The organism is Bacteroides sp. K03, from assembly GCF_019734355.1.
Lineage (GTDB): Bacteria > Bacteroidota > Bacteroidia > Bacteroidales > Bacteroidaceae > Bacteroides > Bacteroides nordii.
In genome coordinates this window covers 1-57,671 of the sequence record NZ_JAASHC010000014.1, presented here as the reverse complement: position 1 = coordinate 57,671, position 57,671 = coordinate 1, and the positions used below count along the sequence as shown (strand labels likewise).

Annotated in this window: 39 protein-coding genes (1 of these 39 running past the window's edge); 12 read left to right on the top strand and 27 right to left on the bottom strand. The window is 38.7% G+C overall.

The genetic code is table 11. The features are described from left to right. Positions 1-850 carry the 3' portion of an RluA family pseudouridine synthase gene (locus HCG69_RS11580; RefSeq protein WP_221650181.1) on the top strand. 77 nt of this gene lie to the left of the window's left edge, so only the last 850 of its 927 coding nucleotides appear in the window; its start codon lies off the left edge, out of view; its stop codon occupies positions 848-850. A gap of 307 nt (positions 851-1,157) precedes the next feature. Here HCG69_RS11580 and HCG69_RS11575 read toward each other — a convergent pair whose 3' ends face one another. Beyond that, the gene (locus HCG69_RS11575; RefSeq protein ID WP_221650180.1) at positions 1,158-1,559 is read right to left on the bottom strand and encodes a hypothetical protein; all 402 of its coding nucleotides are present in this window, start codon (positions 1,557-1,559) and stop codon (positions 1,158-1,160) included. A gap of 10 nt (positions 1,560-1,569) precedes the next feature. Next, the gene (locus tag HCG69_RS11570) at positions 1,570-1,989 is read right to left on the bottom strand and encodes a hypothetical protein (RefSeq protein WP_002559847.1); all 420 of its coding nucleotides are present in this window, start codon (positions 1,987-1,989) and stop codon (positions 1,570-1,572) included. Positions 1,990-2,103: 114 nt separating this feature from the next. Here HCG69_RS11570 and HCG69_RS11565 point away from each other — a divergent pair, with 114 nt between their 5' ends. Continuing rightward, complete coding sequence (locus HCG69_RS11565) at positions 2,104-3,744, top strand: B12-binding domain-containing radical SAM protein (protein ID WP_221650179.1); 1,641 nt, start codon at positions 2,104-2,106, stop codon at positions 3,742-3,744. 24 nt (positions 3,745-3,768) lie between these two features. Here HCG69_RS11565 and HCG69_RS11560 read toward each other — a convergent pair whose 3' ends face one another. Then, positions 3,769-5,556 carry a glycoside hydrolase family 88 protein gene (locus HCG69_RS11560; RefSeq protein ID WP_221650178.1) on the bottom strand — a complete coding sequence of 596 codons (1,788 nt, stop codon included), beginning with the start codon at positions 5,554-5,556 and terminating at the stop codon, positions 3,769-3,771. 436 nt (positions 5,557-5,992) lie between these two features. Between HCG69_RS11560 and map the strand changes: the two genes are divergently transcribed. Both map and rmuC read left to right on the top strand, forming a co-directional pair. After that, positions 5,993-6,847: a type I methionyl aminopeptidase gene (gene map / locus HCG69_RS11555; protein WP_221650177.1), complete on the top strand. Its 855-nt coding sequence runs from the start codon at positions 5,993-5,995 to the stop codon at positions 6,845-6,847. A gap of 3 nt (positions 6,848-6,850) precedes the next feature. Next, on the top strand, positions 6,851-8,083 hold the full coding sequence (gene rmuC / locus HCG69_RS11550) for a DNA recombination protein RmuC (protein ID WP_221650176.1): 1,233 nt from the start codon (positions 6,851-6,853) through the stop codon (positions 8,081-8,083). Between the two features lie 321 nt (positions 8,084-8,404). Here the strand turns inward: rmuC and nhaA are convergent, their stop codons facing one another. The 6 genes from nhaA to HCG69_RS11520 all read right to left on the bottom strand — a co-directional run bounded on the left by nhaA (position 8,405) and on the right by HCG69_RS11520 (position 14,281). After that, entirely contained in the window at positions 8,405-9,718 is a 1,314-nt protein-coding gene (nhaA, locus tag HCG69_RS11545; RefSeq protein WP_221650175.1) for a Na+/H+ antiporter NhaA, read from the bottom strand. A gap of 43 nt (positions 9,719-9,761) precedes the next feature. Continuing rightward, positions 9,762-10,940 carry a sodium:proton antiporter gene (locus HCG69_RS11540; protein WP_221650174.1) on the bottom strand — a complete coding sequence of 393 codons (1,179 nt, stop codon included), beginning with the start codon at positions 10,938-10,940 and terminating at the stop codon, positions 9,762-9,764. 132 nt (positions 10,941-11,072) lie between these two features. Next, the gene (gene lepA, locus HCG69_RS11535; protein WP_007485882.1) at positions 11,073-12,854 is read right to left on the bottom strand and encodes a translation elongation factor 4; all 1,782 of its coding nucleotides are present in this window, start codon (positions 12,852-12,854) and stop codon (positions 11,073-11,075) included. A gap of 217 nt (positions 12,855-13,071) precedes the next feature. Further along, on the bottom strand, positions 13,072-13,188 hold the full coding sequence (locus tag HCG69_RS20860) for an SEC-C metal-binding domain-containing protein (RefSeq protein WP_221650173.1): 117 nt from the start codon (positions 13,186-13,188) through the stop codon (positions 13,072-13,074). Positions 13,189-13,466: 278 nt separating this feature from the next. Next, positions 13,467-13,667: a winged helix-turn-helix domain-containing protein gene (locus HCG69_RS11525; protein WP_195350289.1), complete on the bottom strand. Its 201-nt coding sequence runs from the start codon at positions 13,665-13,667 to the stop codon at positions 13,467-13,469. Positions 13,668-13,822: 155 nt separating this feature from the next. Further along, positions 13,823-14,281 (bottom strand): C-GCAxxG-C-C family protein, encoded by a 459-nt coding sequence (locus tag HCG69_RS11520; RefSeq protein ID WP_221650172.1) that lies wholly within the window; start codon positions 14,279-14,281, stop codon positions 13,823-13,825. 75 nt (positions 14,282-14,356) lie between these two features. Between HCG69_RS11520 and HCG69_RS11515 the strand changes: the two genes are divergently transcribed. Beyond that, positions 14,357-14,764 (top strand): secondary thiamine-phosphate synthase enzyme YjbQ, encoded by a 408-nt coding sequence (locus HCG69_RS11515; protein WP_221650171.1) that lies wholly within the window; start codon positions 14,357-14,359, stop codon positions 14,762-14,764. Between the two features lie 5 nt (positions 14,765-14,769). Here HCG69_RS11515 and HCG69_RS11510 read toward each other — a convergent pair whose 3' ends face one another. The 3 genes from HCG69_RS11510 to HCG69_RS11500 form a co-directional block, all read right to left on the bottom strand. Then, positions 14,770-15,534, bottom strand: a complete 765-nt coding sequence (locus tag HCG69_RS11510) for an exodeoxyribonuclease III (RefSeq protein WP_221650170.1) — start codon at positions 15,532-15,534, stop codon at positions 14,770-14,772. Between the two features lie 54 nt (positions 15,535-15,588). Beyond that, a complete protein-coding gene (locus HCG69_RS11505) occupies positions 15,589-16,461 on the bottom strand; it encodes a methylated-DNA--[protein]-cysteine S-methyltransferase (RefSeq protein WP_221650169.1) in 873 nt (290 codons plus the stop codon). A 75-nt stretch (positions 16,462-16,536) separates the two neighbouring features. Then, positions 16,537-17,790, bottom strand: a complete 1,254-nt coding sequence (locus HCG69_RS11500; protein ID WP_221650168.1) for an Nramp family divalent metal transporter — start codon at positions 17,788-17,790, stop codon at positions 16,537-16,539. 195 nt (positions 17,791-17,985) lie between these two features. Between HCG69_RS11500 and HCG69_RS11495 the strand changes: the two genes are divergently transcribed. Continuing rightward, complete coding sequence (locus HCG69_RS11495) at positions 17,986-18,378, top strand: hypothetical protein (protein WP_221650167.1); 393 nt, start codon at positions 17,986-17,988, stop codon at positions 18,376-18,378. A gap of 78 nt (positions 18,379-18,456) precedes the next feature. On the opposite strand, the gene HCG69_RS11490 is transcribed toward HCG69_RS11495, so the two are convergent. The 8 genes from HCG69_RS11490 to HCG69_RS11455 all read right to left on the bottom strand — a co-directional run bounded on the left by HCG69_RS11490 (position 18,457) and on the right by HCG69_RS11455 (position 36,759). Then, positions 18,457-18,702, bottom strand: a complete 246-nt coding sequence (locus HCG69_RS11490) for a TIGR03905 family TSCPD domain-containing protein (protein WP_221650166.1) — start codon at positions 18,700-18,702, stop codon at positions 18,457-18,459. Beyond that, positions 18,702-19,436, bottom strand: a complete 735-nt coding sequence (locus HCG69_RS11485; RefSeq protein ID WP_221650165.1) for a YebC/PmpR family DNA-binding transcriptional regulator — start codon at positions 19,434-19,436, stop codon at positions 18,702-18,704. The genes HCG69_RS11490 and HCG69_RS11485 overlap by 1 nt, the downstream gene beginning before the upstream one ends. Before the next feature lie 50 nt (positions 19,437-19,486). Next, on the bottom strand, positions 19,487-21,949 hold the full coding sequence (gene pheT / locus HCG69_RS11480) for a phenylalanine--tRNA ligase subunit beta (RefSeq protein ID WP_221650164.1): 2,463 nt from the start codon (positions 21,947-21,949) through the stop codon (positions 19,487-19,489). 89 nt (positions 21,950-22,038) lie between these two features. Then, complete coding sequence (locus HCG69_RS11475; protein WP_221650213.1) at positions 22,039-26,091, bottom strand: two-component regulator propeller domain-containing protein; 4,053 nt, start codon at positions 26,089-26,091, stop codon at positions 22,039-22,041. A gap of 226 nt (positions 26,092-26,317) precedes the next feature. Further along, on the bottom strand, positions 26,318-28,747 hold the full coding sequence (locus HCG69_RS11470; protein WP_221650163.1) for a glycoside hydrolase N-terminal domain-containing protein: 2,430 nt from the start codon (positions 28,745-28,747) through the stop codon (positions 26,318-26,320). Then, entirely contained in the window at positions 28,744-31,659 is a 2,916-nt protein-coding gene (locus HCG69_RS11465; RefSeq protein WP_221650162.1) for a chondroitinase family polysaccharide lyase, read from the bottom strand. Before HCG69_RS11465 ends, HCG69_RS11470 begins: the two co-directional genes overlap by 4 nt. Positions 31,660-31,794: 135 nt before the next feature. Then, entirely contained in the window at positions 31,795-33,525 is a 1,731-nt protein-coding gene (locus HCG69_RS11460; RefSeq protein ID WP_221650161.1) for a RagB/SusD family nutrient uptake outer membrane protein, read from the bottom strand. 24 nt (positions 33,526-33,549) lie between these two features. Beyond that, on the bottom strand, positions 33,550-36,759 hold the full coding sequence (locus HCG69_RS11455; protein WP_221650160.1) for a TonB-dependent receptor: 3,210 nt from the start codon (positions 36,757-36,759) through the stop codon (positions 33,550-33,552). A 527-nt stretch (positions 36,760-37,286) separates the two neighbouring features. On the opposite strand from HCG69_RS11455, the gene HCG69_RS11450 reads away from it, so the two are divergent. The 5 genes from HCG69_RS11450 (at position 37,287) to HCG69_RS11430 (ending at position 43,457) form a co-directional block, all read left to right on the top strand. Next, complete coding sequence (locus HCG69_RS11450; RefSeq protein WP_221650159.1) at positions 37,287-39,179, top strand: fimbrillin family protein; 1,893 nt, start codon at positions 37,287-37,289, stop codon at positions 39,177-39,179. Positions 39,180-39,184: 5 nt separating this feature from the next. Continuing rightward, the gene (locus tag HCG69_RS11445) at positions 39,185-41,071 is read left to right on the top strand and encodes a fimbrillin family protein (protein WP_221650158.1); all 1,887 of its coding nucleotides are present in this window, start codon (positions 39,185-39,187) and stop codon (positions 41,069-41,071) included. Positions 41,072-41,240: 169 nt separating this feature from the next. After that, positions 41,241-41,705 (top strand): DUF4494 domain-containing protein, encoded by a 465-nt coding sequence (locus HCG69_RS11440; protein ID WP_002559826.1) that lies wholly within the window; start codon positions 41,241-41,243, stop codon positions 41,703-41,705. Positions 41,706-41,799: 94 nt separating this feature from the next. Continuing rightward, a complete protein-coding gene (locus HCG69_RS11435; protein WP_221650157.1) occupies positions 41,800-42,474 on the top strand; it encodes a YggS family pyridoxal phosphate-dependent enzyme in 675 nt (224 codons plus the stop codon). A gap of 11 nt (positions 42,475-42,485) precedes the next feature. Further along, complete coding sequence (locus HCG69_RS11430; protein ID WP_221650156.1) at positions 42,486-43,457, top strand: dihydroorotate dehydrogenase-like protein; 972 nt, start codon at positions 42,486-42,488, stop codon at positions 43,455-43,457. 65 nt (positions 43,458-43,522) lie between these two features. On the opposite strand, the gene HCG69_RS11425 is transcribed toward HCG69_RS11430, so the two are convergent. From HCG69_RS11425 to HCG69_RS11395, 7 genes are all read right to left on the bottom strand, one after another. Further along, on the bottom strand, positions 43,523-45,427 hold the full coding sequence (locus tag HCG69_RS11425; RefSeq protein ID WP_025867153.1) for a nucleoside-diphosphate sugar epimerase/dehydratase: 1,905 nt from the start codon (positions 45,425-45,427) through the stop codon (positions 43,523-43,525). A gap of 197 nt (positions 45,428-45,624) precedes the next feature. After that, positions 45,625-47,184 (bottom strand): replicative DNA helicase, encoded by a 1,560-nt coding sequence (dnaB, locus tag HCG69_RS11420; RefSeq protein WP_025867152.1) that lies wholly within the window; start codon positions 47,182-47,184, stop codon positions 45,625-45,627. A gap of 291 nt (positions 47,185-47,475) precedes the next feature. After that, the gene (locus tag HCG69_RS11415) at positions 47,476-48,345 is read right to left on the bottom strand and encodes a CPBP family intramembrane glutamic endopeptidase (protein WP_221650155.1); all 870 of its coding nucleotides are present in this window, start codon (positions 48,343-48,345) and stop codon (positions 47,476-47,478) included. Positions 48,346-48,513: 168 nt separating this feature from the next. Beyond that, positions 48,514-48,741: a hypothetical protein gene (locus HCG69_RS11410; protein WP_221650154.1), complete on the bottom strand. Its 228-nt coding sequence runs from the start codon at positions 48,739-48,741 to the stop codon at positions 48,514-48,516. A gap of 168 nt (positions 48,742-48,909) precedes the next feature. Further along, positions 48,910-52,143 (bottom strand): DUF6443 domain-containing protein, encoded by a 3,234-nt coding sequence (locus tag HCG69_RS11405; protein ID WP_221650153.1) that lies wholly within the window; start codon positions 52,141-52,143, stop codon positions 48,910-48,912. Between the two features lie 67 nt (positions 52,144-52,210). Next, positions 52,211-53,425 carry a T9SS type A sorting domain-containing protein gene (locus tag HCG69_RS11400; protein ID WP_221650152.1) on the bottom strand — a complete coding sequence of 405 codons (1,215 nt, stop codon included), beginning with the start codon at positions 53,423-53,425 and terminating at the stop codon, positions 52,211-52,213. Continuing rightward, a complete protein-coding gene (locus HCG69_RS11395; protein ID WP_221650151.1) occupies positions 53,394-56,174 on the bottom strand; it encodes a hypothetical protein in 2,781 nt (926 codons plus the stop codon). The genes HCG69_RS11400 and HCG69_RS11395 overlap by 32 nt, the downstream gene beginning before the upstream one ends. A 343-nt stretch (positions 56,175-56,517) precedes the next feature. On the opposite strand from HCG69_RS11395, the gene HCG69_RS11390 reads away from it, so the two are divergent. Beyond that, positions 56,518-57,564, top strand: coding sequence for a leucine-rich repeat protein (locus HCG69_RS11390; protein ID WP_221650150.1), 1,047 nt, complete (start codon positions 56,518-56,520; stop codon positions 57,562-57,564). Positions 57,565-57,671 lie beyond the last annotated feature (107 nt).

Sequence of the window (57,671 nt, the reverse complement as noted above, 5' to 3'; positions counted from 1 at the left end):
ACCAATGGAACTCATGGAATTCCTCGCCGCTAAAATGCCGGATGCCAGCCGCACAAAGCTGAAATCATTATTAAGCAAACGTGTGGTTTATGTAGACAATGTAATAACCACTCAGTTTGACTTTGCTTTAAAGCCAGGCATGAAAATACAGATCAGCAAAGATAAAGGCCGGAAAGAATTCAATAACCGCCTGCTGAAGATTGTGTACGAAGATGCCTTTATCATTGTAATAGAGAAAAAGGAAGGGTTACTTTCTGTGAATACCGAACGCCAGAAAGAACGCACAGCCTATACCATCCTGAATGAATATGTACAACGCTCGGGCAAACACCACCGCGTATATGTAGTACATCGTCTGGACCGCGATACATCAGGCATAATGATGTTTGCTAAAGACGAAAAGACCCAGCATACTTTGCGCGAATACTGGCATGATATTGTTACAGACCGTCGCTATGTAGCAGTTGTGGAAGGCGAAATGGAGAAGGATCACGGCACAGTAACCTCCTGGTTAACAGACCGTACACTATACGTAAGCTCCAGTCAGTACGATGATGGTGGCTCTAAATCAATCACACATTATCACACCATCAAACGTGCCAATGGATACTCATTGATGGAACTCGATCTGGAAACAGGACGTAAGAATCAGATTCGTGTACATATGCAAGACTTGGGACATCCTATTATCGGTGACGGAAGATATGGTGGCGAAGGTGTTCCCAACCCTATTGGCCGATTGGCTCTGCATGCTTTCAAACTTTGTTTCTATCATCCGGTGACAAACGAACTAATGGAGTTTGAGACACCGTATCCGCCTAATTTCAAAAAGTTGTTTCTAAAGCAATAATCGTATATTGTAAATTAGTATTTGATATTTATAAAAGGGGGGCTCAGAAAGAGTTACCCCTTTTATAAATACAGCCATTTTCAGACAAAGTATAGTAAAGCTAAAAAAAGAAAGACCTCTTCTTCTGATCCCCACCTGGAAAACATATCAAAAACACCCAGAAGCAACTGAAAATCAGACAATAAAAAAGTACGTACTTTTAGGACACAAAAGTACGTACTTAACACACTGTTAATATGCATTTTAAATCACCGTTAAAATACTAAGTTTGCAAACAAAAAATCAAAGGGTTACAATAAGGCTTAACTTAGTTTGCTTCCAACGTGACGCCGAATTCATAATCTCCATCTGCATAAAGCTCACCATAAAGGAAACGTCCGGTAACATACACTCCTCTGATTTCCAACAGAGGATAATCCGAACCATAATCCAGATATAACGTTCCCATATCTATCCACCAACGCAGATTCAGGGTAGCCGCCCTTCCGCCATCTCCATAATAGTATTGCTCATCTATGGCATAATCATTCCCTTTGAAAGTGACACCACTTTCCACATCATAAGGTCCTACGGCAAAGCCTAAATTACCGACCCACGTACGCCCAATGAGATAATCATAGATGGTTTCATCATCTTCTTCACAAGAAGAAAAGCCAACAGCCAGCATGGTCAATACCAACAGCAACTTTATAGGATTCAATATTTTCATATTCGTTATTTTATTCTTTTACAAATGTCACTTCTATACCATCCAATTTACCAGAAAGATAGTTCTGACGTACCCAGACATTATCAAAATAGTGAATCTCTCCGGCACCACGATCCAGTTTCAACCCTTCCATTTCCTGATCTATCCATTCCCAATCAAAATTATAACTTTCAGTACGTGCAGGACGTGATTCGCCGACACGATAATAGTTGAATATCTCTTGTCCGCTCCTATCTTTCGTAAATTTCAGCTGATGGACACACTTCATATTATCTTCTGTATAATTTTCCGACCACGTTTTTCCACACAACTTTTCATCACTATTACGCAAATAATCATCTGTGTAGTAAACATCGTCACCACCACAAGCATTTAAACCAAGTGTCAATACTAATAACAATATAAATCGTGCATAGTTTAATTTTCTCATATTCTTATGACTTATAGTTAATATATGACGACAAATATAGCGTTTTTAATCAACGATGTGTGAATAAAGCCTGCTTTTTTATACCTTTGCGGCCATAAACGTTAAAATTCTTGCATGAAAATTCTTTGGCTCGACTTAAATAGCTCTTATGCCCACTCCTCTTTGGCGTTACCGGCACTGCATGCTCAGATTGCAACAGATAACTCCATCGAATGGGAAATCGTATCAGCTACTATCAATGAAAATGCAGGTATGGTGGCAAACAGTATCTATTATCACCAACCGGATATCATTGCCGCTACCAATTGGCTGTTCAATCACGAGCAGTTGCTACATATTGTTTCAAGAGCTAAAGCGTTGCTTCCGCAATGTTGTGTAGTTATGGGAGGACCTGAGTTTTTGGGAGACAATGAAGCGTTTCTGCGCAAGAATCCATTTGTCAGTTGTGTGTTTCGTGGAGAAGGTGAAGAGGTATTCCCACAGTGGCTTGAGTGTTGGAACCAACCGGAAAACTGGAATGCCATTGCCGGATTGTGCTACCTTGATAAAGAAGGAGGGTATCGCGACAATGGCATTGCCCGCGTTATGGAATTCGCCAATCTCATTTCGCCTGAACAAAGTCGCTTCTTCAACTGGAGTAAACCATTTGTACAACTTGAAACAACACGAGGCTGCTTCAACACGTGCGCCTTCTGTGTAAGTGGTGGAGAAAAACCGGTACGGACACTCTCTATAGAGGTCATCCGTGAACGCTTAAAAGAGATCCACCGACATGGTATCAAAAACATTCGTGTACTTGACCGTACCTTCAATTACAATAACAAACGGGCCAAAGAACTACTCAATCTGTTTCTCGAATTTTCTCCTGATATCTGCTTTCATCTTGAGATACACCCGGCCTTGCTCTCCGAAGAGCTGAAACAGGAACTTGCCAAGCTTCCCAAAGGTTTGCTCCATCTGGAAGCCGGTATTCAGAGTTTGCGTGAGCCTGTACTGGAACAAAGCCGACGGATGGGACGCTTATCCGATGCACTGAACGGACTGAAATACCTATGTACACTGCCCAATATGGAGACTCATGCCGATCTTATTGCCGGACTACCGCTGTATCATCTCTCCGAAATATTCGAAGACATACGAACCCTTGCCGAGTATGGAGCAGGAGAAATACAATTGGAATCGTTAAAGTTGCTTCCCGGTACAGAAATGCGGAGAAGAGCGGAAGAATTAGGGATTCAATATGCTCCACTCCCACCTTACGAAGTGTTGCAAACCAGGGAAATCAGTGTAGATGAGCTACAAACAGCCCGCTACCTCTCACGATTATTAGATGGTTTCTATAACACTCCTGCCTGGCAGTCTATCACGCGAAAATTGATTATGGAAAACCAAACATTTCTACACGATCTTTTAAATCATCTGATAGAGATAGGGCTGATAGACCAACCGCTGAGCCTGGAGAAAAGAGGATTGATTCTGTATGAATTCTGTAAAAAGTACTATACTGACTATCAGACGCAAGTAAGTATTGCCTGGATAGAGGCGGGTATGTCGTTAAAGAAACTTCCGGCTGAAAAAGTCAAAACCAAGCGGCAGGTTCCTCCTGAAACATGGACAACCATCTATGGCAAATACAAAGAAACACTGCGTTTGTGCTTTTTGCCAATAAATCAGGAGGGACAAGCCGGTTATTGGTTTGGATTTGAATCGGAAATACAGAAAATCGAACCGGTTTTTAAGGCGTTCACAACATGATACGCAACATCGCAAGTATCAAAATCATTGTTTGATAACCTTAAAGACCGCATTCTGAACTTTCACAAAATAAATCCCGGTTGAAAAAGAAGATATATCAATTGTCCGGTTCCATGTTTCTGTAACCTTGACTCCCAAAGCATTGTATATACAAATCGTCTCACCATCATCAGTACCTTCAATATTCAAGACATCTGAAGCCGGATTCGGGTATATCGTCACAGCTGTTTGATTTTCGATCCTATTGATATCCGTTGGCACGTCTATGATATTAATACGAGTCTCTAAAATACTGTTCCATTTATTTTTAGTATTTCCCTTTCCGCTTATTCTGACATAGCGGGCTTTACAAGGACCTATGTAAAACGTCTCCCAACGATCCGTATTTCCTCCGGATTGGCCATTAAAAACTTCTGTCCAGTTTTCATCATCCGTCGAAAGCTCTATTGAAAAGTTAAACTTGCGCTTATGCCCATCCCAAAATGCAATATCAACCGTTGCTATAGTTTCTTCTGATAGTAAATCGTACTTAATCCATTGTTCACCTTCGGCCGACCAACGTGTATTGAAATCCCGATCCAAAGTCTTTTCCGGGGTATTTGTCGTACCGGTTTCATAAGTACTTGCTGTCACGTTTATGTTCACTGCCTCGACAGGCGGTTCCGGTAAATCACCTACTTCCGGCATTTCACCTTCGGCCAGTTTTACAACTTCACTTCCGGCCAACAGGAAAGCTCCGACTCCATAGTCCCAGGTCGATTCAGCATTTAAGGGATAGTTTGACTCCGGCTTGAAACCTGGTCCTTGAACATATCCTAAAAGTCCGTTTTTATGAACCGCAATCGTAGTCATTCCATTCCACGCTTTGAGAACCACAGGCAGATAAAGCTCTCTATCGAGTACTCCGTGATTTATTCCCCAGGATAAGCCATATACAAAAAGGGCTGTACCGCTTGTTTCCGGACCAGCAAGATGTTCCGGATCGGACAGATTTCTATTCCAGAAGCCATCTTCACGCTGACAGACTTTTAAAGTTGCTGCCATTTCCGTCAGCAACTGAACATATTCCACTCTATAAGAATGATCGGCAGGCAGGTCATTCAAGACACGAACACAAGCAGCAACCGCCCAACCATTTCCACGAGACCAGCAGACTTTCTTCTTATTAGGACTCAGGCTCTTGGCAGGTACCTGCGTACTATCACGAAACCAAATGTGGTCTGTTTCATCATAAAGTTTCCAACGCGCTTTTGAATAGGTATGCATAGCATGCATCCGTTCAAAACAAACGTTATCTTTATACAAATCTCCCAGTTTCGAGAAAAGAGGCATCGCCATAAAATAAGAATCTACCCACCACCAATCGTCAATAGATTCCTGCGGATTAGCAATCAAATTATCCACACACTCTTTAATGGCCTGTATCTTATACTCCTGTTTATTTTTATCCAACCGGTACAAATCAATGTAAGTTTGCCCACACACTTGCCCGTCAGCACCATGCTTGTCAGCATTTACTCCCAACGCCCACTTATTTTTTTCGGCCCATAAGGTCATATAATCAAGTAACTTCTGATCCTGATAAACCTTATAAAACTCCATACATCCTGTGAAATAAGCGGATTTTACCCAATCGTTAGTTCCTGCGGAAATTGCATTGTTGGTCATGTAATAGTTGTTCACTAAAGCCATTTGCTGAAGGACTTCCATCTTTGTAGGTAACTGCAATATAGTTGCACTAACAGATAAAATGGGCACACAACAAAAGGAAACCAGTAACTGTTTCCTCAAAATACATTTATTCAAATTCATACTACTTCTTTAATTATTCTGGTTTGTGTTTATGAAGTTTTTATAAAACGGCTACAATATACAAATCATTAAATAATTGAAAAAAATTAATCCTAAAATTTTGTAGCAGAAGGATGCTTTTTGCTGATACATTAATTATAATGGTTAACAAGGGAATAGCAGAGTCAATGTATATGAGAGATTTATTCGATTTCTATTCCAAAGTCTGGGGAATCGACAAACCCATTAATAACTTATAAACAAACCGAAGAACAATATAACTCTGATTATTAATTTAAAATTCAAAAGTTTCAATCTCCAAATTCTATAAGCAATACCTAACCGCAAATACATTCAATCGATAAAGATCGTTATTTATCCAACCGAAAGCAATTAATTACTAATATTAATTCTCTACCTTTGTACCATTGACTGAAAGATAAAATATACAGAAACAATGAAAAAGTTCATCAAGGGCTTCCGGTTCACCCCTTCTAATTACCCGGACGAGATAGAAGATAAAATTCAAAAATACAGAAAACAAGGCATAAAACTCCCTCCACGAAAGGTACTCCGTACACCGGAACAATTGGAAGGTATACGCGAAAGTGCTAAAATCAATACTGCACTGCTGGATTATATTTCCGAGAACATTCGTGAAGGCATGTCTACAGAAGAAATCGACCGTATGGTATATGATTTCACTACCAGCCACGGTGCTACCCCTGCCCCACTCAATTATGAAGGATTCCCCAAAAGTGTATGTACGAGCATCAACGAAGTAGTATGTCACGGTATACCAAGTAAAAATGAAATTCTGAGTAGTGGAGATATTGTTAATGTAGATGTTTCAACTATCTATAAAGGATATTTCTCGGATGCCTCACGTATGTTTATGATTGGAGATGTAAATCCGGAGATGCGCCGGCTGGTACAAGTCACCAAAGAATGTATGGAAATAGGCATTGCTGCTGCGCAACCCTGGGCACGACTGGGCGATGTAGGTGCCGCTATCCAGGAACATGCCGAGAAAAACGGATATAGTGTAGTACGTGATCTTTGCGGACATGGAGTAGGTATGCAGTTTCATGAGGAACCGGATGTGGAACACTTTGGCCGCCGGGGTACAGGTATGATGATTGTTCCGGGAATGACATTTACCATAGAACCGATGATAAATATGGGTACATACGAAGTATTCATAGATGACGCGGACGGATGGACTGTCTGTACGGACGACGGAATGCCGTCGGCACAATGGGAAAACATGATTCTGATAACTGAAACCGGTAATGAAATACTGACGTATTAACTCATGGAACTGATTTTACTCATTGTCACTATCATACTACTGATTGGGCTCATCATTTTAATACTGACTAAAAATAACGGGCAGGCACAAAGTGAGCAACTGCAAACTGCTTTGCGACAGCAAATGCAGGAGAACCGTGAAGAGCTGAATCGTAGCATACGCGAACTCCGCATGGAAATGACACAAGCCCTCAATCAAAGCATGCAACAAGTACAGGATGTACTGCACAAAAATATGATGACCACCGGAGAACTGCAAAGACAGAAGTTTGATACAATGGCACGTCAGCAGGAAATGTTACTAAAATCTACAGAAAAGCGTCTGGATGACATGCGGCTCATGGTAGAAGAAAAGTTACAGAAAACGCTGAACGAACGTATCGGGCAGTCTTTTGAGATAGTCCGGTCACAGCTTGAAAATGTGCAGAAAGGATTGGGAGAAATGAAATCTCTGGCACAAGACGTAGGAGGGCTGAAAAAAGTGCTGAGCAATGTAAAAATGCGGGGCACTTTCGGTGAAGTACAATTGGGAGCATTACTGGAACAAATGATGAGTCCCGAACAATATGATGCCAATGTCAAAACGAAGAAAAGCGGAACTGAATTCGTGGAGTTCGCCATCAAGCTACCGGGTAAAGATGATGCTAACAGTACGGTATATCTTCCTATTGATGCGAAATTTCCAAAAGATGTCTACGAGCAATACTATGATGCCTTTGAAGCAGGAGATACCGCACTGATAGAATCATCCGGGAAACAACTGGAGAATACAATCAAAAAAATGGCAAAAGACATTCATGATAAATACGTTGACCCACCTTACACAACAGACTTTGCCATCCTGTTTCTGCCCTTCGAGAGCATTTACGCAGAAGTTATACGCCGCACAGCCTTAGTAGAAATGCTGCAAAAGGAATACAAAATCGTAATTACAGGACCAACCACTCTGGGTGCCATTCTAAACAGCCTGCAAATGGGCTTCCGCACACTTGCCATTCAAAAAAGAACGGGAGAAGTATGGACTGTGCTGGGAGCGGTAAAAACAGAATTCAGCAAATTTGGCGGATTACTTGAAAAAGTACAAAAGAATCTGCAAAATGCCGGTGATCAGCTGGAAGAGGTAATGGGAAAACGTACCCGTGCCATCGAAAGAAAGCTCCGGCAAGTGGAACAATTGCCACATGAAGAAAGTCAGAAAATTCTGCCTATCGATGAAAGTGAAGGAGATGACGAATAACATAAAGAAATAAGTTTTACTTACAACAAAGAAAGCCTCCCCCCTTCTTCCGCCTTATTTTTGTAAATTCTTATAAAAAATCAAATTATTGGTCGTAGAGAAACAGTTCGTTTCTCTACGACCAACGAAGTGTTCCTCGGTGTGTTTCGGGTCGATCTTCTACGAGTAAAAATAGCATCCTATAGCAATCTCATAATCAACTATTTAACAAAACATAAGTTTGTGTATTTTTCTTACTCAACTAACATATTCAGTTTTTTCATTTCTGTTTTTTTTCTATCCACAAATATTTACAACAGCAAATAAAGTCGCAAAAAATAGTCATTTCTTCTTGGGTAATACCAGATAGAGTACAATATATCCTAAAGCACCTGCCAAAACCGTACCTGAAAGGACTCCGAATTTAGCCTGATTCAACAATATAGGATATGTGGAGCCGAATGAAAGATTAGCAATGAACAATGACACGGTAAAACCAATACCACCCAACAAAGAAACACCTGCTATATTCTTCCAATTCATACCTTCCGGCATAGGTGTCAGCCTGCTCTTAATAGCCAGCCAGGTAAAGAAATAAATCCCCAAAAACTTACCACACAGTAAACCTAAAGCTACTGCTATACTGACCTTTCCCATTACTTCTCCCCCTCCACTAAACACAACTCCTGCATTTACAAAAGCAAACAATGGTAGAATAATGTAATTGACTGCTCCATGAAGATTATCTTCCAAGGATTGTAAAGGGCTAATTACACGGTCGGAAGCAGACTCTACCTGTTTCAGCTTGGCAATTTGCTCATTAGTAAGAACAATGCTGTTTCCTTCCATAGTCGGGAATGTATTGATTATACGGCGGATACGCTCAATATACTTACCAACATGCAACTGAGGTTTGGCCGGAATTATAAAGGCAAACAGTACCCCGGCAATCGTACTATGAATACCTGATTGCAAGAGAAGATACCAGATAATAACCCCAATAATCAAAAAGAACAATTTATTGGTTGCTCCATGTTTACCGATAAAATAAAGTAGTACAAAAAGCAAAGCAGCTACCAGCAGATATCCATAAGCCACATGCGAACTATAAAAGACTGCAATAACAAGAATACCGCCAATATCATCGACCACGGCAAAAGCTGTCAGAAAAATTTTCAGACTTAACGGGACACGTTTCCCCAATAAGCTAAGCACACCCAATGAAAAAGCAATATCTGTAGCCATCGGAATGGCAAGCCCCTGTCCTTCCGGAGTGTACGAGGTACAAATAAACGAATAAATAAGAACAGGAATCAGCATACCACCACAGGCTGCAATAAACGGTAATACTGCTTTACGGAAAGAAGACAACTCTCCCACCAATAATTCACGTTTTATCTCCAACCCAACTAACAGAAAAAATACAGTCATCAACCCATCGTTAATAAACTCAATCATAGTCAGATTTTGACCTCCATGTGAAAGCAGGTTGAAACTTCCTATCCGAAAATGAAGTTCATGTGAAAGAAACTCCTGATAGGCAGGAGCCAACGGAGAATTAGCAATAATAGCAGCAGCTATGGCAGTTACAAACAACAAAATACTCGCCACAATATTCATAGCCGAGAAATTCCTCATTGAACGTAAGATAGTCATAATATGTGTGTTTTAGTTAGTATATGATTTAATATTATTTCTATTATTCCATATAGCTTCTCAAAGCTAGTTTTTTTACCCAGAGAACAAAGATTCCGGTTAATATTAAGTTCAGTACGATTGTGAGAACCGAAATAGCCAAAGCAGGCCCACCAAGATTGTAACCAAGAGCTATGAAAATAACCCCTGCTCCTACTTCACCACGGGTAAACATACCAATAGACAAAGCTAATCGCTCACTGAATTTGCGATCCCGATAGAAAAAGACGGGAAATAACTTTCCGATATTCGATAATAAAGAAACAATGAGCACATGAAGAGCAATCACTCCCCACGGCATCATCTCCTGTGAGCCGGTAACGGAATATTCTCCCGTTTGAGTCTCTGCAAAATTGACACCTATAAAATGAGGCATACTCATACCTACCAGAAACATAAACAGGAAAGAAATGCCGGTAGAAACTTTGCGTTCCATTGGGGTATCTATCTCTTTGTGCTTCATTATCATACCTAATATAAACGCAGGCAGCAACACTTCAATGTGAATACTTCCTTCTTCGCCATACAGACTTTTACTGATCAGATACAAAGATTGAGTAGCAATAAAGACAAGGGTAGAATAAAATAAAATTGCTTTCCAGTCCTGCCTCCAATTGTATTTGCTCAACTGTCTCCAGCCAAACAACAGTAACAAAAATACAATCAGAACGACAATGATCAGCTGCCAGCGTAAGCCAATCATCATAATCTGAAGGGGAATCATCAAAAGAATGGTATCAAGATCATCGAAAATGGCAAGTACCTGAATCTTTTTGTACATCCAACTTGCTTTGAGCCCAATGGCAGCCAGCATAGTAAAAAGGATACCGGCAGAAGTAGGAGCAGCAAAACGGCTCAGTAATAAGTTCTCTTTCCACGCTTCCCAACTATTCCAAAACTCCGGCGGAAGCAATACAAATATATAATAGAGGGCAATCAGCAACCAAGGCACAGCAGCCGTAGCCATTGCTATAAAATAATCTTCAGTGTAACTTTTCCAACGGGATTTATCGACTTCAAACTCCCTGCCTACATTAATCATAATGAAACCCAGACAGATATAAAGCAGTATATTGGAAATCGTCTTCACTACACCATATCCTTCTCCCGCAAGCACAGGCAGGAACTGGGAGAGGAGAAGACCTATTATAAGGAAAACCGAAAAAGACAGAACTTTTCTCATTTTGTATTGTACGTATTTAAGTAATTGCCAGGGAAAGCTCTGTGGACAGATGGCGATTACCTGGTGTATCTAAAACTATTAGCAGCGCTATTTGTTCAAGATACACCCTCTTTTAGCTATCATAAAAAAGAATTAATCAAGCTTCAGTACAGCAAGGAAGGCTTTCTGAGGCACCTCTACATTACCGATCTGCTTCATACGTTTCTTTCCTTTTTTCTGTTTTTCAAGCAACTTACGTTTACGGCTGATATCACCACCATAACATTTTGCAGTCACATCCTTACGAACCGCTTTTATCGTTTCGCGGGCTATAATCTTAGCACCGATAGCTGCCTGGATAGCAATTTCAAACTGCTGTCTGGGAATCAGTTCCTTCAACTTCTCGCACATACGGCGCCCCATATCGTAAGCATTATCAAAATGAGTCAGTGTAGAAAGCGCATCAACAGATTCTCCATTCAGCAAAATATCAAGTTTTACGAGCTTAGACGGACGGAAACCATCCGGATGATAATCAAAAGAAGCATATCCTTTGGAAATACTTTTCAGTCGATCGTAGAAATCGATCACAATCTCACCCAAAGGCATGTTATAATATATTTCTACACGATTGCCGGAAATATATTCCTGTTTAATCAGCTCACCGCGTTTGCCCAAACAAAGGGTCATAATAGGACCGATATAGTCGGTAGTGGTGATAATGGATGACTTGATATACGGTTCTTCAATACGATCTATCATTGTAGGATCGGGCATACCACCAGGGTTGTGCACCTCAGTCATGTTTCCCTGCTTGTCGTAGATATTATAAGAAACGTTTGGCACGGTAGTAATCACATTCATGTCGAACTCACGATCAAGACGTTCCTGCACAATCTCCATATGAAGCAGCCCCAGGAATCCGCAACGGAATCCAAAGCCTAAAGCTAATGAAGATTCCGGCTGGAAAGTAAGAGAAGCATCGTTCAGCTGCAATTTCTCCAAAGAAGCACGCAGGTCTTCAAACTCTTCGGCCTCAATAGGATATACACCGGCAAATACCATTGGTTTTACTTCTTCAAACCCATCAATTGCTCTGTCACAAGGACGGGCAATATGTGTGATAGTATCACCTACCTTTACTTCTTTGGAAGTCTTAATACCCGAAATGATATATCCTACATCTCCGGTACGTAATTCCTTACGCGGAACCATATCCATCTTGAGAACTCCGATTTCGTCGGCTGCATATTCTTTTCCGGTATTAAAAAATTTCACCTTATCACCGGAACGAATCACTCCGTTTACTATTTTGAAGTAAGCAATGATTCCGCGGAAAGAATTAAATACAGAGTCAAAAATCAATGCCTGCAACGGTGCTTCATCATCTCCCTGCGGATGAGGTATACGTTCAATAACAGCAGCGAGTATTTCCTCTACTCCCATACCCGTCTTTCCGGATGCACGTATGATTTCATCACGTTTACAGCCCAGCAACTCAACGATTTCGTCTTCTACTTCTTCGGGCATGGCACTTGCCATATCGCATTTATTAATGACAGGAATAATTTCCAGATCATGTTCAATGGCCATATAAAGATTCGAGATTGTCTGCGCCTGTACTCCCTGCGAAGCATCTACAATGAGTAATGCACCTTCACAAGCAGCAATAGAACGGGAAACTTCATACGAGAAGTCCACATGTCCCGGAGTATCAATTAAATTCAGAATATACTTTTCGCCTTTATATGTATACTCCATCTGTATGGCATGGCTCTTAATGGTGATACCTCTCTCCTTTTCCAGATCCATATCATCCAGCATCTGGCCTGCGGTCACCTGTATGGTGTTGGTGAATTCCAACAGACGATCTGCTAACGTTGATTTACCGTGGTCAATATGAGCAATAATGCAAAAATTACGTATATTCTTCATTCTAAAACAACTATCTAATTATAAATAAGAACTTTATGATAAAAGAAGGATACTCTCGTAAAACATTCGTAAAACAAATGACAATATACAATAAATAACAACTCTTTTATTGGGCACAAAGATAATGAAAAATATGAGGTTTTAAAAGCTATTTTTTAATAACTCCAAAGGACTAAGTGTACTACTGTAATAAAACAAAAAGACAACTAAAACAAGGCTATCTTCCATGACAATTCTTATATTTCTTGCCGCTTCCACATAGACATAAATCATTTCGACTTATTATTCTTGATGCAGTTTTTTCTTGGATATCTTCAGAATTCTTATCTTGCAATGTTACTTTATTTTTTCCATAGAACTTATAAAAGTAGAAACAGAAGTTTTTTTTAACTTTTCATTCGAGTCTTCTATTTTTTTTGAACTAACTCTAAATATTTACCATTTGGATATTTTATCAAATACTCCATACTGGAAGTTAGAAAATCCGTACCAGATTCATATCATTTGCCTTTATTTACAATAAAATTTTGCGAATCATCTACATAAAAAAATGCGCTGATAACATTCAGAAATGTATCAACGCATTTTTTTATGGGTAAGTGATTTACTCTCTTAGTTCAATTTAATGAAAAGTTCACCTTCAATTTCCTGAGTAGAAACTTTGTCTTCTCTTAGCAACCAACCAAGACCCAAGAACAAGTCTTTGTCTACCAGCTTAGTTACTTTCTTGATTTGCTTAGCGGTCAGACCTTCTGTACCGTCCAGTGCATTCCAGATTTTACCTGCAATTTCACCTGCTTTTTCTTTCAACATTTGCTTTAGAAATTTTAGTTAAACATGATGTAAAAACTTACAGCCTCTCAGCTTTCAGGTTTTATTTCAGCTGCAAATATAGTTATATTTATGTTATATAACACTTTATTAGGCATTTTTTTACATAATCTGTAATAAAAACGGCTTTTTAAAAGCTATTTCAGATGTTTTTCGAGATATTCTGCCCAAATTCGGGCAGCCTCTTCTACCATCCTGGAACACGGACGTTTAGCATAATATTGCTCAGTTCTTTCTTCAGGAACTGATGACAAAAGAGGTTTCTTCTTCAAACCTAATAGTTCGCCACAGTTCAATGAACCATTCCTTTTCCTGAACTCAGCAGCAAGTTCCTGTACCAAAGCATAATTAGCAGCTTTCCCTTCTTTATCGGCTCCGTCAGTTGCCCCTGTTTCCAGTCCGGCCAGCAGAAACATACCGCAAGCAGCACCACAAGTTTCTCTCATACGGCCAATTCCCCCTCCGAAAGAGGCTGACATACGAAAAGCCTGTTCTTCGGTAAATCCATACATATCAGCAAAAGCAGCCACTACAGACTGAGAACAATTATAACCGCTCTTGAAAAGTTCAACGGCACGTTGTATTCTATCTTCCATTTTTGTTTCTATTATTTATTTGTGCAAAAGTATAAAAAAGTATCTTTGCAGGCATAACTAAAATGCAGTAATATAATGGCTACAACCTTTGATATACAATTACCACACTACTCACGTGGTTTTCATTTGATAACCCGTGACATTGTATCACATTTACCTGAGCTCCCCGAAAATGGATTGCTTGTAGTGTTTATCAAACATACTTCAGCAGGAATTACAATCAATGAAAATGCAGATCCGGATGTCCGTAAAGACTTCCAGACCTTCTTTAATAAGTTGGTTCCGGATGGAGCACCTTACTTCATTCATACCCTGGAAGGACCAGACGATATGAGTGCACATATTAAAGCGTCATTAATTGGCAGTTCAGTCACAATCCCCATCAAGAACCACAAGTTAAACCTGGGTACCTGGCAGGGAATTTATCTGTGTGAGTTTCGTGACGGAGGAGACAGTCGGAAACTAAGCATTAGTGTACTCTAATGTAATCAGTCCTTTACTTCCAACACCATCGGACAATGATCAGAGTGTACCGCTTCATTCAATATACAGGCACTCTTCAGCATCGGGCGTACAGGTTCACTTACCATACAGTAGTCTATACGCCACCCTTTATTCTTTGCACGTGAATTGAAGCGATAACTCCACCAGGTGTACTCTTGCTTTTCGGGATACAATGTGCGGAAAGAATCAACAAAACCAGCAGAAAGAAAGCGAGTCATCCATTCCCGTTCCTCTGGTAAGAAACCGCTATTCGTAGCATTACGGACAGGATCATGGATATCTATCGCTTCATGACAGATATTGTAATCTCCGCAAAGAATCAAATTGGGACGGGACTTTTGCAATTCTGTTACATATTTCTGAAAAGCTTCCAGCCATACCATTTTGAATGCCTGCCGTTCATCACCACTCGTCCCTGAAGGATGATATACACTCACAACTGATAAATCACCAAAATCGGCACGAATAAAACGTCCCTCATTATCATACTCTTCGATTCCCATTCCATATTCCACATGATCGGGTTCACGACGGGTAAGGATAGCTACACCACTGTAGCCTTTCTTTTGTGCTGAATATAAATAGCCCTTATATCCCAATGCCTCAAAAGCTTCTCCGGGATATTGTTCTGGTTGCAATTTGGTTTCCTGCAAACAAAGTACATCCGGCTGTTCTTGTGCCAACCACTCAGGCAAACCTTTTGAAACTGCGGCACGCAAGCCATTCACATTATAAGTTATTATCTTCATAAGATGTTTATATTTACAATCGAGAATCCTGAGTTCACAAGATTTCTACGAATATTAGTTATCAGTCATTAGACGATTTCTTTGTTCTTCTATCTTAGCGGCTTCCCATCCTATCATAGCAGTTTTGCGAGTCAATCCCCAATGGTACCCTCCCAAGGCACCGGTAGAGCGAATGACACGGTGACAAGGAATTAAGAATGCTACCGGATTGTCTCCTACTGCTGTTCCTACAGCACGGGATGAACCGGGACTATCCAGATAGTTAGCAATGTCTCCATAGGTGGTCAATGTTCCCATTGGTATCTTCAGTAACGCCTCCCAAACCTTCAATTGAAATTCCGTACCACGCAAATGTAGCTTTACCTCATTGAGATTTGTCCAGTCCATAGAAAAAACAGCAAGGGCACGTTCCTGAAATTCATCGGGATGCTTCTCGAACGTAGCGAACGGAAAGTGATGTCCCAGTTCTGCCAATGCCTGTTCCCGATCGTCACAAAAAGTCATATAACATACTCCTTTGGAAGTAGATGCGACTAATATTTCACCAAAAAGAGTTTTGGCAAAACGATAGTTTATGGTCAATCCTCTGCCACCAACTTTATATTCTCCGGGAGTCATTCCTTCAATATGAATAAAAAGTTCGTGCAATCGCCCCGTCCCCGAAAGCCCGGTTTCAAAAGCAGCATCAAAAATACTTCCCTGCCCTTCTTTCAAGATTCTCTTAGCACGATTTACACTGATATATTGCAGGAATTTCTTCGGACTCACTCCTACCCATTCTGTAAATAGCCGCTGAAAATGATAAATACTTACATTCGCCTCCTCCGCTATATCAAATAACGAAGGCTGCTCCTGGTAGTTTCGGGTAATATACTCAATGGCGTCTGCCACGCGGGCAAAATTAATCTCGTCTTGTTTATTACTCATAATTATTAAGTTTTACCGGGTAAAATTAGTACTACCATTCAGCAATGGCAACCTGTTTCTTGCTATCTTATCTTTTCAGGAAAACAACAACATGATATTCAATACAGATACTACTACTGCAATAGCATAAAGCACAAATGTACTCCAACGACTATTCACATAATTGCCCATTACTTTCCGCGAAGAAGTTAACCCGACTTGCAAAAATACAGTAAACGGCAATTGAATACTCAACACCATCTGTGATATAATCAATCCTTTGAAAGGATCACCAATAAAAAATATCAGTAGCAAAGCAATACCTAAAGAGAGAATAACGCCCACCTGTGAATGACTATCCTTTATATGATACGATTCACCAAAGATCCCCGCAAAAATAGATCCGGCAGCCATTCCACTGGTTATGGTAGAAGAAATTCCCGCCATCAACAGAGCCAAAGCAAACACAATAGCGGCATTACTGCCTAACAAAGGCTCTAATAATGATTTTGCCTGCTGCAACTCCTCTACCTGTATTCCACTTTTAAAAAAAGTAGCAGCAGCAAGCAGAATCATCGCACTATTAATGGCCCATCCGACGATCATTGAAAAAAGTGTATCGAATAATTCATATTTAAGAACCTTCCGGATAGAAGTATCATCTTGCTTATTATATTCATGGCTTTGTATCACCTCCGAATGAAGAAACAGATTGTGAGGCATTACTACCGCTCCAAGCACACTCATAATGATAAGCATACTCCCTTTCGGAATGGCAGGCGTCACCCAACCTTGCGCAGCTAACGGCCAGTCTATATCTACAAGAAACAACTCATAAATAAACGAAAGTCCAATAACAGACACAAAAGCAATAATAGAACGTTCTATCTTTTTATAGGAATTGGTAAATAACATAACAGAAACGAAAGCCGTGGTCAATACAGCTCCCCAGATTATAGGGATATCAAGCAGCATCTCCAATGCAATGGCCCCCCCAAGAATCTCAGCCAACGAAGTAGATATAGAAGCTAATACAGCCGTCCCAAGGATAGGACGTGATACCCATTTGGGGGCATATTGAGTAGCAGCCTCTGACAAACAAAGTCCGGTTACAATACCCAAATGCGCTACATTATGCTGAAGTACGATTAACATGATGGTAGACAGCGTTACTACCCATAATAAGGAGTAACCAAACTCAGAACCAGCGGCAAAGTTAGAAGCCCAGTTACCCGGGTCGATAAATCCTACAGTAACAAGTAAGCCGGGACCGATATATCTGAACACATCCAGTCCCCCTAAATAGCGTTTATGGTCTTTACGCTTTAAATCCTTAAATATATTCCGCATAATAAAGTTCTGTTCTTTTTTCTTTAATGTTTGCACAAAATTACGATTAAATGCTATCAAAAACAATGTTTAATCTGGTTTTGTTGAAAGGTAGCAATCTACCTTAATGATAATAAATAAAACAATCCAGCCGTTTGTTCTGTTCATCAAAAACCCTTATCTTTGAACGTTATTTAATTTAAAATAAGACATTATATGAAAAAAATCCTCTCAGCAGTTTGCCTTACTGTACTTACATTAACCTCTTGCCAGCAGGCAAAACAAAAAGTATTCGAGATTGCTTCTCAAGAAGTAAATAAACAATGTCCTATGACTATAGACGAAATGACAAGAATGGACAGTACCAGTTACACAGGTGGTGATAACACATTTACCTACTATTATACCCTCACGGGTACTGCTGATGATCCTACTATTGCAGAGGCTACTCAAAAGCAATTGGCAGAAAGTCTTCCGGAAATTATCAAAAACACGGATGATCTTAAAATATACAGAGAAATGGATGTAACTATGCTGTATGTCTATCTATCAGACAAGACTCATCAAGAGCTGTTTCGTGTTAAGATAACACCGGATCTGTACAAATAAAAAAAAAGAATTTCTATCAAATAAAAACGGAGGCACTTAAAAATAGTGTCTCCGTTTTTATTTGATGCTATATTAATTTCAATATCCCATTTCGTGCAATGCTTTGCATAACTGATCGGGACAGGAAGTTGGACGGCCACTACACCGGATACCCTCCAGTCTGGTAATCACCTCCTCTACTTTCATCCCCTTCACTAAACGGGAAACTCCCTGTAAGTTACCATTACATCCACCCCAATAGGCCACTTCTTTCAGAATACCATTCTCTACATCGAGTTCAATATTCGTACTACAAGTACCCTGGGTTCTATAGACATACTTCATTATTCTCCGTCCTCAGGCGCCGGTTTCATATTAGTATATACATTCTGAACATCCTCGTCATCTTCAAGGCGTTCTACCATCTTATCAATAGTAGCACGTTGTTCGTCATTCAGTTCTTTTTCGTCATTCGGAATACGGGTAAATTCTGCAGCCTTTACCTCAAAACCATTGTCTTCAAGATATTTCTGAATCTGAGCAAATGATTTAGGATCACCATAAATTGTGATTTCTTCCTCATCCTCATCATATTCATCCTCTACTCCGTAATCGATCAGTTCAAGAATCAGTTCATCCATTTCCAATCCTTCTTTCTTGGCAATAGTGAACATAGATTTCCAACTGAACATAAAATCGAGGCTACCGGAAGTACCCAATGTTCCACCAAATTTATTGAAAACACTACGTACATTAGCTACAGTACGGGTAGTATTATCAGTTGCAGTTTCTACAAATACAGCAATACCAAATGGACCATATCCTTCATAATTCATTTCTTTATAGTCCTTCTGATCTTTACCCATTGCATTTTTGATAGCGCGTTCCACGTTATCCTTCGGCATATTCTCACGTTTTGCAGTAGCAACAACTGCACGCAGGTGCGGATTATTTTCAGGATCCGGCCCACCGGCTTTTACAGCAATAGCAATCTGTTTACCTATTCTCGTAAATGTACGGGCCATATTACCCCATCTTTTCAGCTTGGTAGCTTTTCTATATTCGAACGCTCTTCCCATTGGTCTATATTTTAATTATTAATTTTAAATTATTAATTTCCACAAGATTTCTATCTCAGTTTCGCATTTAGCTTTTCTTCCAGATTCTTCACTAGCTTAGACATGATTTTGTCAATCATCTTATCGTTAAGTGTCTGTGACTCGTCCTGCAACAAGAAACTCACTGCATACGATTTCTTACCGGCTTCCAGATTCTTACCTTCGTACACATCGAAAAGTTCTACCTCTTTCAAAAGTTTCTTCTCTGTTTCATACGCTATCTTTTCAATCTCAGCAAACTGAACATTCTTATCAAGCAACAATGCAAGGTCACGTTTCACAGCCGGAAATTTGGATATTTCCTTGTAACTGATCTTCACTGAACGAATAGCTTTCATCAGTTCTTTCCAGTCAAAATCAGCATAATACACTTCATTATCGATATCAAATGCTTTCAGCAACTTCTTCGTTACGACACCAAATGTAGCCAGACGTTTTCCACCCTTTGTATTAACAGAAAGAGCAGCTGCAAATATATCATCAGTCAGATTACCCACTACAAGATTGTGTAAATCAAGTCCCAGGCGTTTCAGTATATTCTCTACATAAGCCTTTAACTCATACACCGAACTGTTTTCATCTGCATGCGCCCATGAGTTTGAAACTCTCTTGCCTGTCACCCATAACCCAAGGTGATAATCTTCCGCATATGCAGCCAATGTCTTTTCCGGATTCTTCTTATCGGCATCAAAGTAATAACAATTACCAAATTCAAAGAATTTCAAATCGGCATTCTTACGATTGGCATTATGAGCAATACTCTCAAGACCACCAAATAACAATGTCTGACGCATACTGTTCAAATCAGCACTCAACGGATTCATCAACATTACCAGATGATTAGAGGGATAAGTTTCCAATCCATCATAGTAGGCAGCACGAGTCAAAGAGTTATTCAATATTTCATTAAACCCGCAACCAACCAATTGTTCAGCAACCAAATTTTGTAATTTGTTTGATTTATCCGCATCACCTTTAGTTGTCAGGCTGGACTTCAATGTAGAAGGAATTTCCACATTATTGTATCCATAGATACGAAGAATGTCTTCAATCACATCACAATCACGTTGCACATCTACACGATAAGGAGGAACAGCCAATGTCAAACCTTCAACTGTTTCATTTGTAATCTTCATCTCCAGACTGGATACAATACTTTTAATTGTTTCCACCGGAATTACTTTGCCCACCAACGAATATATTTTCTCATACGCAAGCTCGACTACAAAATCCTGTGCAGGTGCAACGCAAATATCTTTAATCTCACTGGAGATTGTACCTCCCGCCAGTTCTTTCACCAACAAGGCAGCCAGTTTCAGACAGTAGATAGTAATATTAGGATCGATACCTCTTTCAAAGCGGAACGAAGCATCAGTATTTAAACCATGACGACGGGCTGTCTTACGCACCCATGTAGGATGAAAATAAGCACTTTCGATAAATACATCTGTTGTAGTTTCTGTAGAGCCGGAATCCAATCCGCCGAATACACCGGCAATGCACATAGCTTCTTCCTTATTGCAGATCATCAGGTCACGTTCGTTCAACTTACGTTCCACACCATCCAATGTCACAAAAGGAGTACCTTCAGGCATTGTTTTCACAATTACTTCCCCACCCTTGATTTTATCTGCATCAAAGCAGTGCAACGGTTGTCCGAAAGCATGAACAATATAATTGGTGATATCTACTACATTATTAATAGGCCGCACACCAATGAGGTGAAGTTTATTCTGCAACCATTCCGGGCTTTCTTTCACAGTCACACCCTTTACAGTCACACCGGCATAGCGAGGACATGCTTCACTATTCTCTACTGTTACCTTAATATCAAGATCATGATTTTCTACGGCAAAAGCCTCTACTGATGGGCGCTGTAATGTAGCCTGTTTACCATTCTGAATAAGATAAGCATACAGATCACGAGCCACACCGTAATGAGAACAAGCATCTGCACGATTTGGAGTGATATCTACTTCAAGTACGTAATCACTCTTTACATTATAGTAATCTTTGGCCAACGTACCCGGAACAGCATCTTCCGGCAATACAATGATACCGTCGTGGGAGGTTCCGATACCAATTTCATCCTCTGCACAGATCATCCCGATAGATTCCACACCACGGATTTTTGATTTCTTTATAGTAAAGCATTCATCACCGTCATAAAGTTTCGTACCTAATGTGGCAACTACTACTTTTTGTCCGGCAGCTACATTAGGAGCTCCGCACACAATCTGAGTAGGTTCCCCATTTCCCAGATTTACTGTGGTGATGTGTAAGTGGTCTGAATTAGGATGCTCCACACATGTCAGCACTTCGCCAATCACGAGTCCTTCCAAACCTCCTTTAATGGTTTGAACTTCTTCCACGCCCCCTGTTTCCAGTCCGATGGAAGTAAGCGCAGCAGCTACTTCATCAGGTGTCAGATCGAAGTTAACATACTCTTTCAGCCAGTTATAAGAGATATTCATATCATTAAGTTTTTATTGTTTCCAAAAAGATTCGCAAAGTTAATAAGTTTTTTTGGTTGGCAGGGAATTAATATGTAGAAAATTAACTTTCACCACTTTCCTTTGCTATATTCTCCCGGCGAACAACCTACATATTTCTTAAAGCTGGTTGTGAAATAAGAAGGACTGCTGAAACCCACCATTACACTAATTTCTGCAACAGTATAACGCCCTTCTTTCAGCAAAGCACACGCTCTGTTAAAACGTATTTTTCGTACAAAATCAGTGGTAGACTCTCCTGTGATAGCCTTCATTTTCAAGTGTAATGCAGTGCGCCCCATTCCCATCTCAGAAGTAAAATCTTCTGTTAAGAATTCCGGATTACTCATATTGGCTTCAACAACATCCACTGCCTTTTTCAGGAAAGCCTCATCCAATGCATTAAAAGTCATTTTATGCGGATCAACTTCCAATGACTTTGCATAATGATCAAGAATGCGATAACGGGCACGTATAAAGTTCTGTATCTTCAGTATAAATATACCCATCACAAAAGGCTTAGGGATATAATCGTCTGCTCCTGTCTGTAAACCTTCTAATTGATGTTCGATTTCTGTTTTTGCAGTTAACATCAACACAAAAATATGACACGTACGAATATTCCTTTTTATCAGTTTTGTTAACTTCACCCCGTCCATTACAGGCATCATTACATCTGTAATGACTACATCTACCTCTTGTTCATTCAGGAGCTTCCATGCTTCCTCTCCGTTAGTAGCTTCACAAACCTCAAATAAGCCTCTTAGTTCTTCCGCCAAATATCGTCTGATATCTTCATTATCTTCAACAATAAGTACTCTTTCTTTCTGCTTAATGGTATCCTTTGTATCAGTATCTGTTTCTTTCTCATTTATCTCTTTCACCTCATACTGAACACCATCCGGCAATACATTGCCCTTTTCTAGCATTGCTTGTTCTGCTTCGTCCGACATCCACTCGTCTTCTCTGTATACAACTATATTTTGCGGAATATATACCGAGAACACAGAACCTTTCCCCACCTCACTCTCCAAAGTGATTGTTCCATGATGAAGTTCTATCAGTTTTTTAACCAGGGATAATCCGATTCCACTTCCGTTTCCACCCTCGTGAACCTGATAAAAACGCTCAAAAATCTTCTTCTGATTCTCTTGAGTAATCCCTATCCCGGTATCAACAACCTGCAATAGCAAACAATTATTCTGTTCACGTACCTTTACCGTAATACTTCCGCCATCACCTGTATATTTAAAAGCATTAGAAAGCAGGTTGTTAATTATCAATTCCAGATATCTGGCATCAAAGATCCGCTCATTATCATCTATTTCAACATATAGATTATAATCTATTTTCCGGCTGCGTGCCAATCGTTCAAAAGACATAAACGCATCACTTATCAACCTACAAATATTGCCCTTTTGAACTTTAAGACGGAAAACTCCCAATTCAGCCTGACGATAATTCATTAACTGGTTTACCAGACGTAGCATTTTCTTTCCACTTTTCTGAGCATATTTCAGTTGTGTACGAGTCCACTGATCATCAATTCGGGCAAGTACCTCATGCAAAGGTGCGAGAATAAGGGTCAACGGTGTACGTAGTTCATGAGACATATTAATAAAGAAGTGTATCTTCATCTGATTCAACTCTTCTTGTCTTTCCTTATCTTTTCTTTCCTGCTCTATCTGTGCCTGCATTATTTTACGTTGCCAAAAGTAACGAAAGACAAAAGCCGCTACTGCCAAAGCAAAAATAATAAACAGTAGAATGGCCCACCAGGTTTTATACCACACAGGTAATACTACAATTTCCAACCGGGTAGGTTGTTCATTCCATCTCCCATCATTATTGGCAGCTTTTACAAGAAAATGATAAGTCCCGTCGGGAAGGTTTGTATAAGATACCGTTCTTCTGTCCGAAGATATATACCACTGTTTATCATACCCATGCAATTGATAGGCAAACGTATTATGTTCTCCCGAAATATAATTGGAAACCACAAAATCTATAGAGAATGAAGACTGTGAGGATGTAAGCGTTATCTTGTCCGTCTCACTTATATTTTTCTGTAGAATACCCGTCTCATCATCCGGACGAATAGAACTTCCAAATAACTGAAAATCTGTAATCATCACCGATGGTGTATAAGGATTATCCATCAGTTTTTCCGGAATAAATGTCGTTATTCCTTTAATACCTCCAAAATACATTTGTCCATCCGATGCATGACAACAAGATAGCATATTGAATTGATTATTCTGCAAGCCGTCTACTCCCGTATAGTTCCTGAAGATTTCCGTTTCAGTATCCAAACAACTCAATCCTCTGTTAGAGCTTATCCATAACCGACCGAAAGTATCTTCCATAACTCCACAGATCACATCATTAAACAGCCCGTTCCGCTTCGTATAACAATTCACCTGACCGGTATTATCATTATATTTATATAACCCTTCCCTGCTTCCAATCCAGAACATCCCATCATGTGCTTCATATACACAACTAATATAACTGTCATTCAAAGGTGAATCTTTGGGGATAACGTATTGTAACTGTAATTCTTCTCCAATTTGACGATAGACCTGCAATCCATTTTCTCCTCCCATCCATATTCTTTGTTTCGAATCTCTGAACAAAACCCTAATCCGTCTACCCTGGAAAGGAGCACCATCTTTCTGCCTTGAAACAGCTACAGACCTTCTCTCTTTAATCCGGAATCTGGCCAAAGTATTTAATGTACCGATCCATAAAGCATCTTCTCCGTCAGGAATAATGGCATACACATTCTCATCCGAAAGTCCACTGTTGTAATATTCCATTTCACCCGATCTCCGATGAAGAATCGCCAATCCACCTGCATGTGTTCCAATAAACACCAGATCATTCTTTTCATCAATATAGATTGCCTTGATATTATTAGCACTGACCTTCTGATTGTTTTTTTCTACTTTCAGGGAATAAGTAGTAAACTTTTTAGTTGTTGTATTATAGAAATTCAGTCCACCACCGTCGGTACCAATCCATAAATTCGATTGAGCATCTTCCACTATACAATTGACAACATCGCTACTCAATGAATTCTGAAACGGAATATGCTTCATATTACGAAAACGGTTTTTCAAAGGATGGTAATAGTTCACCCCTCCCCAAAAAGTCCCCAGCCACATCCCCCCTTGTATATCCCTAAAAATACAGCGAACTGAGCTTTGAGAAATACTTTCGGGTTGTACAGGATTATTTTTATAAGAAGTAAACGAGTCATTCTCTTCATCATAGATAGATAACGCATCAAACGTTCCTACCCACAAGCGATTCTGCTCATCGAACCTTAAAGCGCGAACATAATTCGATGCTAAACTCCGTTTATCAGACGATATATGCCGGTAGTTTTTCCTCTCTCCTGTAAGAGGGTTTATCTTATACAATCCTTCTCCTTCAGTCCCTACCCACAAACAATCGGCAGCACTTTTCCAAACCGTATTAACCAGTCTTTTATTAAACGGGCCATACACTAAACTTAGTTTAGATTCTGTCGGACAATACGTAAACAAACCTTCCCGGGCACCTACATATATAATCCCATCTTGTTTCATCAACATCGAAAGTAACATGGGACCTTCAATATGGGACAATGACACCTCTTTAAAAGAAGTTTCTTTTATATCAAACAAAAACAAAGCTCTTTTCGTAATCAAAAGTAAATGGTCCGGATCTGCTTCCACAATTTTCATAAACTCTTGCCTCTGTCCCTCCTTTAAATATTCAAAATTTATGAAATAATCTTTCTCTTCGTTGTAATACGACAAACCGTTTCTTGTGGCAACCCAAATTCTTCCTTTACTGTCAGTCAGAATAGAGTGAATAATGTTATTTGCTATAGAAGTACTATCTGTTACATCATGTTGAAACACGGTACAAGTATATCCATTATATCTATTCACTCCATCATTAGTAGCAAACCACATATTCCCTTTTGTATCCTGAGTTATATCAAAAACAGTGTTTTGGGAAAGACCCTTTTCTGTTCCGATATGTGTAAATACGACCTCATTCATATCTACTACCGAATGGAGAGAAGCTGAAAAAAGAAGAAGAAAAGTGAATAGCAGGCTGATTTTTCTCATCATAGTATTATTGTCTGTAAATAGTGTGACGTAAATATATCGATTTGGAATTCTTTTATGAAAAAGAGATCGTAGAAAACGTAAGAAGACATCAAATTCCCAAGAAATACCGCAACCTTTTTGGAACAAAAGATTACGGTATCGATAATTAAGAAGTTAACCTCTCTGAAATAAGATATTCATAAGCTATATTTAAAGATGAATTTTACTATCTACAATTATTTACTTAATCGAAAGTCAGTTGTTTACTTTCGCCATCTTCCCATCTCAATACTTGCTTCTTATCTTTATAAACAACTGTAGCTTCTGCCGGATATTCACTCCGAATCGTTACAGTCTGTAATTTTCCATCTTCCCATTCCATATTTACCGTAAAATTACCTCTTGACTTTAATCCGGTAACTTTTCCCTTCTTCCACTCTACAGGCAAAGCAGGAAGTAAATGAATATTTCCGAGATGGCTTTGCAGTAACATCTCTGCAATACCAGCAGTAATCCCAAAGTTTCCGTCAATCTGAAATGGAAGTGCATTAAGCATATTCCGATACAGTCCGCCTCCCTTTTTACTTTCCACAAGCGGATCAATAAAACTCATCAGATTTTTTAATGCAGCATATGACTGTTCACCCTCATATTGGCGTGCCCATAAAGCAGTTTTCCATGCCATACTCCAACCTGTGGTTTTATTCCCACGATCAATCAATGTTTGCCGGGCAGCTTTGAAAACCTCCGGTGTATCAGGAGTAATATCACAGCCCGGATATAAACCGAAGAGATGTGACAGATGACGATGTTGAGGTTCTGTCTCCTCATATTCTTTATCCCACTCCAGCAATTGCCCATGTGAACCGATTTGGTATCCGGCTAAATGTCCTGATTTCTGTTCAAGCATTTTACGAAACTCCGCATCAATCCCCAGTAACTCAGCAGCATGAATCGTATTTCCAAACAGATTTCTGATAATAGCCATATCCATAGTCGATCCTTCACATACAGCAGCTTCTCTCCCATCCGGCATACGGAATGCATTTTCCGGAGAAGTACTGACCGGAGTCACCCATTCTCTTTTTGTATTCTGCACCAGCCATTCGGAACAAAAACGGGCAGACTCCTTTAATATCGGATAATACTCCTTTAAAAAAGCAACATCTTTCGTATAAAGATAATGTTCCCAAATGTGACTACACAACCAGGGACCGGACATATTCCAGAAAAACCAATGCACAAACCCATCTGCCGGATATGCTTCCCGCCAGATAGACATATTATGATGGGCAATCCAACCATTTCGCCCATACATGTTACGGGCAGCCTCCTTGCCCGACTGTGCTATTTCTTCGATAAATGTAAAAAGCGGCTGATGACATTCGGACAGATTAGTTACTTCAGCCTGCCAGTAATTCATCTGCAAGTTAATATTTGTTGTATAGCCCGAATTCCAGGGTGGAATTATTTTATCATTCCACAAGCCCTGTAAATTCAATGGCTGCTCGCCGGGACGGGAACCTGAAATCATCAGATATCTGCCATATTGAAACAACTGTGCTATTAAGGACGGATCTGTCTTAGTTTGAAACTCTTTCAACCGGATATCTGTCGGTTTATCTTTTTGATTCGGAGAAGATGGTAATACTAGGTCTACCCGTTTGAAAAGAGACTGGTAATCAGCAACGTGTTCATTTCTAATTTGCTGATATTCTTTGCCGGCAAGCTTTTTCTGCTGTGCTTGCAGTTCTTTTTCCACATTCTTCCCTGCCTTCGACGGACTCTTGTCAAAACCATTGTAAGAAGTTGCTGCATAAAGCAAAAATGTTATCTCCGACGCATCTTTCACAACAAGTCTGTTATCTTTGAAGGTGATTACTCCATCCTTCTTCAGCGGTACAACGCAGGCTTCAAATGCCATACCTTTGTTTTCTGCATAAATCACTTGTTCCGTAGAGATCACTTTTCCTTTTTCATCAAAATATTCAGGATGCAAACGTTCCGTATTATATTTCCTCATCCCATCAATTGTTCTTCGTTGTACATGCGCAGGAGCCCGGCCTTCCATCTGTAATCTTTCTCCTTCACAGGACAGATGAACCGGATGCAGGGATGCAAGTTGCATTTCAAAGTGTAATACCGGCTTTTCAGCCTTTAAATGTATTACGATAGCCTGTCCCGGAAATGAAGCAAAAACCTCTCGTAAAATCTCTGTGCCCCCTTGTTTATATCGGGTAGTAACCACTGCCTGCTCCATATCCAGCGAATGAACATACTCCGTCACCTCGCCTTTCATTTTGAAATCAAAACAGACATCTCCAAAAGGCTGATATACTTCATTAAGCCTGCCTATCCATTCATATTGCATGATCTTCTCAGCCTCAATATTCTTGCCCCGTTTCAGTAAATCCCGTACTTTTTCATATTGAGGCAGGATACAAGTAGAGCGGTTTAATGCACCAGGTTCACCACTATACAATGTGTTTTCGTTAAATTGTATCCGTTCTTTTTGGGTATCTCCAAACACCATAGCTCCCAACCGCCCGTTTCCGAGAGGTAAAGCCTCTTCCCATACACGGGCGGGAGTCGTATACCATAATGTCAGATCATTCTGTGCATTTACACAAAAAAACGGAAAACAACAGATCACTGCTAACCAAATCTTTTTCATAAGTCTTTCTTTCGGAGATTAAACATATAGTTATTACCACGTATCGTCAAAACACGTACTAATGTATTTTCATCTTTATATTGTACTTTCAATGGAGTAACAGGACTATAAACATCATACATACCGTTGAGGAGCAATTCTGTTTCAAAAGCTCTTTCTTCCTCTATCACATCTTCTTCTGATAAGCCGTCCATGCTTGTTCTCGAAACTCTCCGCATATCCGGCTCTGAAAAGAAAATTTTCGTTGTGTCCTCATCCTCGCCTTCTACTATATAGGAAAGAGGAATATTCACACTCTTCACTAACAATGAATCAAACGACTGATCCTTACTAAAAATTGCTCCATAGGTAATATTCTTATCTTTTACTTTCACGATATGGGCTTCATCATCCTGACGCAGAATCTGTATGGGTGTATTTTCTGACAACAGGTGTGCAGCCAGTTGTTTATCTCCGTTAGTAACTACGTAATATTGATACCCTGCCCGGTCGGGAGCTACGTCATGATCAATGTATGCAATTGTAAACGAATCATTCTTTTGAACTACCGGATCACAATCTTTCACAACATACAACATACCTGAATGATCATTGAGTAACACTCCTGTTTTACGTTTCTCCATCTTCACTTTTTGTTTCACAGGAGACTGAAACAGAGTCGTTACAGTTTTATGTTGCTTATCGCCATTACGGATATCAGATCCAAGACATAGAATAATATTATCTATTACAAAAACCGATTTGTTAGCATGAAAACTATCATCATATTTCAAATCATGCAGCCTCATCGAAAACATGGACCGTTGTCCGGTAGCACTGACACCACACAAAAAGGTTTCATCCGAGAAATTACGGTGTTTATTTTTCTTCGCTCCCAATTCTGTAACGGGTAATACAATAGAAGTAGTTCCCGACAAATAATTCCAATCGAAAGCCGGATTGGCCGGATAGAAGCTACGGGTATTTTTTCCGAAATGAAAATATTCAATCTGCCCGTAAGACAAATAGCGCCCATATAAATTTTCGGATACAGATGATTCATAATCCCATATATATTTGCTAAACCCTTTTACATTAATATGATAATCCTTATTTTTGACTACCAGCAAACCTGAATAAGGCATAAATAAAGAACCCTCCGGGGCTGGTTCCTCTTCTATATCCATTTGCAACAGCTTGATCATAGCTTCCGCTTCGCCCACACTGTTAGTGTAAGTAAGATCAGAATTCACCTCTGCCATAAACGATTTTACTACATCCGGATTTTTATGAACCAAGCGTTTAAAGGCAGCAGTCAGTTCAGTATCTGTTTCGGGAAACGACTGAGCAACATAGGCAAAAGCCGGTAACAACTCCTGCAATACTTGTTGTCCGCGAGGAAAACGACCTACCGTCCCCGCCGGTATATTCAGATTGGCTGAAAAGAATCTGAAAGTAAGCAATGCTTGTTTCAGATGTTCTAATGAAGATTTAGAAAGAGCATAGGGCGTATCATGCAAAAGATAAGCTACTAAAGATGCAGCATAAAGTGCATGAGGATAATATGCACTGTTATAAGGTCCCCGATGGTGATAACCGGAATAATCAGCCTTGATAGTCCCAAAGAACCCCGGACCAAAATCAAGTGCATTATTCATATAAGAAGAAAAAGCTGTCATAGCTACTTGCTGTTCCGTCAAATCAGGCAACGAAAGTGCATATATCAATTTAGGTAAAGCCAATGCACGAAGATTATCTGCTACTTCTCCCGCATGTTCAGGTTTCTGATAGCATGCTCCGAACATAGTGAACCATTTCAAAGCTTTCAACTCCCGGTTCAACTGAGTTTCAGATAAATTGTCTTTTAACAAAAACAACGAATGAAAATATCCTGCACTGCGTAATTTCTCAAAGCATAATGTTCCCATTCCACTACCATCAGCCCATCCCTGGTCATAAAACCAATCATAAATATAGAGTGCTTTCTTCAGGCTATTTTCTGATTCATTTTTTCGGTAGTCTAATGCCAGAGGTAATAGAATATACTTATTAATGTCCGGGAAGGTAGCTACATTTGTAACACCTGCTTTAGAGAAGTATAATGGAAATAATCCTTCTCCCATTGCCACTCCATCGGTATCATATCTGATTTGAATTTCTTCCGCAGCTTTCAAACCTTTCTTTATAAAATCACTCTCACCTCTTTTTCTGATTTCTACCATCGGATGATTATCAGCAGACTGATCTCCCAGATACCACTTCATCAACCTGTTTTTAATTATCTCAACTCCCTTTCTATTCTCATCTTTGACAATCACGTCGGAAAGATCGGGAAATGTGTTCCTGTATCCTATAAAATCGTGAATCAAACTATAATCCTTTTGATTTACCTTATATTGTGCGTCTGACATCTTCTGCCACGAAACTGTAGGAGTAAACTCTACATAGTCCAGATATATAGTCCCGGTTTCTACGTTCTCAGGCATTATCATAGCACAGGAGGTAATTATAGTTCCCGGCTTCATCAGCATATCTTCCCTGAACTTAGCCCATACACAACGCCATCCTTTAAAATCCATTCTAAAAGGTAGCCGACACATCTCTGCTCCGGATTCATCAGCAAACGAGAAATACATATATTCTGTGACCGGTACCTCATTATATATCCATGCTGTAATCCCACCATTAACCGACCGGCTTGCAGCATCCAGAGACTCCTTTCCTGTAAAACGCACAATGGCATTTTTATCCCATACTACCTTAAGTGATTGTTTGCCTTCTTTATACTTTAACCGGGATACTTCAAGTTTTCCACCATCGATACTCCATTCTTCCGGTACTTTTTTATTCTCAAAAGAATAGACCTGTGCTTTCATCACCTCTGTAATGAAGCATAAGAGACAAGCAATCAAAACCCAATTCTTTATTTTCATCTTTTAATTTACTAATTATTCACCACCGGTTGCACAGTTCACACAACTTTATACATTCAACAATCAATGTAATATCTCTGCAAATCCTGCGATACCGGTGGTAAAACCAAATCCAATTTATCCTAAAAACAAACTTTAATAACCCGGATTATTCAATGAGCCCAATGCCTTGTTCCGTTGTATTTCCATCAATGGTATTGGGAATAGCTCATGCTTACCTGTTACAAACCGGTCTCCTTTACCTGCAGGAAAAGCATTCAATGCATATTTATATTTCTTCGGATCACCATCTGGAAAATTTTCGGTCGACTTCATATACGTATACATGTTCTCCAATGATTCTTTCAAAATACCCCAGCGAATCAAGTCATATTTACGAGTACCTTCATAACACAATTCAAAACCTCTTTCCCAATACAAAGCAGTTCTGAACTTGCCCGCAGGAGTAGAATCATCAATGAAGTCAAGATCAATCACCTTCGGTGCTTTATAAATCACAGCATAATTAGAGAAATCTTTTTTCAGTTCCGTTACCCCGGCACGCTTTCTAACCATATTTAACAATTCAACAGCCTCATCGGTCCTATCCAGCTCATTCATAGCTTCAGCTACCATTAATACTACATCCGGATAACGCAAAACCACATAATCTACATCCGTATTATTAGGATCTTTAGACATACCTACCCCAATCCATTCTCTTCTCCACTTGCCCGGATAATAGAATTTATTGGAAGGGGTATCCGGGCTCGTAGCCGGTTTTTTCGGATCGTAAGGCTTAATATTATATACTTTCTGACTCTTATTATCAATTTTATATTGACATATATTTACATCCCGACGAATATCATTCTCATCATAGAAAGAAGCCCAAGTAGGAAGGACCACAAAAAAAGAGTTAGCACGTCCGTAAATACTAGCCTGATCTGTTGAGGGACCAATGTAAGTGCCCCACATGCCTGCACCGGGAGCTTTCCCGTCAGGAGTATAGAATGCAATTTCCCAAAGCGTCTCTACCGGTTCATCTACATTCTGGCAATAGTTTTTCCAGGCTTGTTCGTATCCTCCGGAATAGAAATTATGGAAACCATTTTTTTTGAAAGCCTCCCATTCTGTCAGGATTGCATTAAAATACTCTTTTCTTTTATCTTCAGACGGGCGTGAAAGTTTAGCATCTGCTTTCAGGCTATATCCGGCTCTTTGCAATAATGCTCTCATAGTTAAAGCCCTGGCAGCCCCCTGAGTTGCCCGTTCCGGACTTGTATTTGCATCAGCCCATGGAAGTTGAGTTCTGGCTATTTCCAGATCCAACATAATCTGATCATAGATTAATTCACGATCTACACGAGGAGAATAAGCATCACTAACTGAAGCTGTATAAGTTGTTTTATACGGAACATCGCCCCAGTTTCTTACCAGTTGCAAAGCAATAAAGGCACGAAGAAAACAAAGTTCACCTTCAAACTTCTTCAATGTTTCATTACCTGTAGCATATTCCTTCATAGAGCGAATTCCATCCAATGCAAAATTCGCTCTGTCGAGTCCCTGATATTTTGCATTCCATGTAGATTCTATCCACTGATTATTTGTTGAAACCATATAATGTGATATATCACGACGCAAATTATCCGTATTAGTACCTGATACATAATACATATCATCAGAGGTAGGTATGGCCATTTCTGCTTGCCCGTAATGCCCCATACCTCCTAAAGTGTTGTACACAGCAGCAACGGCCATATTTGCATTAGGAACTGAAACGAAATAATTGGTTGAATCATAATAAGATTCAGGAGTTTCCGTCAAAAGATCAGTACAAGATGTCAGTCCGGACATCAGACAGAAGATTGCTATATATTTTTTCATGTTATTTTTCATCATTATCAGTTATTAAAAAGTAATGCTTCCACCACAAACAAAAGAACGGCTTCTCGGATATCCTCCCCAGTCTACTCCACGTGTAATTCCATTGCCCATTGTTGAAACCTCCGGATCAAATCCGCTGTATTTAGTAAAGGTATGGATATTATTAGCCGTCAGATATAAACGTAATTTCTTGATAACTTTTGTTTTCTTCAACATACTTGCCGGGAATGTATATCCCAGTGAAATATTATTGATTCGCAAAAACGAGCCATCTTCAATGGCCCATGAGTGCATAAACTTATCACCATCCTGCATATCACTGTAACAAGCCACTGTTTTGCCTGAATTTAAACGTGACAATGCAGTAGGATCAGTAATCTTTTTACCATCTTCTCCAATCGTTACCCAACGGTTCGATGAATTGGCAATATCAAGTACTGTAGTGTTTCCTGTTCTTCCAGAAAGAGTATTAGCCAATTTCGTTGCATTCAGAATATCTCCTCCCAAACTGAAGTTAAGGAAAATACTCAAATCGAAACCTTTATAACTGAACGTATTATTCATACCTCCATACAAAATAGGATTGGCATCACCAATAACCGTCCTGTCATTATCATCAATAACCCCTTTGCTAGCCCCTTCATCATCTACATTCTCAAACTTCCAATATCCCGGTTGTGGAGCATTATTCGTATTATAGGGAATCCCCTCTTTCAAAGTATATTTTTTTGTTGCAGAATCATAATTAAAATCGTCCACCTGATATAACCCAACTGTTTTCCAACCATAAATCCGCCCTAATGATTGTCCTACCTCAACGATATAGTTATTCTGATTCCACCCGAATTTAGCTTCTTCCAGAAAACTATCCTGATCGTTTAAGGCGATCACCTTATTTACGTTATGCGATAAGTTCAGATTGGTAATCCATTGAAAATCCTTAGTCTGTATATTAACAGAAGTAATACTGATATCAATACCTTTATTTTCAGTCTCACCAATATTCTGAAGCATTGTGTTAAATCCCGAAGAGGTAGGGATCTTTGTATTTAAAAGCAGATTGGAACTACGGTTTATATAAAATTCCGGAGAGATGGTTAAACGCTGATTAAAAAATCCGAAATCAAGACCGATATTTAATGTTTTGTTAGCTTCCCACTTCAGATCCTTATTAGGAATCTGTGTAGAGGCAAACCCATTGGTTATTCCTTCTCCATTCGGATAAAAATTATTGTTACTACCCATAATCGGTAACGAAGCATAGCTACCAATTCTATTATTACCAGCCAAACCGTATCCTATACGTAATTTCAGATCAGAAAACACATTCAGATTCTTGATAAATGCTTCCTCACCCACACGCCATGCAGCAGATACAGCCGGAAAGTATCCCCATTTATTATTGGCACCGAACTTTGAAGAACCGTCAGCACGCATAGAAGCAGAGAATAAATATTTGTCTGCATACGAATAATTTACACGTCCGAAGAATGACAAGAGGATGTCATCATCATTATAAGATGATTTCGGAGTTCCCGGAGTAGCTCCCAACGACATATCATTCAAACCAATATCATCATTCGGGAAGTTAGAAGCACTGGCACTGAACCAACGACTCCAACGTGCCACATATTCCTGTCCCAACATCACGTCATAACTGTGTTTTTTCATCTTTCCTGCATATGTCAAAGTATTTGAAGTTGAAAAGCTACCTTGTTCATTGTTTTGCAAAGTACCATTAATGCTCGAACGTTTGGCAGTAGCAGAAAGTGCCCCGTAAAATGTTTCTGTACGACGGGTAGAGAAACGGGCTCCCGTAGTATTTTTAAAAGTCAATCCCTTCAAAAGTTCATAACTCAGGCTACCATTAATCTGTATCGTTCTCTGTTCTCTCTTCTTATGTTCCGAGAGAGCTGATATAATAGGATTCTGCATCGCATTCTGATCATCGTCATACAATGGGTCGTCATTATCAATTAACTGTTGATCATCTCCCAACATACCGGCAGTAGGACGGTAAGATAAAATAGACCCCATCTTATTAAAGCCATAATTATCACCGGAAGTCCCCATTCCATGCACCGTAGTATGATCAAATGAGATTGATCCCGAAGCAGTCAACCGATCATTCGGTTTATGATCAACTTTCAGTTTAGCGTTGTGCTTGCTGCTCCCACTGGCTTTCATCAGCCCTTCTTCATCAAAATAGGCATATGACATGTTATATCGCAATTCTTTTGTTCCTCCGGCAATGCTTACACGGTGATTTTGCATAACTTTCGTACCTCCGAAAACCTCTTCCTGCCAATCTACTCCTTTACGATTCGCATAGTTCTTTTCAATATCGGCAAAGTCACCATATAAACTGGTAAACCCGTTAATATTACCGGCATCTATATCTTCATCCGAGAAGTTTCGTCTTTCATAATCCAGAAACACATACTCTTTTGTTGAAAGCATATCCAACTTACTTGCCAGTTTGGAGAACCCAACATAAGTATCATAAGAAATAGAGAATTTATTATCATTCTTACTGCCGGTTTTGGTAGTAATCACTACCACTCCATTAGCTCCACGTGCTCCATAAACAGCTGTTGAAGAAGCATCTTTCAGAATATTAATAGATTCAACATCGGCAGGGTCTATAGACGAAAGACCATCTTCACTGGGAAAGCCATCAATAATATACAGTGGTTCATTACTTTGCGTAATAGAAATACCTCCACGCACACGAATAGAGATAGAAGATCCCGGTTCACCTTCATTTTGTGTTACCATTACTCCGGAGACACGTCCTGCCAAAGCTTGGGTGATGTCCGACACAGGTACTTTAGAAAGAGCTTCCGCATCCACAGAAACAACAGATCCTGTAATATCCTTACGGGCCATTCCGCCATAACCAATTGCCACTACTTCATCAAGCATTACGGAACTTGCTCTTAAAGTTACATCAATCTTACTTCTTCCTTTCACCGGTACTTCCTGGGCATCCATTCCTATAAAAGTAAATACCAGTACATCTTTGGAAGGATTGTCGGATTTTAATTTGTAATGACCATCCAGATCGGTAATCGCCCCTACTCCGGGCGCTCCTTTTAAAGTAACATTTGCTCCAATGACTTCCAGACCGTCACTGTCCACCACTTTTCCTGTCACCGTAATACTCTGTGCATACACCACAAGGTTTGTAAGTAGAAGGAATACTACGAAAAGACATCTTGTTTTTCTTTGCATAATAATTAAATATAAAGTTATACATAAAGTTAGATAAGAAAGGATACAGAGTATGCTTCTTATCGATATTGCAAATGTATCAACTCGTTCACATAGGTCAGAATTCAAATGTTTCGGGTTTATTCAAAAAAACAGATTTCCATTTTGTTTTCGTTCGCACAAAGTTAGATATCGTTCATACCGTTATAAATCAACAGTTTCAGAGCCAGTATTCAACGATCTAATAACAGTTCATATATTACTATCATTAGATTATAAATTGTTTTTTTATTCATATTTCGTAGTAACTATCGCTTAAATGAACTTCATATGTAAATAGCAAAGAAAAGTTTTCTTCATAGAAACAGCCCGTTGACTAAAAAAATGGATTATATTAAATAATAAAATCAAAAAATAAATACAAATAACATTATTTTTAAAATACTACAAACCAAATCATTACAAATTATATTGGAAATCAGATAGATAAAATTTTATTTATAAGATATATTGTTTTATATTTACCGGATAACAAACAATAAAACAACATGAAAAACACTCTTAAAAAAGCTGCTAAACATAGTTTAATAGCAGTAACTTCTCTTTTCTATCTTTCCTGTGTTAACAATATTCAACTGTTAGAAGAGCCTACTCCTCTACCTGTTTCGGGTAATATACCCATCACTATTTCCGGACGAATATTACAAGTCCAGGCTCACACACGTATCACTGATAACAAATTCGACAACGACAATGCCATTGGACTTTATGTATTAGCCCAACCGGAAAATCTAAGCGGATCAAGACACATAGAGAATATGCGCCTTACATATTCATCAGACGGATTTACGCCTAAAGAAGAAATATACTATCCTAAAGGAGAAGGTAAATGCGATTTTATCAGTTATTACCCTTATCAGGAGGAGGGAATTATACAAGGAAGTAATCACATAAAAGTCAATGTCAGCACCGACCAAAGTTCAACTACAGAATATAGTAATTCAGATTTTATGGTAGCTAAAACAACCGGGATCTCCCCAAGCCTGAAGGCAGTAAACTTACAATATAATCACAAGTTGTGCCAGCTAAATATCATTCTACAAGTCTACGAAGAAGAAAATATCAATGAGCTACAGCAGAATGCATCTATCAGTATCAGCAATCTGAATACAAAAGCTACATATAACATGGATACAGAGTTATTCAGCGCATTCAATACCCCACAAAGCATTACTCCAAACGGAAAATGGGAAATAGACGAAGAAAGTCACCAACTTACCGGAAAAAAAGTCATTTTAATACCACAACCTATAACGCCCGATTGCGAATTAACATTGCGGGTTAACAACAAAGTTTATTGTGCATCCATGCCAACGGATCTTACTTTAGAAAGTGAAACCGGTTGCGAACTTTTACTCAGATATGACTCAAGGGTAGGAATAGGAGGAATCACAACATCTATAAGTGATTGGAAACCAGGCAGCAGTGGTAGTACAGATCTTGACGAAAAAGTTGATAATAGCTCGGTAACTGTTTCTGACTTAAATTTTGAGAAAACCGGTATATACAACCTGACAACTTCATCGGATATAGTGATCGGAGAGATCTGTAAAGAATACCTGTTAGGTGATAATATCGATGCACAAGCTATTGTTTTATATCCTACAAACAATTCAAACAAAGGAACTGTACTACAAATACTTGGTGAAATTCAAAATATACATGGAGGAAATATCAACTGGGATAAAACAAATAATTCATTTACCTACATAGCTGGAAATAAAGCTCCAATAGAACAAATTTATGTAGACGAAAATGGAAATATAATCTTTGAAAAAAGTGAGGACGTACAACAAATTCAAGCCAAAGAAAGTGTGTTAACAGATATCAGAGGTGCCGAAACAAATATTTATCCAATTGTAAAAATAGGTACTCAATACTGGATGCAGGAGAATCTGAAGACAACTAAGTATAATGATGCGACTTCCATTACCAATAATACAAACAATCTGAAGAATACAACAGCAGGTTATTACCTATCATATTCTAACTATTTCTATAACCAGGCAGCTATTACTACAGGTAAGATGGCTCCTCAAGGATGGAAACTACCAGATAATACAGAATGGGAGAAATTAAAAAACTATATTAAAGATGAAGCTGCGGTATTGAAGACAGATACATGGACATCCTATAATAGTATATCCCAAGCTAATAATAAAACCGGATTTAACGGAAGCCCAATTGGTATTTATTCTAAATCCGATAAGGGTCTGTATAGTTATAGTTATTCTAAAGAGCTTGTAGGTTATTGGAGTATAAAAAAAGAAAACCAAACACCTGATGATAAAAGTTTTTCTCTCAGCTATAAACTAAATGAAACAGGAGGAGTCAAAAACTCCGATTACTGTGCCTATTCCATACGTTGCCTAAAAGAGTAACACATATGAATACCTATATCCAGACAATAATTCGTACAAATATCATTGCATTGAGTGCTTTGATAGCCAGTTCGTGTGTCAACAGCATCGGAGAAGAAGAAAAAGAAAAGACTTCTATTACTCCCAGTGATATTCCTATCAAAATATCGGCAAAAACACTCCATACTCAAATTTACCAAAAAGAGTGTAATGAAGCTATTGGAATATATGTTCTGGTATCACCTGCGACTTTGAGTAAAGAACGTTATGTATCAAACAAACGTTTTAGTTGTACAGCCTCAGGATTTACTTCTGATGAAGAAATATATTATCCGGCAGAAAAGATAAAATGTGATTTTATTAGTTATTACCCTTATCAGAAAGCAGGTATTACAGAGGAGAAAAATACGATAGATCTAACCGTATGTACGGATCAGAGTTCAATAGCCAGCTATAACAATTCTGATTTCATGACCGCACAAGTTAGCAATGTCGCTTCGGGTAAAAAGAATGTAGAATTGCCTCATATACACCAACTATGCCAACTAACTATCAGAATCAAGCCAACAGAAGGATATGATATAAATGCACTTAAAAAGAATAATCCCTCAATTCGCATAAATGACGTCTTCACACAAGCCAGATATGATTTTGAAACAAAGGAATTTTCTTTGCTCAATGAAATTCAAAATATTCTTCCAAACGGTGAATGGAGCATCGATAATGGAACATTAATTGGAAAAAGAAGTATATTAATTCCACAAACGATAGCAGCAGGAACAGAGATACTCACGCTATCTGCAGATTCTAAACGTTATGAATGTCAGCTTGCCGAGAATTACGAATTAGGAAGTGGTACTTCCTGTGAACTTACAATACTGTACAATCCGCAACAAGGAATAAGTGGAATAATACCAGACATTAATGACTGGAAAGAAGGAAACAAAAGTGAAATCACTCCCGTTGAAAAAGTAGAAAAGACATGTATCTCAATTAGCGATTTTGATTTTGAACAAAGTTCTGTATACAACATCACCTCTGATGGAAAAATAGTAGCAGAGGTTTGCAAGGAATATTTATATGCTTCCGAAATACATGCACAAGCGCTTGTTATCTATCCTGTAAAAGATGGAAAAAGTGACTGGACAGAAGGAACCGTACTTCAGATAATCAGTGATGACAATGCAGTACATGGTGGTAAAGTGATGTGGCACAGTGATACAAACACATTAAGTTACACTCCCGGCAACCAGCGTCCAATCTCTTCCTTCTATATCACCTCTGATTTATCAATTACATTTATACCTCCCATCGATCCGGTGTTACTGTCTATTAAAAAGAAGATATTGTCCGACGTCAGAGGAAGTGAAATAATCACGTATCCCATTGTAAAAATCGGGACTCAATATTGGACCAGAAAAGATCTTCGGACAACATTATACAATGACGGAAAGAAAATCACCTTAAAAACAGCTACCAATTATTCAAAAAGCTCTGCCGGATATTTCAAAGAGTCCACATTTATTTTCTATAATAAAGCAGTTGTTGTCACCGGAAAGTTAGCTCCCAAAGGATGGAAAATAGCCGATAATAGTGCCTGGGAACTATTAAAAATATACATCGAAGGAGACGGGGCAGTTCTGAAAGGAGATGATTTATGGGAAAAATCCAAATTCATATCTTCCAATGCAACAGGGTTCAATGCTATTGCCACCGGCATCTTTACTAAAGTAAAAGAGAACGATTCCAGTATCTATCAATTTGCCAGGAAATATACTGCCTATTGGAATATGGGAGCCACCCAGAAAGCAGTAGCAGAAAACGGTGTTCTTCTGAGGTATGACACGCATGAAATTAAAGGAGCAGCCTATTCAGATTATTGTGGATATTCAGTGCGATGTGTAGTTGAGTAAGTAAGTTCATCCCGAAAAAAGACTTTAAAACCTGCTTTATTTGTGATAAATTCTTTTGTTTATAGATGCAGAAAGATGTTTTTTGAATTATCTTTGTAGACCATTTAGCCCTATTGGAAAGATAAATGGCAGAAAAATAATATATTAACTAAATAAAAAGCAGAAAAATATGGCAATGCATACTTGGTTTGAGTGCAAAATCCGTTACGAAAAACTAATGGAAAACGGAATGAATAAAAAGGTAACCGAACCCTATTTGGTAGATGCACTCAGCTTTACAGAAGCAGAAGCACGCATTATCGAAGAGATGACCCCATTTATCACAGGAGAATTCACCGTTTCAGATATCAAACGCGCCAATTACAGCGAACTATTTCCCAGTGAAGAAGAGTCGGCAGACCGCTGGTTCAAATGCAAACTCATCTTTGTCACTTTGGACGAAAAAAGTGGTGCTGAGAAAAAAACATCCACACAGGTATTAGTGCAGGCATCTGACTTACGTGATGCTGTGAAAAAACTGGATGAAGGAATGAAAGGTACAATGGCTGATTACCAAATTGGCTCTGTAGCCGAGACTGCCATTATGGACGTATATCCATACAGTGCAGGACCTAATGATAAACCGGAAGTTTAATTGATATATGATTTTTGAATTATGGTTTATGAATTCATACACCGGAGTTTTTCATAAATCATAATTCATAAATCATAATTTATAAATCAACAATATGAGTGTTGCGGAGAATCTAAGAGAAGTATTGACCGAACTACCTTCAGGAGTCCGGTTGGTTGCTGTTTCGAAATTCCATCCCAGTGAAGCGATAGAAGAAGCTTATAATGCGGGACAGCGTATTTTCGGAGAAAGCAAAGTACAGGAGATGACTGCCAAACACGAGAGCTTACCCAAGGATATCGAATGGCATTTCATCGGACATTTGCAAACAAACAAAATTAAATATATGGCTCCTTATGTAGCCATGATTCATGGTATCGACTCATATAAGCTGCTTGTAGAAGTCAATAAACAAGCTGCCAAAGTTGAACGTACCATTAAGTGCCTGTTGCAATTGCATATAGCACAAGAAGAGACAAAGTTTGGTTTCAGCGCTGAAGAATGCAGGGAGATGTTGTCTGCCGGAACATGGAAAGAACTGAAAAACGTACAGATATGCGGACTTATGGGCATGGCCAGCAACACAGATGATGTTGAACAAATAGACCGGGAATTCTGTTCTTTAAATAGTTTTTTCAAAGAATTGAAAGCTACTTACTTCTCTCATTCAGACACTTTTTGTGAACTATCTATGGGTATGTCACATGATTATCCTCAGGCTATTGCCGAAGGAAGTACACTTGTACGGATAGGAAGCAAGATTTTTGGAGAAAGAGACTATAACATTTAAAATTATCTACTATGACCGATTTAAAAACTACTTTTGCCGGGCTTCAACTTAAGAATCCCATTATCATTAGCAGTTCGGGACTAACCAATAGTGCCGGAAAAAACAAGAAGTTGGCCGAAGCAGGAGCCGGAGCCATCGTATTGAAATCGCTTTTTGAGGAGCAGATACTTATTGAAGCTGATCAGCTTAAAGATCCCACATATTCTGAGGGTAATGATTATCTGGCTGATTATATCAGAGAACATAAACTGGCCGAATATCTGGAACTGATCAAAGAAAGCAAGAAAGTATGTGATATTCCAATCATCGCAAGTATCAACTGTTATACAGATACAGAATGGATTGATTTTGCAAAGCAGATGGAAGAAGCCGGTGCGGATGCATTGGAAATTAATATCCTCGCAGTGCAATCGGACATTCAATATCAATATGGCTCGTTTGAACAACGCCATATTGATATTCTGAGTCATATTAAAAAAGTCGTTAAGATTCCCGTAATCATGAAACTGGGTGATAACCTGACCAATCCTGTGGCGCTCATTGACCAACTTTATGCTAACGGCGCAGCAGCAGTTGTATTGTTCAACCGTTTTTACCAGCCGGATATTGATATTGAAAAGATGGAACATATCTCCGGAAATGTATTCAGTAGTGCTTCCGACTTATCCAAAACACTTCGTTGGGTAGGAATTGCTTCTTCAATGGTTGATAAGATCGATTACGCAGCATCCGGAGGGGTACACAAACCTGCAGCTGTAGTAAAGGCGATTCTGGCAGGAGCATCAGCTGTAGAAGTATGTAGTACAATCTACCAAAATACCAACATGTATATTGGAGAAATGACCCGTTTCCTGGCCACATGGATGGAACAGAAAGGGTTTAAAAGTATTGCACAGTTTAAGGGAAAATTAAATGCAAAAGATGTGCAAGGCATCAATATGTGGGAACGTACTCAATTCTTGAAATACTTCTCCAACAAATAGAGAATAAAAAAATAGCTGCGTTATTTTTGTAACACAGCTATTTTTTTATCCTTTATTTTTGCCTATTAGTTCTTCTTATCCAACGCTTCAAAACAAGAGTTCTTACTTACAAATTCGGGAACAATATCCTTCATTGCTGCTACAATCTTCATCTGATCGTACGTATAACTCATTTCAATTAAATTCTGGATACGCTCTTTTACTTCATCATAATCATACTCGCGGACGGTAGCAATCATAATCTTATCGTGATAGGTAGGTTTTGTCAACTCCTTCACGTTCAAAAGTTCCTCATATAACTTTTCTCCATGCCGTAATCCGGTAAACTCTATTTTTACATCTGTACGCCCCGAAAGACTAATCATACGCTTAGCCAAATCAACAATCTTAACCGGTTTGCCCATGTCGAAGATATAAATCTCCCCGCCATTTCCCATACTTCCGGCTTCAAGTACCAATCTACAAGCTTCAGGAATAGTCATAAAATAACGAATAATTTCAGGGTGAGTCACAGTTACAGGACCTCCGCGCTGAATCTGATCACGAAAACGAGGAATAACAGAGCCATTAGAGCCTAATACATTTCCAAAACGAGTAGTGATAAATTGTACGGTTCCCTCTCCTTTTTCCTGTAATTTCTTAGCTAAAGACTGCACATAAATCTCACAAATACGTTTGGAACATCCCATCACATTCGTTGGATTTACAGCCTTATCAGTAGAGATCATCACAAACTTCTCTGCACCGTATTTTACAGCAAAATCAGCTAAAATACGTGTACCTGCTACGTTTACCTGAATAGACTCGGACACATTATCCTCCATCATTGGCACATGTTTGTAGGCAGCTGCATGGAATATATATTGAGGCTTATATTCACGGAAAATAGCTTCAATACGGGTCGGATTAGAAATATCTGCTACGATTGTCTCAGCATCAATATCTCTCCATCGATCCTGCAATTCAAGACGAATATCATGCAATGGTGTCTCTGCCTGATCTACCAGAATAAGTTTATAAGGATTAAAAGAAGCTACCTGACGCATTATCTCACTACCGATAGAACCGGCTGCACCGGTAATCATCACCCTTTTTCCTTCAAGATGAGAAGCAATCTTATGAATATCCACTTCAATCGGTTCGCGTTGCAAAAGGTCTTCAATCTGGATTTCCTTCAACTGAGTACGATTCAAAGGCTGTCCACCCCACTCACTCAAAGGAGGTGCAGTAAGTAGTTTTATATTATGAGCCAACAAACGATCTGCTATGTCCGTTTTCTTCAACTGATCCATCTTAGCCGGAGAAATGATAATGGTGTTCACATCGCGATCCTCCAACCTCTCAATCAGCGTATCATCATTGGGATACACCTTCACTCCCATCATAATCTTATCAATCAATTCCGGTTCGTCGGCAATAAAACCACGCAAACGATAATGATTACGTAAATTCACACGAAGTGACTTGGCTATATTTACACCTACTTCTTTTGCACCATAAATAAATACATTAACTGTCTGGCTACGGTCAAAATTAATGATTTCAAAAAACATTTTAACCACAATGCGCGAACAAGCCATCAGAGCAAAATTTATGACATACGCCATAAACAACACACTTACCGGAGCTATCTTTACATTGAAATATGTATCCAGAAGAACACTCGTAACCATCAACGTCCCATATGATACGGTGAGGGATACGAAAATGCGCATAATATCAACAAATGAAGAGAAACGCAGTACATTGGAATACGTACGAAATACCCGGAAAAATACCAGATTAACAATTACTGTCCAGAGAATAGTCTTATCAATAGTAGAAGAGTCTAAAAAAATACTACGAAAATCATAACGGAGCGCATATGACAACATACACGAAGATACAATAATAAAGACATCAATCAACAGAATAGTCCAAATAGGCAACACCTTTGAGGAAAGGTATCGATGAAAAAATCTTGGTTTCATTCTTTTTACAGTTTTTTGTTTTAGGCGTTGCAAAGATACATTATTTTTATCAACCACCGCTTTATTTTACAAAATAATAAAAAATCTTTTGTGTTTCCCTACAAATCAATAGAAACCGAAAATAATAAAAAAATGTAATAAACGCATTGAAATTCAATGATTCCAATGCGTTTATTACATTCTCAAAAACTTACTAATCAGAAAGGCAAAGGTCCTTCATCTCCTCCACCAAACGGATTGGCACTTTGTGGAGCAAAATCGGGTACAGGCGGCGGAACATTACCGGAGCTACTATTCATACGTGAGCCAAGTACAGGCATCGCCCCTGCATCGGGCACAGGTATTACCATATCATCATCCGGATTCTGGAAACGAGTATATTCACCTTTAAATCGCAACAGAACATCACCCACAGCACCATTACGATGCTTTGCAATAATTATTTCGGCCATACCACGAAGATCATTTCCATGATCGTCCTGAAATATTTTGTAATACTCCGGACGGTGAATAAAACATACCATATCGGCATCCTGCTCAATGGCTCCGGATTCACGAAGGTCACTCAACTGAGGACGTTTTCCTTCAATACCCTCACGATTTTCTACACCACGATTCAACTGTGACAGAGCAATAATAGGAATGTTCAACTCTTTGGCAAGCCCTTTGAGCGAACGAGAGATAGTACTAACCTCTTCCTGACGGCTACCAAAAGCCATACCACTGGCATTCATCAGCTGAAGGTAGTCAATAATAATGATTCTTACACCATGCTCACGTACCAGACGGCGTGCCTTTGTACGAAGCTCAAACACGGATAGAGAAGGCGTATCATCTACATAAAGCGGTGCGTCGATCAGGTCTTTCAGTTTATAGTCCAACTGTTGCCACTCATATGCAGCAAGCTGTCCGCTCTTGATCTTTTCACTGGGTATTTCGCACACATTGGAGATAAGACGGTTCACCAACTGTACATTGCTCATTTCAAGCGAAAACAATGCAACTGGATTACGGAAATTGACAGCTATGTTCTTAGCCATGGAAAGCACAAAAGCCGTTTTACCCATAGCCGGACGGGCAGCAATAATAATGAGGTCGGAATTCTGCCAACCGGAAGTCATCTTATCCAGTTTAGTGAAACCACTTTCCAAACCACTTAATCCATCGGCACGGGCAGCAGCTTTCTGAATCAACTGATACGCTTCGCTAATCACCGGATTGATCTGCGTATAGTCCTTTTTCATATTCCGCTGCGAAATTTCAAAGAGCTTTCCTTCGGCTTCCTGCATCAAATCATCCACATCGAGCGTTTCGTCAAACGCTTTACTTTGAATGCCACTGGTAAAAGTAATAAGCTCACGTGCCAGATACTTTTGTGCAATGATACGGGCATGATATTCAATATGCGCAGAAGAGGCTACTTTACTACTCAGCTGTGTGATATAAAACGGACCACCTACTTCTTTCAAATCACCCCGTTTGGCAAGTTGTTCTTTTACCGTGAGAATATCCACCGGCTGCTGGTTGACTGCCAGATCGGTTATAGCAGCATAGATCAACTGATGACGATGTTCATAGAATGATTCCGGACGAAGTATTTCACTCACCAAAGAATAAGCATCTTTCTCGATCATCAAAGCACCCAATACAGCCTCTTCCAGTTCCGGCGCCTGAGGCTGAATACGTCCGTAATCAGTTATAGGTTGTGGAGTTTTGGATTTGGTATTACGTGGAGTTCTTTTGGGTTGTTCAGCCATCTTTATATTTACTATTTAAATTCTATTCATTTACAATCTAATCCTTAAGCACACTGCCAGTATGCAAAGGGGGTGACAAAGATAGAAAATAAAAATGAGACTGATAGCAGAATAAGATAGCAAGACTGATAAGAAATATCTATTTGCAACCTAATAATGTGTATTTAACATTTGTATATCTACACCATTAAAGTACGTACTTTATCCATATAAACTATGCATTTTAACTGTGCGTTAATTACCTATTTAACACTGCGTTAAATACGTAATTTTATAAGTAAGAAAACCTATTTATCTGCATTTTCTTCTTTCAAAGTACCAGATAATACTTCCCGTCAGTACAATCATCAGTATCGTACAGATGATAGATCCCTCAAAGCCAAAAGTACCGCCGTTCAAAATGGTATTCTCTGGCAGTTGCAGCTGTAACAGTGGCGGACAAAGCTCAATCCCGCTTACTTTATACCCCAACACAGGACCTTGCAACCAATTCCAGAACAGATGTAACGAAATCGGGAACCAGAGATTACGGGTATAGAGAAAAGCAGCTCCGAGCAGACAGCCAGCCAACACAAGATTCAGCATGGGAAGAAAAGCTACATTCGGATTGAAAAGATGCATCAGAGAAAATAACACAGACGAAATCAGCAACGAAAGGAATTTGTTAAGCCTCGTCCGCAGCAACCGTCCCAAAACATAGCCACGAATCATTATTTCTTCTGTAAAGGCAACAAGAATACAGACACCGAAACTCCCCGCCAGATTGGTAAAGCTAAAATGAACTCCCATAATCCTGACCTCTCCCAATGCTAATGAAAGTCCGAATCCAATACCATACAGGAGTACAGCCACCAACAATCCATACAAGAAGTCTTTCCAACGCCCCCGGATACTAAGTCCTAAATCAGAAAACGGACGATAATCGCAATACTTAAGAACAAACAAAGCAGGAAGGACACTGGCCAGCAAACTGGCTGTCTGAATAACTGCGTATTGGGACAGTGTATACGATCCATGTACCCCCGAAAGCCCCAAACCTAGATAAGCAGCCACAGAAAGCACCATGGAAAGAAAGAAATATAATCCTATATAAACAGACAGACTGATAAGTACATGAACCTCTTTACGAGGTTTCCGATAAATGATATTTTCTTGTTCCATGATTTTCAACAGAATATATTATACCAAAATTTTATTTATCAAAAATATAGACAGATACACTTATTTAATATCCTACCTCTTTAAATATTTGAAAGATGTATGTTGTTTTTCTTTTAAACCAAGATTATTCGCTTCATACTAATAACCCTTCTATTGTATTCTTCAGCATCATTTATCTTCTTGATTCATTTTTAAATAATCATAGGCTTTTCTTGCTAATTTGTATCCCCAATACATTCCAAGTAACAAAAAAAATAAATAAGATAATAAAAAAGGAATGTCTTTACTGATAACAAAACGATATATACCCATTAAAAAAAAATATCCCCAAAAAAAACGGTCCACTATTATATTTGAATAATAATAGAATTTATATATCATTTTTTTACTTTTCATGTCTTTTTTTATTTAAAAGCTTATAACTTATCATTATCAATAGTAATATAAAAAAAACAACACCATAGTATTCGTCTATCACTCCCAAATCTATGTAATTATCGAAAAACATTTTCTTAACTGAAAATATCAATGTCACATATACTGCTATATTATTTACGTACTTCATTAGAATAAATTAAGAATTTTTTGTAGCCACCCTATTTTCTGTTCTGCTTCTTTCAGCTCTAATTCCAGTTGTACTGGAGGCTCTTGCGGAACGACCTTTTGAGGTTGTGTACCTTCAACAACTGATTCAACGACTGCAGCACCAGCTCCAACTGTAGCTAACCCTATTGCTATCTTTGTTTTATTTCCACCATCATTCGGATTTCTTTTAGGAGCAGGATCACCATTGGGCATAGTACCAGATATATTAGTATCAATACTTTTGGCAATATTCGCTTGCTCTTGATTTCGCTGATTTCTTTCATTTCTTTCTCGATTTCGCTGATTTTCGTATTCCGGAGAAACTGCAGCATTTTGCTTTGCAATACTTTCGATTCCTTCAAGCAATGACTGTTGCGCTGCGGCGGCCTGTTCTGGATTTAGAAAATAATTATAACTATAAGTAGCAGTGGCCGTGGTAGCTGTGGCTACTGCAGCGGCATCCGCAGTTCGCATCGCCACAGTTGCTGTCCTTGCCGCTTTATAAGCTTTGTACCCTTTATATGCCCTATATAATGCTAATATTGGATTTCTTCCATCCGGATCTACAAATCTCACCGGATTACTCATACAATATACATATGGACTAATTGAATAATACTTCTCACACAATGGATCAATACCTGTCCATCCCGGAACATCGAAACGCATATAGCGCCCACCGAAATCAGCCCAATCCAGACCATGCATCCGATCTAACTCTTTACCGGCAAATTTATAAGCTTGCAAGTTTGTACCAGCACTCTCCCCGAATAAACCGCCATAAGGATAATAATGATTAACTTCTTCCACACTACCATCCTGCTTTACTATTACACGATTATTACCTTGATAATCTCGTAAATTATAATGATAAATTGGAACCATGCCGGATAATGTAATATATCCTTCCGGAGTCAGAATTTTACTCAACTCTCCATTTTCATAGATCACATTGCCACAGTAATCAGTAGTCAGTGTATCCGGTTGCAATGAAGAAAGTGAAACACTTTTATCAAATCGCAACCCTTTAGATAAAACAGCCAAAGGTGTAATCACCTGAGAAAAAGGAGTCACATGCCTCACGCGACGCTTTATACCGTCTGAATCATAAAGATAATCAATACTCCTATTAGAGTTAAATACTATTTGCGATGGTAAATTTAAAGAATTATATTGAATCACGCTAATACCCTTATCAATATCCCGTACCAAATTACCATTTTTATCATAAAAGAACTCTTTTTCAACATTAGCACCATCTACATAATTAAGAGCACCATTATATAAAGGAACATACGAAGAACCATCCGTCACTTTTCGCAACTGATTACCATCATAATTTAATGTCAAATTGTCAATGGTTTTAAAATAGAATATATTATCGGCAGTACTATGCACCCCATGCCGCTCTAAAGCAATAATACTACCCATTTTATTGTAAGTATAAAAAGCGGCGTAGGTATAAGGTTCAGAATACCTCGCAAGATACAATCGATTCAGATTATCATAAAAAAAATCATATTCTCTGATAAACGAGTCATCACCCGATTTCCAGTCCATCCGACTTATATTACCATTAAAACAATTGGAACCTCCTTCTTTATATTCATCATAATATATATTTTGAGTAAACTTCGCTCCTGATATACCAGTTAACCATCCCCGAATATTATAAGTATAACTGCTTTTAAGAATTTCATTTCCATGATGTCTCTCGCTTTCCAAGCGCCCCAACTCATCATAACTGTTTTCCAAAATCTCTACAGGAGAATTTGATCCCAACATATGCGTTATTTTCAATAGTCTATCTGCATGATCATAAGAATAAACATAAGTCTGTTCCAATACTGTTTTATCAGGAACTACCTGAAGATGAAACACCGTTTTAAGCTTATCGGTAAATGTATAAACTTTATTCTCAATATCATATCCTCCCAAATGATTGCCTGTAATCACTTCTATGGGACGTCCTTTCACATCATAATATGTGGCAGAATATAAGTAAGTACTTGTATTTAATAGATTGGAGACACGTCCGGTCAGCAGCCCTGTGCCACTGGTCGTAGGAAGATGGAATAAGCCTTTATTGTTATAACCGTCTAAAGATAAAAAAGAATAATTATCATAATAATTAATTTCTTGAATTTCAGGAGAAGAAAATATAAAATTACTATTATAGCCGCTCATACCCAATCCATCAGGAATTACCATACCGGAATCATTTAGACTTAAGACACAAGTGACGTACATTATCTCTACAGTAACGGGATCATCACATGTGCATATACCTCTCACTGTCTGACGGCGAAATTTGTCATAAAGGTAGAATGTCCATTTTCTCGATTCACGCTGTTCTCCGTCCTGACTAAGTATCAGATTATCGGCCAAATCATAGATATACTTGATAGGATCACAGCCGGGAAGTACTTTCTCTACACAACGGTTTCGTCTATCATATTTATATTGATAGGCATAATAACTGAGGTTGGGTTCATCCTGATAGGCCGGAGGAAGAACAAAACAACAATTGCCAAAATCATCATAGACATAATAGGTATCATACATATCGTCAATTCCTGCCATTTGACGACTCAAGACCAATTGTCCCAACTTGTCTGTGAAAGAATAGGATTTATTCCAGTCTTCATCAGTAGTTTTAGTGACATACAATTCTCCGGCATCATAAATTCCGTTCTCTGCAAGTTTTCCGGAAGAGGTGACAGTATACATTTTACAGGAAAGCTCTCCAGTAGTAGTATTTGTCAAGTAATTTGTTGCAACCGGATTGTTCTCCCAGCTAACTCCCGGGCCATATTGTTTAATAGGCCGATTCAGAGGGGAAGATTCATAAACCGGCTCACTAAAGGGTCTTGTATCCCCATTGTAGAAGTTGGATACACTGCCTTTGAACGATTCAAGAGTAATATAATCGGAAGATATGACAGACGGCAACCATACTTTCGATTCACGTCCGGCGACATCATATTCCTGAAGAGTTGCCAGGCTGTAATGGTTGGGAGTAATTCCTTTCCGGACATTGATATACGGACGTCCCAGCCCATCATAATATTGAATATTTTCCATGTATTGACTCCCGTCTTCAGTCAACATGAAACGTGTACGAATATAGTTCTGTCCTCCAGGCTGACAAACAACCTCCGGAATATACAGTATTATAAATAAAACCAGCAACAGAAAATGAATACATTTCATAGAATGTGTCTTTTATAGTTTTTAAATTTAAAGAGCTTAATAATAAAAATCAATATTCCACCGAGATCTACTTTATGATTTTCTCCCCATAAACTTTATCACCAACAGAGATACGCAAAAGGTACTTCCCTGAAGGATTTTCTGATAAGGGGAGTAATACACTATAACTACTTATCGGCCGGGAGAACGTTCGAGAAACAGTAAGTTGCCGTCCTTGCAAATCATACAGACCAATGGTTACATCCGCATCTTGCATCAACACATAATGGAATTGTAAATTACCTTCGGAATCAAGTTCATAACTGTATCGAATTAAGTCATCCTCATAAGCATTCCCCTTTCCATCCGACCGAGGGGACGGGCTTCGGAAATTATTCCCTGATTCAACAACTTTCTCACGTTGTATCCTATTTTCCAGATCATCTTCCAAACCGTAATACTGCTCCTGTGGTGGATAATAAAAGGATACAGTCAGGTAATCCTGCCATTTACCCAACGCACAAATGGAACTCTTAATACTTTCAAAGACCGGATATCGATATCCCTCAGCATACCAGCGCCACGTATCCGTCCGGATACAAATAGAATCATGAGCCAAATGCCAATTAATACTATCGCGGTTTAGAATAAAGGAAGTACTATCAGCAAGCAAAGAATCATTTTTGATAATAAAGCGCATCTGTTCTACAATATCTTTTTGGGTATGCACCCGCATGACATGTCGCAATGTGTCACCTGTTGAAAGTAGCAACATGCCTGTTGCATCTGCACTAACAGTCGACTTCCCTTGCACATGAATATTTAGCCGATTACAATAGCTACCTATACCATCGAAATAATCAGTAAACACACAGCCATAAGCGAAAGGAAAAATGAGCAGAACCTCTGATTCATGAAACTTCATCAAAGTGGTGGGATTTTCGTAACCAGACAATAAAAGAGAATCACCATGCATCTGATAATAATACATGGTACTATGTTCGATACCGACCAAATGATCCCTGTTTTCACCCAGAGAAGAATATTTCAACTCGTAGTTTTCATCAATAGGATTCAGGTCACGAATATCCCATATCTTTTGTACTCCTTTATCACCAGGTTGTTTGTAAGTCACCCGTTGTTTCATCAGACAATCTCCTTTTCGAGGCATGTTCAGGCAACTGTCCAAAAGAAACTGGGCATCAACAGAGTGAATCGGAAATACAGTAGCCAACAATAATAATAAAAAGCACTTCCTTATTTTTACCCCGTTATGGGTTTTCGGTTGCATACTTGTATTCATTAGTCTGTATGTATTGTTTAACGCCATTAACTAATCGATAAGTTTCTATTAATTGGTTCTTAGCATTGTATGAATATACTATTTTATTTCCTCGAGAGTCCGTGATAGAGGTTATCCCCACCAACGGAACATGTACATATGTGGTCACCATAGCATGAGGCAGACGACTCCGGATGACATCCAATAAAGAAATATCAGAAGCTGATTCAGACATTTGTCCAACATTGCCAACAATAGCGGATACTTCCACAATAGTAGCATTTTTTATTTCCGCTACAATATATGAACTATTATACCCCCATAGGAATACACTCTGTAGACCATTCTTCTCTTTTATAGTGGCAAGATTTCCATTTGGATAATAAGAATAATCGACCTGTTTCTCAAATCCACCCATACCTTTATTCCTAATATAGAAAGAAGTAGGTTTGATTAACCTCGGACCAATTTGATCATAAATAATTTTTTCACCTCTTAAAGGTATGGTATTTGTCGATACTCTATAAAACTCTTTAGCAATAGGTGTAGTCAAGTAATTATTTTCTTTTAAGAGGTTTATAACAGGAAACGGATATTCGTCATATCCATTGTTGGCATAATAAGTTTTTTCAATCATATCTTGTTTCCTACTATCAGTTACAATTTTTTCATCCAAATTATAGGATTCTTCCTGATGGTAGTAATAATATTCGGTAGTTTCCAGAGGTATTGACTGATTCTCAAATAGCTTTACACGTTTCATAATCGGTTGATATCTTCCCGCTTGAAGACTATAAGGTACGGCATTAAAATCACAGCCATAATCTCCGTGCCCTATAGTGTAAGTAATATTTTTTTTATAAAAAGGGAACTGATTAGACTGCCCCTCCATACAACCATCAAAAAGACTAGAAAAATATAAAGTATTAGCAGCAATATGATATCCTACTATTCTGTGACTATTTATACAGTCGTATTCCCATTCTGTTTCTTGAGCGAGTTCACTTTTCTTATATATCTTTTGTTTGGTAAGCAATGGACCTTCATAGATATAATGCCAAACTTCAGATTTAAAGCCATTTCCTTCATCTGGCGTATAAATATATTCTTCTACAATTTTTCCTTCATCTGTATACTCAGTCACTTCATCATACCATATTTTGGGCTGACTTCCCAATAAGGAAATAAAATAATTGTATGGAGAGATTATTCTTCGAGTAACTTCTTTAGGAATATTAGATATTGAATAAAAATTTACCTTTTTTTTCGAATAATGCCCCAGAATATTAAAGTTGTCGGTCGCAATGCCGTAACCAGACTCATTCTTACCATATTTATATGTTTTAGTAATTGTCTTTTTAGAAACAGGATCGTACTGATTGACTTTTTTTATTCTCAGCCCCGCTTTAACTACAGTTGAAATTTGAGTATTACCTTTATTCAATTCATACTCAAACGAAGCTATTCCGCCGGTTGGGTAGGTTATCTTATTTAACATATTTGCTTGAATGAATCTTTCATTTGTCAATCTGTCCCCTCCCGAATAATTAGTTAATCCCCTCATTAGTGTATCAGGCAACACAGAAAGATATGTAGCCCCCATATTACCATTATAATATCCAAATTCGTCTTGCGCATACGCATTGGCAAAAGTAATAGGATTATAATCAAAGAGATATTTTCCTTTATCAGAAATATCAACACTTCTTAATGTATGTTGATTTGGCTCAAAACTTACCGTTTTAACAACATTAGAATTATTATCTAACATTTGTATAGAAGATAACCTATGTGAATCATATTCAAAGGCCACCTGTCCGAGAGGAAAGGTGATGGTTGAAATTACATAATCAGTTATAGCACCCAATGGCTCTATAGAAGACAAGTTAAATGGAGTAAATTCTGGCAAAATGGGATCTGGAGAAGGATCATGGCAACAGTCCTCAATCAGTATGCCATAAGCATATCCCCTTGGATCTTTCCATAAAGTAGTAAGTTCATAAGTAAAACTTATGCTTTGTCCATTTGGATAATCAATACTACTCAACAGATAAGCGCTTGTATTACTGGCTACTTCACTATCTGTAGCCAACACATAACCATACATTCCTTTCCTATCTCCGTAATTATAGATTACTCCTTGATTGTCACGAATCTCAAACCCAGAGAAACTTCCAAGTCCATCAGCCACCACATCTATTTTAAGATATGAATCTTTTATTTTTAACACCTTAAATTGATTATTAGGCATTTTCTCGGTAACAAAGCTAACACTTTCATTATTAACACTGACTGAAAACACATCATGTTCTGCATCATATCCCCAAGAAGGAAAATCAAATTCTGTGGGAGTGGCATAGTAACTGATAGAATCATAAATACTTTCTATACTAAATGTTGACGGCATTCTCAATTTACAATATTCATCAGGTTTTCCGTTATTTTCCCTAATAATTCTTGTTGCAGGGAAAAGATTCCATCCGTAACCCAATATTCCTATCGGATCTTCTACTTTAATACCTGAAGCATGATAGGAAATTGAAAAAGAAATAGGATCAGCCGGAGTAGGGATCTCAAACAAAGGAATACTAATATTAACGAGTCCCAAAGCCTTATTTACTGGGTAAAAAAGGTGTTGACTCAATTTTGATGATTCAGGCGGACTCATCTTAATTTCAGGAAAATACACTTTCAATGAATTATTTTCTTGGGAAAAAGAAGTGAAGGATAAAAGTATTCCCCCAAGCATAAATATTAATTTTTGTTTCATAATATTAGAGAATTGTAGATTAGGTGGTTGTTTTTATAATTTTACAAATATATTACATTTATTTATAAAAGCAAGGAAATACTTAAAATTTCGTCAACGTTCAATATAAAAATATTTTTTAAGTCAAAAAGACTATTCTTGGTTACCATACTTAAAATATACAATATACTCAATAGGGCTAAAAAGGAATATAACGATAAGCTATCAAGAAAATCTTACACATATTTAGGTGAGTTATATTTGCTAATAAACGCTAAGCCGGAAGCAAAAATAACTATAAAAAACAAAAAGAGAGGCTTGTTCTCTCTTTTTTCTGTATATTTGTCTAAATAAAAGCTCACTCATGAAAATAAAACATTTATTTATAGGTCTGCTCCTGGCTGCAACAACCCCGGGAATTATGGCGCAACCTATTAAAAAACAGTATTTTGTATCCAAAGCAGGAACATTGATCTCAATGATGACCGAAGACGAAGCAAACAGTGTTACTCATCTTACACTGACAGGAAAAATCAATGCAGAAGACTTCAGACACCTGCGGGATGAATTTAAAAACTTAGAAGTACTCGATATCTCAAATGCAGAGATCAAAATGTATACAGGAAAAGCCGGAACACATCCCGACAAATTCTATGTATATATGCCCAACTTTATTCCTGCATATGCATTCTGCCAGGTAATAAACGGACAACCTCAAGGAAAGATGTCATTGAAAAAAGTGGTTCTTTCAGAAAAGATCAAGAACATCGAAGATGCTGCTTTTAAGGGTTGCAGTAATCTTGCTATTTGCCAGATCAGAAAGAAAACGCCGCCCAATCTCCTTCCGGAAGGGTTGGCAGACAGTATTACTGCCATTTTCGTCCCATTAGGTAGCAGCGACGGATACAAAATAAAGGATAACTGGAAATCATTTGCCTTCATCGAAGGAGAACCACAGGAAGCTACTTTGCAAGTGGGTGCAATGAGTAGTCTGGAGAGTGAAATACAAAAGGCAGGCTTACAGCCCAAAGATATCAACTTCCTCACAATTGAAGGTAAATTGGACAACAACGACTTCAAACTAATCAGAGACTACATGCCCAACCTCGTTGCTGTAGATATTGCAAAAACAAATGCAACTTCTATTCCGGATTTTACATTCTCTCAAAAAAAATATTTGCTTCGTATAAAATTGCCCCACGGACTAAAGGTGATCGGCCAACGAGTATTTAGTAATTGCGGCAGATTGTGTGGTACGGTAGAGTTACCCGCCAGTGTAACCGCTATTGAATTCGGTGCATTTATGGGATGTGATAATCTACGGCATGTGGTAGCTACAGGAGATAAAATTACAACATTGGGTGATAATCTATTTGGCGACGGGGTAGAAAACAAGTTGATATACAAGTAGGAATCGAGAGAAAATTAATAAAGAAACATAAGAGTGACTTAATACAGATTTACTTTACACCGTTTTAACATTATAAAAATTCATATGGCAAGTAAAGTATTTCCTCG

Excerpts from the sequence above, each read along its gene's own strand:
- HCG69_RS11425 (WP_025867153.1), bottom strand. The coding sequence starts at position 45,427 with ATGAAACCAAGATTTTTTCATCGATACCTTTCCTCAAAGGTGTTGCCT.
- HCG69_RS11505 (WP_221650169.1), bottom strand. The coding sequence starts at position 16,461 with ATGAGTAATAAACAAGACGAGATTAATTTTGCCCGCGTGGCAGACGCC.
- HCG69_RS11470 (WP_221650163.1), bottom strand. The coding sequence starts at position 28,747 with ATGAAAAAGATTTGGTTAGCAGTGATCTGTTGTTTTCCGTTTTTTTGT.
- HCG69_RS11410 (WP_221650154.1), bottom strand. The coding sequence starts at position 48,741 with ATGAAAAGTAAAAAAATGATATATAAATTCTATTATTATTCAAATATA.
- HCG69_RS11415 (WP_221650155.1), bottom strand. The coding sequence starts at position 48,345 with ATGGAACAAGAAAATATCATTTATCGGAAACCTCGTAAAGAGGTTCAT.
- pheT (WP_221650164.1), bottom strand. The coding sequence starts at position 21,949 with ATGAATATCTCTTATAACTGGCTGAAAGAGTATGTTAACTTCGATCTG.
- HCG69_RS11525 (WP_195350289.1), bottom strand. The coding sequence starts at position 13,667 with ATGTTGAAAGAAAAAGCAGGTGAAATTGCAGGTAAAATCTGGAATGCA.
- HCG69_RS11445 (WP_221650158.1), top strand. The coding sequence starts at position 39,185 with ATGAATACCTATATCCAGACAATAATTCGTACAAATATCATTGCATTG.
- HCG69_RS11520 (WP_221650172.1), bottom strand. The coding sequence starts at position 14,281 with ATGGAAGATAGAATACAACGTGCCGTTGAACTTTTCAAGAGCGGTTAT.
- map (WP_221650177.1), top strand. The coding sequence starts at position 5,993 with ATGAAAAAGTTCATCAAGGGCTTCCGGTTCACCCCTTCTAATTACCCG.
- HCG69_RS11515 (WP_221650171.1), top strand. The coding sequence starts at position 14,357 with ATGGCTACAACCTTTGATATACAATTACCACACTACTCACGTGGTTTT.
- HCG69_RS11510 (WP_221650170.1), bottom strand. The coding sequence starts at position 15,534 with ATGAAGATAATAACTTATAATGTGAATGGCTTGCGTGCCGCAGTTTCA.
- HCG69_RS11490 (WP_221650166.1), bottom strand. The coding sequence starts at position 18,702 with ATGAAGTATGTCTATAGAACCCAGGGTACTTGTAGTACGAATATTGAA.
- HCG69_RS11465 (WP_221650162.1), bottom strand. The coding sequence starts at position 31,659 with ATGAAAATAAAGAATTGGGTTTTGATTGCTTGTCTCTTATGCTTCATT.
- rmuC (WP_221650176.1), top strand. The coding sequence starts at position 6,851 with ATGGAACTGATTTTACTCATTGTCACTATCATACTACTGATTGGGCTC.
- HCG69_RS11540 (WP_221650174.1), bottom strand. The coding sequence starts at position 10,940 with ATGAGAAAAGTTCTGTCTTTTTCGGTTTTCCTTATAATAGGTCTTCTC.
- HCG69_RS11500 (WP_221650168.1), bottom strand. The coding sequence starts at position 17,790 with ATGCGGAATATATTTAAGGATTTAAAGCGTAAAGACCATAAACGCTAT.
- HCG69_RS11485 (WP_221650165.1), bottom strand. The coding sequence starts at position 19,436 with ATGGGAAGAGCGTTCGAATATAGAAAAGCTACCAAGCTGAAAAGATGG.
- HCG69_RS11460 (WP_221650161.1), bottom strand. The coding sequence starts at position 33,525 with ATGAAAAAATATATAGCAATCTTCTGTCTGATGTCCGGACTGACATCT.
- HCG69_RS11475 (WP_221650213.1), bottom strand. The coding sequence starts at position 26,091 with ATGAGAAAAATCAGCCTGCTATTCACTTTTCTTCTTCTTTTTTCAGCT.
- nhaA (WP_221650175.1), bottom strand. The coding sequence starts at position 9,718 with ATGACTATCTTACGTTCAATGAGGAATTTCTCGGCTATGAATATTGTG.
- HCG69_RS11400 (WP_221650152.1), bottom strand. The coding sequence starts at position 53,425 with ATGAATACAAGTATGCAACCGAAAACCCATAACGGGGTAAAAATAAGG.
- HCG69_RS11440 (WP_002559826.1), top strand. The coding sequence starts at position 41,241 with ATGGCAATGCATACTTGGTTTGAGTGCAAAATCCGTTACGAAAAACTA.
- HCG69_RS11565 (WP_221650179.1), top strand. The coding sequence starts at position 2,104 with ATGAAAATTCTTTGGCTCGACTTAAATAGCTCTTATGCCCACTCCTCT.
- HCG69_RS11390 (WP_221650150.1), top strand. The coding sequence starts at position 56,518 with ATGAAAATAAAACATTTATTTATAGGTCTGCTCCTGGCTGCAACAACC.
- HCG69_RS11435 (WP_221650157.1), top strand. The coding sequence starts at position 41,800 with ATGAGTGTTGCGGAGAATCTAAGAGAAGTATTGACCGAACTACCTTCA.
- HCG69_RS11570 (WP_002559847.1), bottom strand. The coding sequence starts at position 1,989 with ATGAGAAAATTAAACTATGCACGATTTATATTGTTATTAGTATTGACA.
- HCG69_RS11455 (WP_221650160.1), bottom strand. The coding sequence starts at position 36,759 with ATGCAAAGAAAAACAAGATGTCTTTTCGTAGTATTCCTTCTACTTACA.
- HCG69_RS11405 (WP_221650153.1), bottom strand. The coding sequence starts at position 52,143 with ATGAAATGTATTCATTTTCTGTTGCTGGTTTTATTTATAATACTGTAT.
- HCG69_RS11575 (WP_221650180.1), bottom strand. The coding sequence starts at position 1,559 with ATGAAAATATTGAATCCTATAAAGTTGCTGTTGGTATTGACCATGCTG.
- HCG69_RS11395 (WP_221650151.1), bottom strand. The coding sequence starts at position 56,174 with ATGAAACAAAAATTAATATTTATGCTTGGGGGAATACTTTTATCCTTC.
- HCG69_RS11560 (WP_221650178.1), bottom strand. The coding sequence starts at position 5,556 with ATGAATTTGAATAAATGTATTTTGAGGAAACAGTTACTGGTTTCCTTT.
- HCG69_RS11430 (WP_221650156.1), top strand. The coding sequence starts at position 42,486 with ATGACCGATTTAAAAACTACTTTTGCCGGGCTTCAACTTAAGAATCCC.
- dnaB (WP_025867152.1), bottom strand. The coding sequence starts at position 47,184 with ATGGCTGAACAACCCAAAAGAACTCCACGTAATACCAAATCCAAAACT.
- lepA (WP_007485882.1), bottom strand. The coding sequence starts at position 12,854 with ATGAAGAATATACGTAATTTTTGCATTATTGCTCATATTGACCACGGT.
- HCG69_RS11495 (WP_221650167.1), top strand. The coding sequence starts at position 17,986 with ATGAAAAAAATCCTCTCAGCAGTTTGCCTTACTGTACTTACATTAACC.
- HCG69_RS11450 (WP_221650159.1), top strand. The coding sequence starts at position 37,287 with ATGAAAAACACTCTTAAAAAAGCTGCTAAACATAGTTTAATAGCAGTA.